The sequence below is a fragment of the Pseudomonas sp. RW409 genome (genome assembly GCF_003184125.1).
GTDB lineage: Bacteria > Pseudomonadota > Gammaproteobacteria > Pseudomonadales > Pseudomonadaceae > Aquipseudomonas > Aquipseudomonas chlororaphis_I.
Window position 1 is genome coordinate 607975 of sequence record NZ_QHHP01000033.1, and the last position, 57671, is coordinate 665645.

Below are 57671 nucleotides of genomic sequence, written 5' to 3' on the forward strand. Positions count from 1 at the left end.
CCTCGTGTTTGACACAAACCGTCATCGGGCTCCCGGATAGCATTCACTACTTGGAGCACTCGTTGCGGACACCTGAAGTTTTCGGGCTTGGTGATTTGCTCCCAGCCTGTGGCCGTCTCGATGACTCCAACACCGTCAAGGTAGATTTTTTGCATGGGATCGCCAAAAAATCCAAGGCAGAACTCCACAGGAGTCGTCTCGGCAATCCTTCTAAATGCAGCCACTACTTCCGGACGCGTATCTTGGCTTTCATCAATGAAGAGGACTGGATACCTGCTGGCGATGACATCACGAAGCAACTGGCTCTGCTCGATTAGCTCGACCGCCGCCGAAATAACGTCGAAGTGCCCGAGTACACCTCGTCCGAAATCGCTTCCCGCGCCGTAGTTAAAATGAGTCAAATGCCTTACGGCCTCAAGGTGACGTTGGTAACGCGCGATATCTTTCACGAGCCGCTCACGAGTTGCTGCCCGAGTCCTAGGCTTGTCATGATGTTGTTGCGCCTCGGCGATTTTCTCGTGGATCCTTGCGATGACCCAAGCCTTCAAATTTACTTGGAATGGCCTAATTACCGTCCACAGAAAACTATGAATCGTCGACACGTGGAACAGCGGATCGTTACCTACGTCACCCCAGATTTCCTTGACCGCTACTTCAGTGTAGGTAATGCAAGCGACTCTCTGACCACGCACGTTGAGTTTTAGTCTTCGCGTCTGGCCGAGGTGCGCAAGGGCTTTTACCAGCGACGTCGTCTTCCCAGAACCCGCGCCGGCAACCATGACAAAGCTGCGTTGGGGGCGCTGGTCCAAGCACATTCGCAGTTCGATATCTGCTTGAGTATCTGGTTGACCGATACGCGCAGTCATACCTCACCTCCGTTGTGAGGCTCCTCCGCCGCTGCTATTACGGGCGGTGGCGGGGCGACCAGACTTTCTAACCACCGAAGACCGTCCGAAATGTAATTCGGCACCACCCATGCCGACGGCTCTTGAGCCAGCAGCCCGAGAGCGAAATCAGTTTTACGAAAACTTGAGCTTTTGACCTTACGGTAGAGGCGCTCCGCAATACCTTCGATTTCCAGATTGTTGGAGCCCTTGATGCGTAGGCCAAGATCCTTGCGGTCCAGGTGCTGCGTCCAGGTTAGATTTTGCAGTGCGAACGCTTCCTCCAACGTCCTACCTGTCCTCACTTGAGTCGCTCCGCCCCACACCACCTCTACTGGTGTCTGGTAAGCAACGCGCACAAGGGCGCCGCCTTCTTCGTTTCGGAGTTGAGTGCGCTGTTCGGCAGTCGCAGCCAGCAGATCGTCAATCGTGGTGTGCCCAGGCAGCCACTTGATCAACATCTGGTTTGAAGTAAGAGCTCCAGCTTCATGAACCATGCACGCCTTGCGCCCTGTACGTCTCGCTTCAGCCTCCTCAGCTTCCTCATTGTCGTCAGGCTCTGCATCCGCTGGATCCTCATCAACCGGCACCTCGCCGTTTGCGTGCAAAGCGCCCGCTGCGGGCGGCGAAACACTGTCAATGTCGGTCACGATCAGAGAAGTGAGCCCCAAGAAATCAATGAGGCCTTTGAATCGATGGCCGAACGCGCCACCCACTTCTAAAACGCTCAAATAATTCGACTGAAGTCGAGGTGCAGCTTTAGCAATCATTTGCGGCATCAGTAGCCGCTCGACGTTCCCTTCAACCAAAATGGCCGCATCAGCGAAGAACAGGTCGCAGTGCGTTAGCCTAAGGTATCGCTCAAGAAAATCCCTAGTGCGGTCATTTGGGTCGCTAGGATCTACGGCCGCCTCATAAAAAGCTGTCATGCTGAGCACTTGAGATTGCTGTATGCCGGCATCCGCTACTCGCCGAAAATACCGTATGGGTTTAAAGCCTCGTTCGTAAAGGACGTGAGGCGAGTGCGTCGAGACTACAAGCTGGCTGGTGCAATATGGGGCGTCTTCCTCGGGCACGGCAAGGATGTCTAACACCTTCCGAATGAATACCTGCTGCAACTGAGCATGGAGATGCGCCTCCGGCTCTTCTATGAAGATCAGGTGGAGCGGTGGGCGGCTTTCCTCAATGTCCAACCATCGACCATGAACATCGAGCAGTTCAACAACCATATAAATCAGGTTCTTGAAACCGAGGCCGTTGTACCTATCAGGCAAGGTTGCCGTGACCTCTGCTGCTCCGAGAGCGCCGAGCGCGTAGTGAACACGTGCCCCTTCATGGCTACTCAGAATGGTCGCAGGGTTCAATGCAGTCTTGATCAGCAGCCGAGGATTATTGACCCCGGGATATCCCAGATCGGCCAAACGCTCCAAAGTGGGACCGAAGACACGTTCCAGATGGTCATTCAGCAGACTCTCGGACTGGTATAGTGCGCGCTGAGCGTCATAGTCCTCGCCGCGCTTCTCAAGGTTCCGTTCATAGAAACGACTCAAACAACGGGAGAGATCTTCGGATCGAGATCCAGCATTGGAGTCGGACAGGTGACGCTGGGCATGCAAACAGTCGACCTTTACCAAGCTACCCAGTACATCCCTGCCGCTACGACCCTTATCAGGAAGCAGGCGTAGAGGCACGTAACCATCAAACTGTTTAAAACCAGCGTCAAATCCGGCGCTATCGAGTATGTAGTACCGCAATTCGAAATCACGCCTTAGCCTGTCACCCACGGTGTCTGCAATGAAGTCACAAAGGTCACGCGGTCGCGGGTTGTACCCGTCTTGCGCAATGGCTGATGCCACGCCTTCCCCTACTGGCTGCAACTGAGCACGCCGCGCGCCGGCCCGTGCTTCTTGGAAACTGCTTCTCAGCAGGCCGGCATCTGTTGCTGCGAGTTCCACTCGAATACCAACCCGGGCACCTTGCCACTCTAGGCTAGGTAGCAGATCTACAACTCGATGCAGATCGGCTGGCGTGACGCGAAACCAGATGTCGAGGGAGATGGTTGGCAGTTCGACTCCGTCCGCCCCTTCTCCGAAAGCGTTGATGGCATCCCAGCATTCTGAGCTGAAATCATGGAGGGTAAATCGATCCTTCGAAGCTGAGGTAAAAAGCTGCAAAGCGTGCGCCGCAGATGTTTTACCGCTGTTGTTGGCCCCGACAAATATTGAAATATCGGACGCCAGATCAATGCGAGTGTCCTTCAGACGACGGAAATTACGTACCCAAACGGTCTCAATATGCATATCACTCAGACCCCTGAAGATAGTTTTTTAACACTGAATGAGTCGCTTCCACGTTCCTAGACACGCCAGGTAATTTAGTTGGGTGCACAGGCCCTCTGACCAATGTCCACTTCTGGCTGTGGATTCAACCGGTCGATGCAACACAACTAAATTCTGTGTAAGCAGAAGGAGTGTTGCAGATGAAGCAGAGACCTCGGATCTATTACACCGAAAGCCAGAAGAAACTGATGTGGGATCACTGGCAGAAAGGCGACTCTCTCCAGCAGATCGCCCAACTATTTGATCGAAACCACTCATCGGTACAGCGCATCCTGGCGGAAACAGGGGGTATTAGACCCGCTGTACGGCGCAGGTCCAGATTGGCCCTGACGTTGGCTGAACGCGAAGAGATTTCGCGGGCAGTGGTGGCAGGTAACTCGATCCGTTCCATAGCCGCGCTGCTAGGGCGAGCAGCCTCTACGATCAGTCGTGAGATCAGACGCAACGGTGGCCAAGGAGGCTACCGGGCTAATCGAGCTGATCAGGCGGCCTGGGATCGCGCCCATCGACCCAAGGTCTGCAAGCTTGTTGAGAACCGAGCGGTGGCGCAAATTGTTGCAGACAAGCTTCAATTGCAGTGGTCACCGGAACAAATTGCCGGCTGGCTGAAGCGCACCTACCCGGATGATACGAGCTATCAGGTGTCACACGAGACGATCTATCGCACCCTCTTCATACAGGCTCGCGGGGCCCTGAAGAAGGAGTTGCTTGAGCATTTACGGCGCACGAGAGCCATGCGTCGCTCGCGACATCACACGCAGAAGAAAGAAAATCACGGCCGAATCACAGACGCGGTATCCATCCGCGAACGCCCGGCCACGGCTAAGGATCGGGCGGTGCCTGGTCACTGGGAAGGTGACCTGCTGTGCGGCAGCAGGAACAGCCAGATCGCCACTCTTGTTGAGCGAAATACCCGCTACGTGATGCTGGTGAAGTTGGCCGGTAAGGATACCGAGACGGTCATCAGCGCCCTGATCGAAAACGCCCGCGAACTCCCCGAGGAACTCTACCAATCGCTGACGTGGGATCGCGGCAAAGAGATGGCTGACCATAAGCGTTTTACGGTGGCGACCGACATCAAGGTCTACTTCTGCGACCCCCATCGTCCCTGGCAACGGGGATCGAATGAGAACACCAACGGGTTGTTAAGGCAGTACTTCCCGAAAGGGACCGACCTGGCGGAGCACTCGCAAGCCACGCTCAATGAAGTGGCAAGGCAGTTGAACAGTCGTCCTCGGAAAACACTAAACTACGAAACGCCCGCTGAACGATTTAGCCAATCTGTTGCATCGACCGGTTGAATCCACAGCCGAAACCTGCGGTTATCCGCACGCAACGACAGCGTCCTACCAGCTAGGAACCCAAATCGAAAACTATTAAGGCGTGCACTAGAAAACTGAAATAGCCAATCTAGAAAACTGCAACGAACATCCGGAATGCCCCGACCACTTCAAACCATCAGGCCCGTTGCTCCCTTCACTCTTGAAACGGCTGCACCGCCTGCAAATGGTTCGAGAAACCCGAGTCTGTCTCACACCGCCACGTCGCCCACAACTTACACCCCTTCCCTTCCCCCACATCCAACTCGAACGCCAGCCAGTTCCTGGCGGGCATCATGTAACGGTTAGATCCCGGAAAAAGCATCATCTCAACGCAATGCTGTACATCAATCGACTGAACCTTACTGGCGGTCTGGTTCAATAGCTGAAGGAAAAGCCATTCCGATACCCCTATCAGCGAGGGATGAACCACACCGGAAGAGGTGAACTGTTGAACCTGCGCCCAGTTGGAGGTCGGAGGAATATCCCTGCGATAACAACTGCCCCAGGCCGCGACATGCACATCCCCAGAGGCGATCGATACGCGTAGAAACTTTTTCTCCGCAACGCGTGTTAGCGTTTCAAGAAGCCGTTTGCGTTCACCTTCATGATCTCCGTGAGACCAATGATCCTTCAAATCATCGGCATTGCTGTCGAGCACGTGATCCTGACCAAACGTATCAAGCAACCCCTCAGCCAACGACAACTTAGGATGTGCCACAGGCACAGATGACATGAAAATCAAATGCTGACACTTGCTACCTGGGTGAGCCGGCTTGCCATCGCGAAGCGTGTCGAGCCAGTCTTGCATCGCCTTCCAGCTTCTCTCACCAAGCACCTGAGTGCGAGAGCGCTCCGTACGTAAATCCCCCACATACAAGGACACAGGTCCTATGTGATGAGCAAAACTGAACCCCGACTGCTGATCGAGAAACGGCAGCGCCAATGGATCGCCCGCGAGCTTCACACTCCATTCGATCGGCTCAAACTGCGGATCCTGTTTTGAAATATTCACCCGCTGTTGCTGCGCCAGCAAGGGTGGCAAATCCTCGAGCGCGTGCTGAAGCTGAAAGACCCAAAACGCCTCGCGAGCACAACGCATCAACACTTGGAACACCGAGCAGTGCTGCATCTCAGGACTGTAGGAGCCCCAGCCATCGAAGATGTCGTGGTCATCCCACATCATCACCGTTGGTATACGCGACATCGCATCGGCCGCATCCAGGTTCGGCAAACCCTTGCCCCAGTCGCGACGCGTGTCCGGTAACCAGCGCTTGGCATAGAGCTCGAAATAATACGACTCGATCTCCTGCTCAAGCGCAGCATTCACCTTGAATTTCAGCTGGTCCTTACGCGACAACCCGACCCAATGCTTGAGGGGTTTGACATCCTCCCAAATCGAGTCGAAGTAAATCTGATCCCCACCCATCAGCAGCAAGTGGAAGCGCTTCAAGTGTTTGTCATGAATTCGGCTCTCGTGCCAAAGCTGTTCCTTGTCCAGCTCGAAACTGTTGGGACGCAGTTCACTGTCATGATTTTCGATTAGATCTGCCCAGACAGCATTTTCAGGTTTGGCCAACTTGCGCATTGCAGCGGGATCGGAAAAGCCATTGCAGGAGACATACGCCATCCTGGGCGCATAGTCTTTCCCGGGCACAGAGAACTTCCATCTAAAATTTTCCTCCACCAAACCAAACTCTACGACTCGCTCCTCCTTCTGGAGGGCACAGCTCAGGTCATAACGAAGGATGGTTTCCTTAAGTCCCGCCAACAGAACCACAGGGACTGGGCACGCTTTTCCTTCGATAGAGAACTTCGGTACAGGCGAACCGGTGGTGATACCAATCAACGCAGTGACCCTCCACTTCCCTGCACTGGTTCCTCGAAACGAGAGCACGGGCCCCACGGTGAAAAGCGACTTGGCCATCCTTGTTATCTCCCTTGATATTCAGCAGCGATCACCCTGACGATCTTGGCGCGCGAAGCGGCCCTTTTCGCCAAGATGTCAGCCTCACCGGTTTGATCCAGCCACTCCATGAATCGTTGTAGGGCATGGCGGGTTTGTGATTCATCACGGCAATTTGCCAGGAATGCAAACTGCACTTTCTGTACATCGTCCGCGACGAAAATGCCGAAAGAACCACTGACCACCGTGGCATCGGCGAAGCCTAGCAACGCGGTCGCCTGCGTCTCTGTTGCACCTCGATGACAGGCAATCAGATGCAATGGCCCAACCGCAGTTTTCAAAGCATCTGCATGAAGGTGATCACGTAAAAAGGGTTTGCCAACAAGCTCGCGCGCAGCAGCAACACTGAATGCGGCCGGGATGGCGTGGACCAGAACCGCGACTTTCGCGCCGGCAATGGGAACAACGACGGCAGTCTCACTAGAAGGTGCATCTGTCCCGGTAAGCGCTCTCAACAGAACGGCTTCCATTGCTCGTTTGCGCTGACGGAAATCGAGACGGGTCCAGTCGAGCGCCTGCCCCATGTCAAAACGTGTAGAGGCTGCTGCCGTAACACCTCGCTGGGTTAGCACAACCAACGCGTCAAGAAGCGCTTCATGCACCCGGGTGCGCAATTGCTCGACAGTGGAAACAGTACCGCCTCGAAAAGGTGTCTGCAGCGAGACAAAATCTTGGAACAGTTTGTCCTGCCCTTCACCCACCGGAATATTCGGCATAGCAATCAGGCGCACCTTGCCGCGGGTGGTGGCCAGGCCTTCCATGTATTCAGCATGGCAAATGCCAATGTCGCCAGCACGCTTGGCCCAACCTGCATTGCCATTGGACAACACAAGCATCACATCGCAATCACGAACAGCCTGTAGACAGGTATCCCAGCTATCGTCCATAGCATCGGCGGGGGGAGCGTCTTCATTGATCCAGACTTCAAACACCTGCCTGCCGAACAGCTTTGTACCTTCAATCTCGCGCTTGAGCTGCTCTCGAATTGAGCTAAGGGTGTGATCGCTATCAATGGGGAAACGGTCGTTGCAACGACTCGAAAGCATGACCTTGATTTTTTTGGACTGGGCCATCCTTGCTCCTAAACCTCAACCAGAGGCTCTAACAGCTCTGTGATCAAAGGTGATCCTTGCACGACAAAGCTGAGCCGCGCGTGCAGTCCTCCTAGAACAGCACAGAAGTAGCAAAATGCAATTATTTGGACATCGCGTTACCAGCGCCACCCTCTGCATTTGTAACGAAAAATGTCGAATATTAGATGGACTTTGAGCCATGACAATTTCGCGAGCCAAAAGTACCCATCTAGACGCTGTGTGCTCCCAACTGTGTAAGGGACAGCCTCTCGATGGCAGCAAAAATTAAAATTGAAAACCTGCACCCTTTTCAAGAAGAAAGCATTAACAATGCACTTTTCTAGCATGGCCAATTAGCTAGACAAATGTTATACAAATGAAAAACTTCGGTACAGCACCCTCACTTCCGCCATTGCTGGACAAGTGTCTAGGTGCCGACTAGCGTTGATCCAACCACCACTTTAAGCACATGCACTCATTGGGTTGTTGAGTCTAGTGGTGACTCACTTATAATCAGCAATCCGGAGCAGCCATGAACGACAAGTTAGAGTCCGATAAACGATCAGTTGAGACAGGCCCTATTTTTTACTCGGCCCTAGTTATGGGGTTGATTATGATTGGGATAGGCACCTTTTTCGAAGTAATGCACATTGGGAACTTTACATTAAAAATTTTCATGTTCTGTACGGGGCTAGGAATAATTCTTGGTGCTTTTGGTTCTAAGGCCAGCGTCACCCTACCGGGCCAATCAATGACGATCATCGGGTGTGCGGCACTCGCAGTCGTCATATTCTTTATAATTTTGGACCGCATGGACGGACGTTACCTACGTATAAAAATAGAGGGGGACACTAGAGAGGCTACGATGGTTTTCGAGGGCGACAATGATTTTTTGGGGTCCCGATTAAAAACCAGTTATGACTTTGTAGTTTTCGACAAGGACATTATTCGCAAAAAACTGGCTCTCATCGTCAACATTGGTGATAGAGAACAAATATTTAGCTGCATTGATGCTGCTTTATTAAGACCATATCTAGGATCAGGAGATACCCTTCAATGGCGTTACAACTCCCAGGATGCAAGCCTAAACGACGAGACCAATAAATTAATTGCCAAGGTTGGCCCATGCCCCAGTGGGACCAGTACAGGCGTTGTCGTTGAAGTAATGCCCGCTATTGATGGTTCGTCTTGGTCGCTATTGCAAACGGCTTATGCGGATGAGGAAACTCCAACGGTTGATGAGTTAATCAATAATTTGAACTCCGACAGTACCTATGTGAGGCGCGATGCCCGCTCTGAGCTCGGAAAAAAAGGAATGCCCGCTGCAAGACCCCTGTTAACCAAAGTACAGAGCACTGACAGTTCCTATCGAACAAAGCTTGGTGCGCTTGTCTCCCTCAATGAAATTGCTCAATCAAATGCTGGCCAAAGCGGAGCACTGAAAGCAGTTGTTGAAGAAGACGATTTGAAGGCTCTGACCAAAGCGTCCGCAAGTGACGACGGCACCGTACGATCCTACGCAACCAATGTCCTAATCAACTTAAAGGATCCGCGTGCTATTCCTTTGGTCATTCAACAGTTTCCAGAATCAAGCGAAGACGGCCAACGTAACCTGCTAGTGGTCCTTAGTCAGACGGTTCCCCTTGCCGATGAGAAACAGAAACAATCCGCGGCTGAAATTGCTACATCGATCGAACCGAAAGATGAGGCTACGTCGGTGCTGATTAAATCTATCCAGGCTGCGGCCGAGTGAATCCTTAATCGGAGTAACCCAACGACAGACTGAGAAGCTCTGATGACCAAAAGCCTCTGTCCCTGCAACCCCGAGTTTTCGGCCAATGGCTACTGTTTGGCCTGCGACGGTACCAAAATCAAGAATGCTAACAGAGAGAAAACGCTGAATAGCAATCTGCTCCGGCGCATTCCTAGCTGGGAGGAATATCTGAGCTTTGATGGCGCCCATTGCCACCAGCTATGGGCGAAGCTTGATGATCATTGGCGATGCCCGTGCTGCGAACGGACACGATACCAATTGCTACGTTGGACGATGCTTTACCCGAACAAATCGCATAGGCGAGAAGGCTGGGCTGTAGGTCTCCATACTCACCATGACCATGGAACCGACCTTTACGTACGAAAACCGCTTCTTGGAGAACCTCATCGGATCACCACATTTGCTCCCGTCATCATCTGCGAGCAATGCAACAGTGCTGACGGCGCGGTTAAGAGACGCCTAGGCCTTCCACCTTCCTTTACATTTGCGCCACTTGAGATCCGTCAGTTCGTGTGGCCAACGCCTCACGGCAAGCACATCATTCATTACGAGCGAGCCCAAATGATCTACCACCATGTCACGACTCGAGCACCGTTGTTTTTTGGCTGACTGGTTCAACTGAAGGGCATCCAATCAGCAGTCAAGCCAGACCACGTCTGTACTTCGCAGCCAAGCTGCCCGTAAGATCGACATCGCACCTATCCGAGTAGGAGTGACCCTTTTGCCGAACGTGTTCTTTTCTTATTGCCATGCTGACGAGGCGCTGCGCGACCAGTTGGAAAAGCAGCTTTCGATGCTCAAGCGCCAAGGCGTCATTGAGACTTGGCACGACCGCAGAATCGGAGCAGGCCAAGAGATCGATGCTGCCATTGATGATCACATCAACAGCGACGAAATTATCCTGTTGCTGGTAAGCCCGGATTTCATCGCTTCCGACTATTGCTACAACATCGAGATGGCTCGCGCGATGGAGCGCCATGCCGCTAAAGAAGCGACTGTCATTCCTGTGATTCTTCGCCCATGCGATTGGCATCATGCCCCCTTCGGCAAGCTGCTTGGTACGCCCCAAGATGGTAAGCCAGTGACCCTTTGGCCTGATCGGGACGAAGCATTCTTGCAGGTTGCAAAGGAGGTTCGGAAGGCCGCTGAGCGACGCAGCCGTGGCCAACCGAACACTGCTCCGCGAGCCGAACGCAACGATTTCAATGGAGGTTCAGCGCCCTCCCTTATCGCCCCGGCTGGCCCTAGGTCGAGTAACCTTCGAATGACTAAGAGCTTCACCCAGCTGGACAAAGACCGCTTCTTGCTCGACAGTTTCGAGTACATCGCCCGCTATTTTGAGAACTCGTTGCTGGAGCTCCAAGCGCGCAACTCAGGGTATGAAGGGGTGTTCCGTCGGGTAGATGCAAATCGCTTTTCTGCGAATATCTACAAGGACGGCCACGACGTTGCAAAAGCGGCAGTGTTCACCGGCGGCCAGATGGGCGCCGGTATCTACTACAGCCATGGAGACTCGTTTGGCGGCGGCTCTTACAACGAGGCGCTCACCGTAAATACGGACGACCAATCCATGTACCTGAAGACCTTCGGCATGGCGTTCCACACTCGGCAAGACCAGAAGCTTTCCCAAGAAGGCGGTGCCGAGACGCTTTGGGGCCTTCTCATCGCACCGCTACAACGCAATCGGTAAATCATTGCTGGGTGCGAATTAGAAAGAACCCAGGGGGGCACTTGGCCTTGACGCTGCCCCCTACGACAAAGAAGTAAGACTCACATAGAAGGTTCAAACCATGGAAGTAGTCCTGCTCGCCCACATCACATTTAACCGAATAGGCTCGGCCAGTGGCGGAGGCTTTCAAAGCCAACGCCAGGTCAAGTTTTCCGCTGAGCTACCAGACACCGACCAATCGGCCTTAAGGGAATTGGTGATCGAGATCGCCGAGGCAAATGGTGAAGCGGCGGGAGCCTTGAGAGAATTGAGGTACGAGCGAAGCTACGGAGGGGAATTGGTACTCAACATCCAAGGCCCGAGCACCTCATACGGCACCGCTTATGCCCAATGTCGCATCATCCATGCGCTGAAAGCCAAAGGGCAGTACTTCGAGCTTCAGGCGGTAGAAGACAGAGACGTCACACCATATGTCTCATCTCGGCGGGCTAAGTAGTTCGCATATCGACTCATCGAACCACCAAGGATTTGCCGGATTCGGGTTGGTCATCCAGTATACGGAGGCGCACTGAATACCAGCCACGGCCACCTAGGTCCGCGTCAGAAATCGCCATTCGAGATCGCTCGGACACTCGGAGCAATTGGTGGCATAACTGGGGGCATAATTCGAGTTTTTCAATCTGAAACTACTGTTCTAGAGCCCAGTCAAAATGTTTTTCGGCGACCCAGACAGCCTTTGATCCATAAACCGGATCCCCTGCCATAGACAAAAGGGGCCAGTCCTGACTGGCCGCTCGCGGGACTTTCCTGTTTCCGAGCTGACACCGAGCGTTGCAGCTATGCGCTTGTTCGACCCGCCCGATGCCATTGCCCACCACTGCCCCATACCGACGTCCTGGCCGCCAGGCCGCGACGCGCGGCCGGGTGGCGTCAGTCAGCCGGGGCCGGCGCCGACAGGTGGGCTCAAGCTTGCGGGTTGACCAGGAGTTGCGCAGCCCCGCGGCCCTGGGGCCGGGCGTCGTGGGTACAGGCGACGAAGTCCTCCTTGCGCAGCACTACCAGGGCCAGCAGCGACGCGACTCCGGTCGCCACGTAGAAGTACCAGGGCGCGGTGATGTCGCCAGTGAGCTTGATCAGCCAGGTGGAAATCAGCGGCGCGCTGCCGCCGAACACTGCCACCGGGATGTTGTAGGCCACGGCGATGCCGGTGGAGCGGATGCGGGTCGGCAGCAGCTCGCTCATCAGCGCGTAGGTCGAGGACGCGTAGAGCCCGAACAGGATCGCCACGGCCATCAGCGGCCAGAACAGGGTGGCCGGGGTGGCGTTGGGCGCTGTCTTGAAGAACCAGTACATGGCCAGGGTCGCCAGGGTACCGATCACCATCAGGAACGGCTTGCGCCCGTAGCGATCGGTGAAGGCGCCACCGAAGGGCATGACCACCGCCGCCGAGAGGCTGGCGACGAACACATAGAGCAAGGTGGTGCCGCTGTCGAACTTGAGGGTGTTGGACATGTAGGTCGAGGCGAAGGTCAGCACCAGGTAGAAGATCGAGCTGTGCAGGGTAATGATGAAGAACACCAGGGCGATCGAGCGCTTCCACTGCCAGACCTCGCGCAGCGGCGCCTTGGAGGTCTGCCCGGCCTCTACCAGGGCGAGGAACTCCGGGCTGTCTTCCAGCTTCAGGCGAATATACAGCGAGATGAAGCCCAGGGGACCGGCGATCAGGAACGGGATCCGCCAGCCCCACTCCTGCATCAGCTCGGCGCCCAGGGCCCAGGTCATGCCATTGGCCACGGCGCCGCCCAGGAGCAGGCCGAGCACGGCGGTGACCATCAGCCAGCAGGTGGCGAAACCCCGGCGCCCGGGGCCGGCGTATTCGGAAATGAAGCTGGTGATGGTGCCGATCTCGCCCCCGGCGGAGAAACCCTGCACACAGCGGATCAGCACCAGGATTACCGGCGCAGCGATGCCGATGCTGGCGTAGGTCGGCAACAGGCCCAGCAGGCAGGTGGAGCCGGCCATCATCACCAGCACCGTGATCAGGGTCTTGCGTCGGCCGATCTTGTCGGCCAGGGGGCCGAAGAACAAGCCGCCCAGGGGCCGGATGAAGAAGCTCAGGGCAAAGGCCGCAAAGCTCGCCAGAAGGCTGCTGGTGGGGTCGTTGGAGACGAAGAAGGCTTTGCCTATATACAGGGCCAGGAAACCGTAGACGCCATAGTCGTACCACTCGATCAAGTGGCCGGAAGTGGCGCCGATGAAGGCTCGGCGCCGCTGGCGCTGGAAGTTGGAAGGTGACACATCCATGTCGGGGACTCCTGTCGTCGTGTTATCCATGAAATGCAGCGTTTCAGAGGTTGTTCAAGGGCCCCGTGGGGTCCTGCAACCACTGGCGCAATCGGGTCTTGAGAATCTTGCCATAGCTGTTTTTCGGCAGCTCGGCGCAAAATAGGTACTTCTTCGGTTTCTTGAACGAGGCCATGCGCGCCAGGAACCACTGCTCGAGCGCCTGCGCATCGAGGCTGCCGGCCGTGCGCAGGGCCACGAAGGCCACCACCGACTCGCCCCACAGGGCGTCGGCCTCCCCAACCACGCACACATCGAACACCTCGGGGTGCTGGATCAGCACTTCCTCGACTTCCCGCGGGTAGATGTTGCTGCCGCCGGAGATGATCACATCCTTGCTGCGATCGGTCAGGGTCAGGTAACCCCGCTCGTTCAGGAAACCGATATCGCCGGTGAGCAGCCAGCCGTCCACCAGGGCCTCCTGGGTGGCTTGCGGATTGTCCCAGTAACCCTGCATCACCACAGCCCCGCGCACAGCGATCACCCCAGGTTCGCCGGGGGCCAGGGGTTGGCCCGCGGCATCCACCACCCGCACCTCGACGCAGGCATGGGCGCGCCCTACCGAGGCGGCAATGGCCGGCCAGTCGGCATGCCCGCGGTCGGCGATGGCCTCCCGGGACAGGGCGCTGATGGTCATCGGGCATTCGCCCTGGCCGTAGATCTGCACCAGGCGCGGGCCGAAGGTATCCAGGGCCTGGGCGAGGTCCGCCAGGTACATCGGGCCGCCGCCGTAGACGATGGTCTTGATGCCTTCGCCGCAATAGCCCTGCTGCCGGGCCTGCTCCACCATGCGCTTGACCATGGTCGGCGCGGCAAACAGGCTGACCTGGCCCAGCACCTGCGCCAGCTCGAACAACTCCGCCGCCTGGAACCCTCGGGACGCCGGCACCACGTGCCGGGCGCCACAGCGCACATGGATGAAGTTGTAGAGGCCGGCGCCGTGGGACATCGGCGCGGCATAGACCACGGCGTCATCAGCGGCCACCGGATCCACGTCCAGCGGATAGCACAAGGACATGGCGATCAGATTGCCATGGGACAGCATCACACCCTTGGGGCGCCCGGTGGTGCCGGAGGTGTAGAACAGCCAGGCCAGGTCGGTGTCCTCCCGCAAGTGCGGCTCCACCAGCTCATCGCTCGGCGCCAGGCCTTGCATGGCCAACCCGGACGCGGCCAGTTCGCGGCAGCCGGCCGGCAGGGTCGCAGCGTCGAAGCTTCGGCCCTCATCGGTGTAGATCAGCCGGGCCCCGGCATTGCCGGCAATCCAGGCGGCTTCCTGGGTGTGCAGCTTGCTGTTGATCGGAACCGCCACCGCCCCGCTCCACCAGATGGCATACAACAGTTCGAGATAAGCGCAGCTGTTCTGCATCAGCAGCGCCACCCGGTCGCCAGGCACAATGCCGTGCGCGTGGCGCAGTTGCAGCGCGCGGGCCCGGGCCTGCGCGGCAAACGCCTGGTAGTCGGCGACCTGGCGGCGCCCCTCGAACAGAGCCGGCCGCCGGGGCCAGCGCTCGGCCGCATCGCGCAGCCAATGGGCGATGTTCATCCTCAGACCTTGACCGCTTGCAGGACGCTGGCGTAGTTGGCCACCGCCATGCCGCCCATGTTGAACAGCAAGCCGAACTCGGCACCGGGCACCCCCAGGCCGATGGGTTTGCCGATCAGTTGGGCAAAGCCCAGGGCATGCATCGATACCCCGGTGGCGCCCACCGGATGCCCCTTGGCCTTGAGCCCGCCGGACAGGTTCACCGGCAGGCGTCCGCCCTGGCGCACGGTGCCGTCGTCGAGGGCCCGGTGCCCCTCGCCCCTGGGCGCCAGGCCCATGGCTTCGTAGATCAGCAGTTCGGCGATGGTGAAGCAGTCGTGTACCTCGGCGAAACTCAGGTCGCCGAGGGTCACGCCAGCCTGGCGCAAGGCCCCGTGGATCGCCCGTTTCGGCCCCTCGAAGGCCAGCACGTCGCGGCGCGACAAGGGTAGGAAGTCGTTCACCTGGGTCATGGCGCGGATCGCCACCTGGCGTCGCATCGAACGGGCGCGCTGCGGCGAGGCCAGGATGATCGCCGCCGCACCGTCACTGATCAGCGAGCAGTCGGTCAGGCGCAGCGGCGGTGCGATCAGCGGGTTGCCCTGGGAAACGTTGTTGCAGTGTTCAAAATCCATCACGCGGTGCATCTGCGCCAGGGGGTTGGCCATGGCATTGGCGTGGTTCTTCACCGCGATCATGGCCATCGAGGCCATTGGGCTGTGGTAGCGGTCGGCGTACTGCTGCGCCACCTGGCCAAACAGCTGGGCGAAACTCAGGCCGGCCTCCTGGAGGGCGTTCTGGTAGCCGGCGCCGGCCAGGGCGCGGGTGACTTCGACGGTGCTGTTGCCGGTCATTTTCTCCGCGCCGACCACCAGCACCAGCTCGGCGGCGCCGCTGCGGATCGCGTGGATCCCGGCCTGGATCGCCGCCGAACCGGAGGCGCAGGCGTTCTCGCAGCGAGTGGCGGGCTTGAAGCGCAATTGCGGGTCGGCCTGGAGCATCAGCGAGGCGGGGAAACCGTCCGCTACCAGGCCGGAGTTGAAGTGCCCGAGAAACAGCGCGTCGATTTGTCCAGCGTCGATCTCAGCGTCTGCCAGGGCCTCGCGGGTAACCTGGACGATCAGGTCTTCGAGGTTCAAGCCGTCCAGGCGCCCGAAAGGGCTATGGGCGGCAGCGACGATGGATACGGAATCGTGAGTCATGGTGATTTTCTTCTGTCCTTGAAGCGGGTATTCCATACAATGATTCAGCACCCGAATCACACGCTAGTTGGGGCAACTACGTACGGCAGTAAGTAGTACGTATCCCCCCCAAAAAAGGGACGCGCCGATAAACCCGAGGCAGGATGCCTGATGACCGTATACGCCCAGCAATTCCAGGACCTCGAGCGCCTGGCCTTCCAGGTTTCCCCCGCACCGCAGATGATCACCGGGCATCGCCGGATGCTCGACTGCAACCAGGCCTTCGTTCGCCTGTTCGGCTATGAACGCGAACAGTTGCAGGGCCACCTGACCCTGCTGTTGTACCCCTCCCAGGCCGACTACCAGAGCATCGGCGAACGCAGCGAGCACTGGCTGCGCAACGGGCCCGGCGCCTTCTACTCCGACGAGCGCTTCATGCAGCATCGCAACGGCGAGGTGTTCTGGGCCCGCGCCCACGGCTTTTCCCTGACGGCCGAGGATCCGTTCAAGCTGATGGTCTGGCATTTCGAGCGCCTGGACCGCCAGCCCGCGCCGATGATCCAGTTGACCCCGCGCGAGCGGGAAATCTCGCTGCATATCGTCAATGGCCTGACCTGCAAGGAAGTGGCGCGCAAGCTGGGCATTTCCCACCGCACCGTGGAAGTCCACCGCGCCCGGCTGATGAAGAAGCTTCAGGCCAAGAACAGTGCAGAGCTGGTGTCGAAGATCATCTTCATCAGTTGAGCGCCCAGGCAAGCCTGTCGCCGGCACTGATGCGCAGCAGCTGCAATGGCCCGATAGCCGGGGCCTCCACGCTGCCGCCCTCTGCCAGGACCTGGTGGACGGCCCCCATCTTGAAAGCCAAAAAAATCCGATGCCGGAAGGCATCGGATTTTCATTGCTTGCCCTCATCGATCAGTCAACAGGCTTGACTGTTGGAGCATCAGGCACGTCTGCCGGATGTTTCCTTGATCGAGTACTAGCGGGCGGTCTGCGGGAGGGGCTCATCCTGCGTTGACGGGGACTGCTTGCCACCGCTGATCAACGGCCCGTAGCGCCGGCTGAATTCCTGGTTGTAGGGCACGTGGTCCTTGTTGAACCCGTTGTCCCAGTTGACCGACCAGGTCATCAGGCCCTTGATCGACAGCCCTTTGGCATGGAGGCGTTTGAACGCATTGGAAACGGCCGTCGGGTTGACCACGTACCCGGTGGCAGCGGCATCGACGTTGGCGGGCAGGCCAATGACGAATTTGTCAGGCGCAATCCGGGTGAAACCGCGAGTACCACTCACCAGGCTTTCGCTCAGGTAATAGAGGAAGTCCTCTTTCATGGCCTCGTTGTTCTGGGCGATCCAGGCCCCCTTGCCGTTGTTGGCCTCCTGAACCCAGAGGCCATCGCCGCCCTGGTTGTAGAACTGCGGCGCGATGAAGTCGTAGTAGCCCTCCAGCGCCTTGAGGTAGTCGACGTATCGACCGGCAGCGGTCAGGTAGGGGAACTCCGGCGCCATGCTGATGATGAAATGCTTGCCCTCGGCAGCATAGTGATCCTTGACCAGCTTCAGCGCGGCAGGCAGGACGGTCTTGTTGCCGGCAGCGTCAATCGCGCTCTGTTCAAGATCGATGTCCAGCCCGTCAAAGCCGTAGGTTTCCACCAGACGGATGATTTCATTGGCCAGCGGCTGTTCGTGGCCCGGGTTCAATGCTATATGGGCGTCAGCGCCCCCCAGGGACATCAGCACCGCCCTGCCCTGGCTGTTCAGCACGCCCACCTGGCGACGAAACTCGGCATCGGACAGGTTGTACGGCTTGAACGTCGGAATACCGCTGCCTTTCATGAACGCCACGACCACCACGTTGTAGTCGCGGGGCACATCCTCCAGGTTCATATTGGCAAACTGCCCGCGCTGGTAGCCGTCCGAGGGGCCGGCCGGCCAGTTGTGCCAGTAGCCCATGAGGATTTTCTTGCCATCCAGGCTCGGCATCCGCGACGCGGCATCGTCCTGCGTCGTTTTCAGTTGGGTAAAGTCAATCTGTGACATGTTCTAATCCTTCAGAACGTTTGAATGATCCGCAGACTTATTTGAAGTCGACGTCGAAGGCCTGATAGAAGGCGTTGCCGGTATTGGCCACGATCCACATCAGGACAATCACGTGACGGCCCTTTTTGTTGGCCGGCAGCTTCACCTGGTGATCGACCTTGGCCTTCAATTCGCCGGCATGGCTGTAGTAAGGCACCTGCGGATAGAAGTCCTCGGCGAAAGGTTGGGCCTCCAGTTGGGCGCGGGTGATGCGCTGTTTCGGGTCCCAGCCGTCCTTGGTGATCAGCCAGCGATAGCCACGGGTGGTATGCGGCGCGGTGTACTGCCAGGTCACCTTGAAGATCTGGCCGGGGTCAACGTTGAGCAGCGGCCAGGTGAAGGCGCGGTTGAGCTTCTTGCTCATCTCCGCATCGGTGAAGTTGACGCAGTCCCGGGCATCGGCCTTGCCGCCGCTGAGGATGAAGCCATCGGCCGGCGGCGCGACGCTTGGGTTGTCCGAGTCGAACGGTGCAGGGAACGGACCGGCGACCAGGGCCGGGAAGTTCTTGCCGCCTTCCATCTCATTGACCTGCCAGCCGCCCAGCAGGCCCAGGTCGATGGCGACTGCGCCACGGGAGGCTGGGGAGGTGACGCGACCATGGCGAAGCGGTGATTGGGTTTGTGGTTGGTTCATGTTTATTACTCCATTGATTTAAGAAACTCTCCCTTTCCAAAGGAGAGGTCTGCAAATTAACCGAGCTGGAATTTCTGTCCACGCGCCCATTTTTCGTTCTGCATCACGCTGGCAGAGGAATCGCCCGAAAATACTGGATATATAACCAGTGCTCCCGGATTTCTCCTACCCAACTTGAGGTAAAAGTCCTACATGTCCAGGCGGCACCTGGAAGCTGTACCTCTACCCGCAAGCCTTTGCGGCACTGCGCGCCTACCCAGCGAAAATATGCCCACTACCGAGCAAAATCCGCTGCAGTGCCAGCCCGCGGAGCGGGTATCGTGGGAGCCAAACAATCAGCCAGAGGTGCACTGTGGCGTCCTATTCCTTGCGTCAATTGAAGTATTTCGTCACCACCGTCGACTGTGGCAGCGTCGCCGAGGCGTCGCGCAAGCTGTATATCGCCCAGCCGTCGATTTCCACGGCGGTCAAGGGCCTGGAAGACAGCTTCGGCGTGCAGTTGCTGATCCGTCATCACGCCCAGGGCGTGTCCCTGACGCCCGGCGGCGCGCGTTTCTACCGCAAGGCCCAGGAACTGCTGCGCATGGCCCATGAGTTCGAGCAGAACGCCCTGGCCGACAACGACGTGGTGTGCGGGCAGATCGATATCGGGTGTTTCGAGACCGTCGCCCCGCTCTACCTGCCACGGCTGATCGCCGGTTTTCGCGAGCGCTTTCCGGGGGTGGAGATCCGCCTGCAGGACGGCGAGCAGCAGGAACTGGTGCAGGGTTTGACCGGCGGGCGCTTCGACCTGGCGATCTTCTACGAGCACGACCTGGACAGCACCATCGAGACCGAGGCGCTGATGGCGCCGCAACGGCCTTATGCCCTGGTGCCGGCCGGGCACCGTTTTGCCGGGCAGGCCCAGGTGTCACTGCGCGACCTGGTGCTGGAGCCGATGATCCTGCTGGATGTGCAGCCCAGCCGCACCTACTTCGTGAGCATCTTCGAGGAGCTGCAACTGACGCCGAATATCGTCTTCGGCTCGCCGTCGATCGAGATGGTGCGCGGCATGGTCGGCCAGGGGTTCGGCTTTGCCTTGCTGGTGACCAGGCCCCATGGCAACAGCACCTATGACGGCCAGGAAGTGGTCTGTGTGGAAATTGCCGAGGATGTCACCGGTTCGGCGCTGGTGGCCGGCTGGCTGAAACGGGCGCAGCTGACCAAGCCTGCGCAGTTGTTCGTCGATTACTGCAAGGAACAGTTCAAGGCCTGGCTGGCCTGACACCGCGCTCAAACATGGGGGCCGACTTGCACTCAAGCGTAGGAGCTGGCTTGCCAGCGATGAGGCCCGCATGGATTGCCCACCAGGTACTGATGGGCTGGCGAGCGCTTCGCGCTCGATCGCTGGCAAGCCAGCTCCTACAGAGTTCTCGTCCTCCGAAGAAGCTGGCTGCCAGCTGTCTCAGCGCGCCGCCCAGGCGTTGAAGCGCTGCTCCAGTTCCTCGCCATGGTCCACCCAGAACTCCGCGTCCACGGCCCGCGCCCCGGCCAGGTTGGCTGCAGCGGTGGGCAGTTGCTGTTGCACCGCCGTCGGCAGCAGCCCCAGCGCATCACGGTGCACCGGCCCGTAGGGGATCTCCTCGGAGAACACCTTCTGGGTCTGCGGCTGGCTGGCGAAGGCGATGAAGTCTTCGGCCAATGCCTTGTTCGGCGTGCCCTTGACCACCGCCCAGTACTCCGGGTCGTACAGGCTTTGCGGCCAGACGATGCTCAGCTTCATGCCTTCCTTCTGCGCCGAGGCGATCCGGCCGTTGTAGGCCGCGCTCATCACCACATCGCCGGCGATCAGCCATTGCGGCGGCTGCGCGCCCGCCTCCCACCACTGGATATTGCCCTTGATCTGGTCGAGCTTGGCGAACGCCCGGGTCACGCCCTCGGGAGTGCCCAGCACCTTGTACAGCTGGTCCGGCTTGACCCCGTCGGCGAGCAAGGCGATTTCCAGGGTGTACTTGGCGCCCTTGCGCAAGCCGCGCTTGCCGGGGAAGTCGGCGACGTTCCAGAAGTCCGCCCAGGAGGTCGGCGCCTTGGCCAGCTTGTCCTGGTCGTAGGCCATGACCATCGACCAGACATAGGTGGCCACCCCGCATTCGCTCAGGGTCCCCGGCACGAACTGCGCCGGGTCGCCGAAGCGCGCCGGGTCGAGGCGTTCGAACAGGCCTTCGTCACAGCCACGCAACAGCTCCGGGCTTTCGACTTCGACCACGTCCCAACTGGTATGGCCGACATCGACCATGGCCTTGATTTTCGACAGCTCCCCGTTGTACTCGCCGGCGACCACGCGTCCTGCGCCGCTGGCGGTGAAAGGTTGGAAGTAGGCCTTGTCCTGGGCCTGCTTGGTGGCACCGCCAAAGGAGATGACGGTGAGGCTCTGCGGTGCGGCCGCAACAGCGCCGCACAACAGGGCCAGGGCAAAGGGAACACAGCAACGCAAGGATCTGGACATGTAGCGGTTCCTCTAACAGGCCGACGCGCCCGCGCGCGCCGGCCGCTTTTGGGCCTACAGACGACCGTATTCGCGGGCGGTCCTGTCTACGGCGGTACGGGTCTTGTCGACCAGTTCATCGATGTCGGCGTGGCTGGCCACCAGGGCCGGGGCCATGATCATCCGGCCCAGGGTCGAGCGGATGATCAGGCCCTCTTCGAAGCCGATGGTGCGGCAACGCCAGGCCATGTCGTTCTCGTTGGTGAAACGCTTGCGGCTGGCCTTGTCTTCGGCGAACTGCAAGGCCGCCACCAGCCCGGCGCCCTGCACCTCGCCAATCAACGGATGGTTGTCGAAGACTTCGCGCAGGCAGCGCTGCAGGTAAGGCCCGGTGTCCTGCTTGACCCGGCTGACAATGCCTTCGTCGCGCAGGGCCTTGAGGTTGGCGATGGCCACCGCCGCCGCCACCGGGTGGCCGGAATAGGTCAGGCCGTGGGCGAACACCCCGCCCTGCTCCACCAGCACCTCGGCCATGCGCCTGGAGAGGATCAGCCCGCCCATGGGGATGTAGCCGCTGGTCAGGCCCTTGGCGATCGACAGGGTGTCGGGCTCGAAACCGAAGTGCTGGTGGGCGAACCACTCGCCGGTGCGGCCGAAACCGCCGATCACTTCATCGGCGCACAGCAGCACATCGTACTGGCGGCAGATGCGCTGGATCTCCGGCCAGTAGCTTTCTGGCGGGAAGATCATGCCGCCGGCGCCCTGGAAGGGTTCGGCGACGAAGGCCGCGACATTCTCGGCGCCCAGTTCGAGGATCTTCTCTTCCAGCTGCCGCGCGGCACGCAGGCCGAACTCGACCGGGGTCAGGTCGCCTTCGTGGGCGAACCAGTACGGCTCGTCGATGTGCGCCACGTCCGGGATCACCCCGCCCATGTCGTGCATGAACTTCATCCCGCCCAGCGCCGTGGCGCCGAGGGTCGAGCCGTGGTAGCCGTTCCAGCGGCCGATCATGATCTTCTTCTGCGGCTTGCCGAGGATCTGCCAGTAGCGGCGCACGGTGCGGATCAGCACCTCGTTGGCCTCGGAGCCGGAGTTGGTGTAGATCGCGTGGCTGTAGTGCGCAGGCAGCAGGCTGAACAGCAGTTCCGACAGCTCGACCACCGCCGGGTGGGTGGTGTGGAAGAACATGTTGTAGTACGGCAGTTGCTCGAGTTGCTGGCTGGCAGCGGCGGCCAGGTCCTTGCGGCCGTAGCCGAGGTTGGTGCACCACAGGCCCGACATGCCGTCCAGGTAGCGCTTGCCGTCGTTGTCCCAGAGCGCCAGGCCCTCACCGCGCACGATCACCCGCGGCCCTTCGGCGTTCAGCGCCTTCTGGTCGAGGAACGCATGAATGTGGTGCGCGGCATCCGCGGCCTGGTAGTCGCCGGTGCTGCGCACGGGTTTCACTTGAACGGTCATTGCGAGTCTCCTTGCGGGTTTTTATCGAGGGTGCCGAGCACGCTGGCCAGCGGCTCCGGCTTGAACAGTGGCTTGCCCATCACGCCCTTGATCCACAGCACGGCGATGATCGAGACGATCAGCAGCACCAGGCCTGCGTAGGCAAAAATCGAAAAGGTCATCTCCGGGCTGGGCGACACGTTGCAGATCGCAAACAGCATGCCGGCGATGCCGAACAGCTGCGGCAAGGGGTAGAACGGCGTGCGGAACGGCCGCGCCACCTGCGGGTAGCGCCGGCGCAGGGCGATGACGTTGACGTGGGTGATGATGTAGGCCAGCAGCCAGGCCAGGGCCGCCGAGAGCAGCAGTTGGTTGATCGCGTCGGCATGGTCGTGCATCAGCAGCAACGGCAGGCCGGTGACCGCGGCAATGAACAGCACCGCCACCCAGGGCGCGCCGGTGCGTTTGCCCTGGCGCTTGAACACGCCGAAGGCCTGGCCGTTGCGGGCCATGCCGAACAGCATGCGCGGGATCGCCGCCAGCGAACTGTTGAGGGTGCTGCAAGTGGCGGTGATCGCGGCGGTCACCAGGAACACCTTGCCCGCCTCGCCGAACACCGTGGTGGCGAACAGGTAATGCGGCAGGCCGTTGCTGGCCAGTTCCGCCTGGGGCACGGTGAGCAAGGCGCCCAGGGCGTACAGGCTGATGATCACGAAGATGATGGTCAGGCCGAGCATCATCGAGCCCGGGATGTTGCGCTCGGGGCGCCGGGTTTCTTCCACCAGCGGGCAGACGAACTCGGCGCCGACGAAACCCCAGACCGCCATCGCCGTCAGGGCGATCACCCCCAGGCCCATGGGGTTCCAGTGGGCGCTGTCGAACAGCGTCGGGTTGGGCGCGACTATGTCGCTGTTCATCGCGCTCAGGCCCATCACCAGCAACACCACGGTCATCACCACCGCCAGCACCGTCTGCAGGCGGGCGAAGATGTCGATGTTGAACAGGTTGAGCACGGTGAACAGCGCCAGTACCGCCAGGGCCACGGTAAGCGGCGGCATGGAGTGCGGGTAGACCTTGTCGATGATGAATTCCATCAGCAACAGCTCGGCCGACAGGGCGAACATCGCCACCACCACGTAACCGGAAAAGGTCGCCAGGATCGCCGGGAACTGGCCGATGGCGACTTCGGTGTAGGTGCTCAGGCTGCCGGCGCGGGGGATCATCAGCGCCAGCTCGGAGAACGAACAGGCGTAGCTCAGGGCCAGCAGGTAGGCCAGGCCCAGGGGCACGATAAAGCCCAGGCCGGCGATGCCGACGCCTTGCAGCATCAGCACCATCACGCCTTGTGAGACCACCAGGCCGATGGCCACCGCCAACAGCGCGGTAAGGCCGAGTTTCTTGCGACTCGCGGGCGGCGCCAGGGCGCCGGTTTGCACGCTTGCATTGCTGTTCATCGGTTGCTCCGTCTTGTTGTTCTATTTTTTGGAAGATCGGTGCTGCGCTCGGGGCCCTCAGCCCCGCAGTTGAATCCAGGTGGTTTTCAGCTGGGTGTACTTGTCGAACGAATGCAGCGACAGGTCGCGGCCAAAGCCCGACTGCTTGCCGCCGCCAAAGGGCACGCTCACATCCAGCGCGTCGACGGTATTCACCGACACCGTCCCGGCATTCAGCCGCCGTGCCACCCGGTGCGCGCGGTTCAGGTCGTCGGTCCACAGCGACGCGGCCAGGCCATAGATGTGCTCGTTGGCCAGGGCCACCGCCTGGTCTTCGTCGTCGAACAACGTGACCGCCAGCACCGGGCCGAACACTTCTTCGCGGGCCAGGGTCATGTCGGCGGTCACGCCCGTGAAGATGGTCGGCTCGATGAAGTTGCTCGAGCCATCGAAGCTCAGTTGCCGACCGCCGCACACCAGTTGCGCGCCCTCGGCCTGTGCCTGTTCGATGTAGCGTTTGATGCGCTGCGTCTGCCGCGCATCGACGATGGCCCCGGCCCGGCTCGCCGGGTTAAGCGGATTGCCCGGCTGCCACTGGCGCGCCTTGGCCACCAGGCGCTCGATGAACCCGTCGGCGATCGAGCGCTGCACCAGCAGGCGCGAGTTGGCCGAGCAGACTTCGCCCTGGTTGAAGAAGATGCCGAATGCGGCTTTCTCGGCCGCCAGGTCCAGGTCCTGGCAATCGGCGAACACCAGGTTCGGGCTCTTGCCACCGCACTCCAGCCAGACCTGCTTGAGGTTCGATTGCGCGGCGTACTGCATGAAGTACTTGCCCACCTCGGTGGAGCCGGTGAACACCAGGACATCCACATCCATGTGCAGGCCGAGGGCACGACCGGCCTCCTCGCCCAGGCCCGGCACCACGTTGAGCACGCCTTTGGGAATGCCGGCTTCGATGGCCAGCTCGGCCAGGCGCAGGGCCGAGAACGGCGACTGCTCGGCCGGCTTGAGCACCACGCTGTTGCCGGCGGCCAGGGCCGGGGCCAGCTTCCAGGCGGCCATGTCCAGCGGGAAGTTCCACGGCACCACCGCGCCGATCACCCCCAGCGGCACCCGGGTAATGGTCGCCAGGACATTGCTGGCGCTCGGCGCCACCTGATCGTAGAGCTTGTCGAGGCTTTCGCCGTACCAGGCGAACACCTGGGCGGCGCCCGGCACGTCGATGTTCCAGGCATCCATCACCGGCTTGCCCATGCTCAGGGAATCGAGCAAGGCCAGTTCGTCGCGGTGCTCCAGCATCAGCCGCGACAGGCGCAGCAGGATCGCCTTGCGCTCGCCCGGCGCCATCCTGGCCCAGGGGCCCTGCTCGAACGCACGACGGGCGCTGCGCACCGCCCGGTCGACCTCGACCTCACCGCAGGCGGCCACCTGGGCCAGGAGTTTCTCGGTGGCCGGGTTGACCACAGCGAAGCGCGCGCCGCTCTCGGCCTGGCACGCCTCGCCGTCGATAAAGGCGCTGTCGATCAGGCGTTGGCGTTGCGCCAGGGCTGTCCACTCGTTGAAATCTTTCACCGCGGATTCCTTGTTCTTATGAGTTGTCATGAAGGGTTGCAGAGGTATTCGGCCAGGCGCTCCATCAGCCGGTCGCAGGCCGCCATCTGCTCGACGCTGACGAATTCGTCCGGCTTGTGGCCCTGGTCCATGCTGCCGGGGCCGCAGACCACCGCCGCAATCCCGGCCTGATGGAACAGCCCGCCTTCGGTGCCAAAGGCCACGGTGCTGAAGGCCGCGCTGCCACAGAGTTGCGCCACCAGTTGCGCGGCGGCGCTTTCAGGGGCAGTCGCCAACCCCGGATAGGCCGAGATCGCTTCGAAGCGGATCGCCGTGTCGGCCTTGATTGCCTGCATCGCCGGCAACAGCGCCTGTTCGGCATAGCCTTGCAGTTCGTCCACCACCGCCTGGGGCTCGAAGGCCGGCAAGGCACGCACCTCGAAGTCGAAGCGGCAATCGGCCGGGACGATATTCAGCGCCGTGCCACCCTGGATCACCCCGACCTGCACGGTGGAGAACGCCGGGTCGAAGCGGGCGTCGTGATGCTCAGGGGCCGCCAGGCGCTGGCCGATCTCCCCCAGCCGGCCGATCAGCCGCGCCGCCTGCTCGATGGCGTTGACCCCGTAAGGCGCATAGGCCGAGTGGCACGGCGCGCCGTGCACATGGCAACGCATGGCCAGCTTGCCCTTGTGGCCGAGCACAGGCTTGAGCTCAGTGGGCTCGCCGATCAGGCACAGCGCCGGTTGGGGAATGCGCTGTGGCAACAGCTCCAGCAGGCTGCGCACACCGAGGCAGCCGACCTCCTCGTCATAGGAGAACGCCAGGTGCACCGGCCGGCGCAGCGGGCTTGCGAGAAACAGCGGCACTGCGGCCAGCACCGAGGCCAGGTAGCCTTTCATGTCGGCGGTGCCGCGCCCGTAGAGCTTGCCGTCGCGCTCGGTCAGGCTGAAGGGTTCGAACGTCCAGGACTGGCCGTCCACCGGCACCACATCGGTGTGGCCCGACAGCACCACGCCGCCCTCCACCGCCGGGCCAATGTTGGCCAACAGGTTGGCCTTGGTCCGCTCGGCGTTGTAGATCAGCTCGCAGCTCACCCCCAGGTCGTGCAGGTAGTCGCGCACGAACTCGATCAGGGCCAGGTTCGAATCGCGGCTGACCGTGGCAAAGCCCACCAGCCTGGCCAACAAGGCGCGGCTGCGCAGCTCACTCATCGCCCGGCACTCCGTAGCTCGGCGCCAGGGTCGGGTTGAGGGCGCGGGTCAGGTAGTCCTGCAACTGCGGCTCGTAGGCGCTCCAGAGTTTCTGCAACTCGCCGATGGGGTTGGCCTCGGCCCAGTCCACCCGCAGGTCGACGATCGGCCAGACCAGCTCGCCGACCACCGACAGCGCCGCCGAATGCACCGCGCCCGCCTCGCCCCCGGCGTCCTGCCCGGCCTGCAGCGCGCTGAGCAGCCGCGCCGCCAGGCAGCCTTCGCTGCTTTCGAAGGCCTCGACCATGCGCTCGATCACTGCGCTGTTGGCCAGCAGGTTGCCGGCCGCTACGCACTGCTCACCGGCCACGGCATGGTTAATGCCCAGCGCGTGGTTGCCGCTGAACAGCGCCGTGCGCCCCTGGGCATCCACCACCGCCACCTGGCGGTACTGGCTGTAGCCGTTGCGGGTCAATGCCTGGTCCAGGGCCTGCGCGGGCGCCAGGCCTTCGCCCAGGCCGTCGAGCACCTGCGGGCCGAGGGCCGGCAAAGTGATGTTCTGGCTCGACACCGCGCCCACCCCGCTGCGCAGCCAGGGGCAACGGGCGCCGACGGCGATGCTCGACGAGCTGATGGCAATGCCCAGCTGGCCGGTTTCGGCGCAGCGGCCGACGATGGAGAAAGTCATGGCGAACTCCTTATTCGGGGATGACCGCGATCACGTCGATTTCCATCAGCCACTGCGGCTGGCCCAGGGCGCTGACCACCAGCCCGGTGGAGATCGGGAACACGCCCTTGAGCCACTTGCCGACCTCCTGGTAGACCGGCTCGCGGTAACGCGGGTCGATCAGGTAGGTGGTGGTCTTGACGATATGGCTGAGGTCGCTGCCGGCCTCTTCCAGCAGTTGCTTGACGTTGCGCATGGCCTGTTCGGCCTGGGCCCGCGGATCGCCGAGGCCGACCAGTTGGCCATTGAAATCAGTGCCGACCTGGCCGCGCACATACACGGTGTTGCCGGCGCGTACGGCCTGGCACAGGTCGTTGTCCAGGCTCTGGTTCGGGTAGGTGTCTTTGGTGTTGAACATGCGGATGCGGGTATGCGTAGGCATCAGCGGGCTCCCATGAGGCTGGTGGATTCAATGGAGGATTCGCGCTCGGCTTGACGCTGCGCGGCGTCGCGGTAATCGAAGTAGAGGCGCTGTTTGACGATGTGCTCGGCGATGTGCCGGGCGTCGTGCCACACGCCCCAGATAAACGCCGAGCCACGGCGCGACAGCCACGGCAGGCCGACGAAATAGACCCCGGGCTCGCTGGACACGCCGCGCTGATGGCGGGGCTTGCCGTTGTCCTTGAAGGCATCGACCTGCAGCCAGCTGTAGTCCACCGAATAACCGGTGGCCCAGATGATGGTGCCGACGCCGGCCTTGGCCAGGTCGAGTTCGAGGAGCGGCTGGGTCAGGCACGGCGGGTCCGGCAGCATCACCCGCGCTTCGGGTTCTTGCGGCAGGTCCAGGCCGTTACGAGCGATGTAGGCGTCGGCGGCGTCGAGCAGCGCCAGGTAGTTTTCGTCGCCGCGGGCAATGTTCTCGGCCAGGTTGGCCTCGAAGCGGGCCACGCCGTTCTCGAAAGCCTTGGTCAGGCCGACCAGGGTCATGCCCTGGTGGGCCAGCCGGCGGAAGTCCACGGTGTGCCCGCCACGGGCGCCGCTGACAGCGATGGTCACGTGCTCCTTGCCCGGCTGCATGGTCTCGGCATCCCACTCGCCCAGCACCCCCAGCCACCAGCAGAAGTCACGGTTGCGGTAGGCCCGCGGCGGGCGGTCATGGGCCCCGACCGAAAGGTAGACCTGCTTGCCGGCGCGTTGCAGTTCATCGGCGATCTGCACCCCCGAGGAGCCCGCGCCCACCACCAGCACCGCGCCTTCGGGCAGCTGTTGCGGATTGCGGTAAGCGGCCGAATGCATCTGTAGTACGCGCTGATCTTGCGGGGCGATCGGCGGGATCACCGGGCACTGGAACGGACCGGTGGCCACCACCACCTGGCGGGCTTCGATCACCCCGTCGCTGGTGTCCACGGTGAAGCCCGGGCGGTTAGCGTTACGCACCACCTTCCTGACTTCGACGCCGGTGCGGATCGGCGCATTGAACTTGCGGGCGTAGGTTTCGAAGTAGTCGGCCACCTGGTCCTTGCCGGCAAAGGCATCGGGGTCCAGGCCTTCGAACTCCAGGCCGGGAAAGCGGTCGTGCCAGGCCGGGCCGTTGGCCACCAGCGAATCCCAGCGCCCGGTGCGCCAGGCTTCGGCGATACGGTTGCGTTCCAGCACCAGGTGCGGCACGCCCAGGCGGCTCAGGTGTTCGCTCATGGCCACGCCGGCTTGGCCGGCGCCCACTACAAGCGTATCGATTGTTGTTTTATGGGTTGTCATGTCTGCGCCCTACTGAGTGATCCCACGTAGGCAGCCGTGGGAGGTGTAGGACGCATTCTGGGAGAAGGCGGGAAATGCCGAAATTATGATTTTTGTGGTTGCTAGAGAGTAAAAAACTCTCTGGCTATCTGGGGTTTCGGTGCATCAGCGCAGATTGCGCGGAATCCTCAGCCCGAGGTTTTCGCGCAAGGTGCTGCCCGGGTATTCGCGGCGATACACCCCGCGCTCCTGGAGCAACGGCACCACCTCCTCGGTGAACCGGCGAAACTGCCCCGGGTGGCCGATGTAGAGGTTGAAACCGTCCACGGCCCGCGCCTCGAACCATTCACTCATCTTCGCCGCGACGGTTTCGGCGCTGCCGACAAAGGCGCCGGGGCGCAGCTGTCGGGAGGCTTGCACCGCCTGGCGCAGGCTGAGTCCTTCGCTGACCGCGCGCTCGGTGATGCGCTTGGCCAGCGTGAAAAAGCTGCTGCGGGCGAACTCCAGGGCCTGCGCCGGGAAAGGCGCGTCCAGCTCGTACTGGCTGAAGTCATGCCAGCCAAAGGAACGGCCGAACTCCAGCAGGGCCTGCTCGAAACTGTGATCGGCCGCGTGGTAATGGCGTTCGAGTTCCCGCGCCTGCTCATCGCTGTCGCCGACGAACACCTCGGCCCCCGGCAGCACCAGCACCTGTTCCGGATCGCGGCCCTGGCGCAGCGCGCGCTCCTTGATTTCCCGGTAGAACGCCTGCCCCTGCTCCATGCTCGGCGCATGGGTGAAGACCACGTCCGCAATCGCCGCGCCCAGCTCGCGGCCTTGTTCGGAGTCCCCCGCCTGGAAGATCACCGGCTGGCCTTGCGGCGAGCGTTGCAGGTTGAGCGGCCCGACCACGGAGAAATGCTCGCCCTTGTGGTTCAGCGCGTGCAGCTTGGCCGGGTCGAAATAACGCCCGCTGGCGCGATCCCGGACAAAGGCGTCGTCCTCCCAGGACTGCCACAAGCCCTGCACCACCTGCACATGCTCCCGGGCCCGGCCATAGCGGGTGTCGTAGTCGTAGTGCTCGTCGCGCCCGTAGTTGCCGGCGGTGCCGGCGTCGCCGCTGGTGACCACGTTCCAGCCGGCGCGGCCCTTGCTGATCAGGTCCAGCGACGCCAGGCGGCGGGCGACGTTGAACGGCTCGTTATAGGAGGTGGTGAGCGTGCCCACCAGGCCGATATGCCGCGTGCTCACCGCCAGCGCCGAGAGCAGCGTCAGTGGCTCCAGGCGGTTCAGGTAATGGGGCGGCGAACCCGGGGTGATGAACTGGCTGTCGACGATGAAGATCAGGTCGAACAAGGCCGCCTCGGCCTGGCGCGCAATGTCGATGTACCAGTCGATATTGACGCTGGCGTCGGCCGGCAATTCGGGGTCCAGCCACAGGTTGTGCCGCCCGGGGCCACCGACGCCCATGGTCAGGGCGCCCAGTTTCAGTTGTCGTGTGCTCATGGAAGGTCCTTGATGGTTACGGCGCGGCCTGAACCGTCACAGCAGGATTCTGCAAGGCGGCATTAAAGGAGGTGTCGAACAGGCTGGCGGCCGGGTAGGACTTGATCAGGCCGATGCCACTGAAGAAATCCACGGTCTTCTGCGCGTCGGCGATGTTCTGCGGGCTGATCGGCCCCACGTCGGTTTGCGCCCGACGGAACCAGGCACGGGCGATCTCCCGGTCGGCGCGGGTGCGCTCGGCCCAGGCATCGGCATAGGCCTCGCTGTGGGCAGGATCGTTGACGCTCCAAGCCCGGGCTTTTTTCAGCCGTTGCAGGAAGTCGCCGATGGCCGCGCGTTTTTCTTCCAGGGAACGGTTGTTGCCGACCACGAAGCTCTGCGCCGGGATCAACCCTTGCGCCGTGGCGATCACCCGGCCGCCGCGCCGCTCCTGTTGCGTCACGTAGGGTTCCCAGGTGGCGATCACATCCACCGAGCCGCCTTCCAGCGCATGGAAGGCATCGAGGGCACTGAGGTAGCGGATGTCCACCGCGTCACGGGGCACGCCAGCCTGGTCCAGCGCGCTGAACAGCAGTTGCTGGCTCCAGGAGCCCTTCCAGATCGCCACGCGTTTGCCACGGATGTCGGCGACGGTCTTGATCGGCGAATCCTGGTTGACCACGATGGCCACCCCGGAAAGATTCTGCCGGGTGACCGCGATCACCTTGATCGGCGCCCCCAGGGCACCGAGGAACAGCGGTGGCGCATCCCCCAACAGCCCGAGGTCGAGGCTGCCGGAGTTCAGCGCTTCGGCCACCGGCGAGCCGGCGGTGAACTGCTTCCATTCCAGGGTGTATGGCAGGTTGTCGAGCACGCCGGCGGCATCCATCACCGCGCGGGTGTTGTAGCTTTGGTCGCCGACGGTGAGGGTGAGCGCCGAGGCACCGAGGCTGATGGACGCGGCCAGCGCGGCGGCGGCCAGTTGCAGAAATGTACGCAAGGCAATCTCCAGGAAGTCGAAAGTCGGGGCTGTCATTTATTTGGTTATATAAGGAGAAACCTTAAAAACCACAGCCTATAAGCTAACGACACCAAGGAGCGCTGTAAAAGTCATTTTAGGAATAACTTAATATGCAAAATTTGCATTTAAAGACAGCCCTGTCGTAACACGCACGCCCAAGTCCTCGCCCCGGTAACCCGGGCGCACCGCGAGCAGGCTCGCTACAGCAGGCGTAAGGGATGCTTTTATAAGTCCGGTACAGAAAGCTGTGGGTCGATGCTCGATGGCTCGCGATGGGACTCCTCCCCTCTTCCCACCCTTACAATCCGGGAAACAATGAAATTCCATTTAAGGAATTGATAGCACCCTAACTAAAGGTGCATGCTAGAGAGCTTTCATCGCGCTTATATCATTCCGAATGATAGTTACCTTCGGCTCATTCGATTCGTGCGATACAACCCCTGCCGAGCATCATCCGCCCATCTCAAATACATTGGCGGATGATCCATGGAACAGTCACTCAAACACTTACGCTTCCCTCTCGCATTATTGGCTGTGCTGGTGATGAGCGCCTGTGGCAAGGCACCGGAGACGGCCGCCAACATGCCCGCCGCCAAAGTCAGCGTGGCCAAGGTGCTGGAGCAACCGGTCAACGAATGGGACGAGTTCACCGGGCGCCTCGAGGCGCCTGAAACCGTCCAGATCCGCCCACGGGTTTCCGGCCAGATCGACCAGGTGGCCTTCACCGAAGGCGCCCTGGTGAAGAAAGGCGACCTGCTGTTCCAGATCGACCCACGGCCGTTCCAGGCCGAAGTACGCCGCCTGGAAGCCCAGCTGCAACAAGCCCGCGCCACCGCCACCCGCAGTGCCAATGAAGCCCAGCGCGGCCAGCGCCTGCTGACCAGCAACGCGATTTCCGCCGAACTGGCCGACACCCGCACCAGCGCCGCCCAGGAAGCCCGCGCCGGGGTCGACGCGATCCAGGCGCAACTGGACGTGGCCAAGCTCAACCTGAGCTTCACCCGGGTCACCGCGCCCATCAGCGGTCGCGTCAGCCGCGCGGAAATCACCGCCGGCAACCTGGTGACCGCCGACGTCACCCCGCTGACCAGCGTGGTCTCCACCGACAAGGTCTACGCCTACTTCGACGCCGACGAGCGTGTGTACCTCAAGTACACCCAGCTCGCCCGCCAGGGCCAGCGCGGCCAGACCACCCCGGTCTATCTCGGCCTGTCCAATGAGGATGGCCACCCGCACCTGGGCCAGATGAACTTCGTCGACAACCAGGTCAACCCGCAGACCGGCACCATCCGCGGTCGCGCGGTGTTCGACAACAGCGACGGCAGCTACACCCCGGGCCTCTATGCGCGCCTGAAACTGGTGGGCAGCGGCACCTACTCCGCCGTGCTGATCAACGACGAAGCGGTGGGGACCGACCTGGGCAAGAAGTTCGTGCTGGTGATGGACGCCGACAACAAGCCGGCGTACCGCGCCGTCGAGCTGGGGCCGAAGATCGAAGGCCTGCGCATTGTGCGCAACGGCCTGAACAAGGACGACACCATCATCGTCAAGGGTCTGCAGCGAGCCCGTCCGGGCGCGCCGGTCAGCCCTGAAGTAGTGCCGATGGCCAGCAAGGAAACCCTCGCCGCCCTGGCGCAACAACGACAAGCCCTGGAAGCCAGCAACCTGCCTCAAGTCGCCCCCGCCAAGGGCGCGCCTGAAGCGGCTGCGAAACTGGCCAGCGCTGCGACTCCACGCGGTTAAGGGAAAAGACTCAAGATGAATTTCTCCCAATTCTTCATTTCACGGCCGATCTTCGCAGCGGTGCTGTCGCTGCTGATCCTGATCGCCGGCTCCATCTCGCTGTTCCAGCTGCCCATCAGCGAATACCCGGAAGTGGTACCGCCGACCGTGGTGGTACGCGCCAACTTCCCGGGCGCCAACCCGAAAGTCATCGGCGAAACCGTGGCCGCGCCCCTGGAGCAGGCCATCACCGGCGTCGAGAACATGCTCTACATGTCCTCGCAGTCCACCGCCGACGGCAAGATCACCCTGACCATCACCTTCGCCCTGGGGACCGACCTGGACAACGCCCAGGTGCAGGTGCAGAACCGCGTGACCCGGACCGAGCCCAAGCTGCCTGAAGAGGTGACGCGCATCGGTATCACCGTGGACAAGGCATCGCCCGACCTGACCATGGTCGTGCACTTGACCTCGCCGGACAAACGCTACGACATGCTCTACCTGTCCAACTACGCCATCCTCAATATCAAGGATGAGCTGGCGCGCCTGGGCGGCGTCGGTGACGTGCAGCTGTTCGGCATGGGCGACTACTCGCTGCGGGTCTGGCTCGATCCGAACAAGACCGCTTCGCGCAACCTCACCGCCACTGACGTGGTCACCGCCATTCGCGAGCAGAACCGCCAGGTCGCCGCCGGTACCCTGGGCGCCCCGCCCGCGCCGAGCGCCACCAGCTTCCAGCTGTCGGTCAACACCCAGGGTCGCCTGGTGACCGAGGAAGAGTTCGAGAACATCATCATTCGCGCAGGCGACAACGGCGAGATCACTCGCCTGAAAGACATCGCCCGGGTCGAGCTGGGCTCCAACCAGTACGCCCTGCGTTCGCTGCTGAACAACCAGCCGGCGGTGGCGATCCCGATCTTCCAGCGCCCAGGCTCCAACGCCATCGAGATCTCCAACGAAGTGCGGGCCAAGATGGCCGAGCTGAAGCAGAGCTTCCCGCAAGGCATGGACTTCAGCATCGTCTACGACCCGACCATCTTCGTCCGCGGTTCCATCGAGGCCGTGGTGCATACCCTGTTCGAAGCACTGATCCTGGTGGTGCTGGTGGTGATCCTGTTCCTGCAGACCTGGCGCGCCTCGATCATCCCGCTGGTGGCGGTGCCCGTCTCGCTGATCGGTACCTTCGCCGTGATGCACCTGTTCGGCTTCTCGCTCAACGCCCTGTCGCTGTTCGGGCTCGTCCTGGCCATCGGTATCGTGGTGGACGACGCCATCGTGGTGGTGGAAAACGTCGAACGCAATATCGGCCTCGGCCTGAACCCGGTGGAAGCCACCAAACGCGCCATGCGCGAAGTGACCGGGCCGATCATCGCCACCGCCCTGGTGCTCTGCGCGGTGTTCGTGCCGGCGGCCTTCATCAGCGGCCTGACCGGGCAGTTCTACAAGCAGTTCGCCCTGACCATCGCGATCTCCACGGTGATCTCGGCCTTCAACTCCCTGACCCTGTCGCCGGCCCTGGCCGCGGTACTGCTCAAGGACCACCACGCACCGAAGGACCGCTTCTCCCGGCTCCTCGAAAAGCTGCTGGGTGGCTGGCTGTTCAAACCCTTCAACCGCTTCTTCGACCGTGCCAGCCATGGCTACGTCGGCACCGTGCGCCGGGTGATTCGTGGCAGCGGCATCGCCCTGTTCCTCTACGCGGGCCTGATGGTGCTGACCTGGTTCGGCTTCGCCCACACGCCGATGGGCTTCGTCCCGGCCCAGGACAAGCAATACCTGGTGGCCTTCGCCCAACTGCCGGACGCCGCGAGCCTGGACCGCACCGAGGACGTGATCAAGCGCATGTCCGACATCGCCCTGAAGCAACCGGGCGTGGAAAGCGCGGTGGCCTTCCCGGGCCTGTCGATCAACGGTTTCACCAACAGCCCGAACAACGGCATCGTGTTCGTGACCCTCAAGCCCTTCGACGAGCGCAAGGACCCGAGCATGTCCGCCGGGGCCATCGCCGGCGCCCTGAACGGCAAGTACGCCGATATCCAGGAAGCCTACATGGCGATCTTCCCACCGCCGCCGGTACAGGGCCTGGGGACCATTGGCGGTTTCCGCCTGCAGGTCGAGGACCGCAGCGGCATGGGTTACGAAGAGCTGTATAAGGAAGTGCAGAACGTCATCGCCAAGAGTCGCAGCGTGCCGGAACTGGCCGGGCTGTTCACCAGCTACCAGGTCAACGTGCCTCAGGTCGACGCGGCTATCGACCGGGAAAAGGCCAAGACCCACGGCGTGGCCATCAGCGATATCTTCGACACCCTGCAGGTCTACCTGGGCTCGCTGTACGCCAACGACTTCAACCGTTTTGGCCGTACCTACCAGGTCAACGTCCAGGCCGAACAGCAGTTCCGTCTCGAAGCCGAGCAGATCGGCCAGCTGAAAGTACGCAACAACAAGGGCGAGATGATCCCGCTGGCGACCTTCATCAAGGTCAGTGACACCGCCGGTCCCGACCGCGTGATGCACTACAACGGCTTCGTCACCGCGGAAATCAACGGCGCGGCCGCACCGGGCTACAGCTCCGGCCAGGCGGAAGCGGCGATCGAGAAACTGCTCAAGGAAGAACTGCCCAACGGCATGACCTACGAATGGACCGAACTGACCTACCAGCAGATCCTTGCCGGTAACACCGCGCTGTTCGTCTTCCCGCTCTGCGTGCTGCTGGCGTTCCTGGTACTGGCGGCGCAATACGAGAGCTGGAGCCTGCCGCTGGCGGTGATCCTGATCGTGCCGATGACCCTGCTGTCGGCCATCACCGGGGTGATCCTGTCCGGTGGCGACAACAACATCTTCACCCAGATCGGCCTGATCGTACTGGTGGGCCTGGCGTGTAAGAACGCGATCCTGATCGTCGAGTTCGCCAAGGACAAACAGGAAGAAGGCCTCGACCCGCTGGCCGCGGTGCTGGAAGCCTGCCGCCTGCGTCTGCGGCCGATCCTGATGACCTCGTTCGCCTTCATCATGGGTGTGGTGCCCCTGGTGTTCTCCAGCGGCGCCGGTGCGGAAATGCGTCATGCCATGGGTGTCGCGGTGTTCTCCGGGATGCTCGGGGTGACCTTCTTCGGCCTGCTGCTGACCCCGGTGTTCTACGTCCTGATCCGCAACTATGTGGAGCGCAGCGAAGCCCGCAAAGCGACCCGTGCCCTGAAACTGGAGGCGCAACAATGAGCCTGAAAGTCTTCCTGCCGAGCTTGCTGGTACTGGCCCTGAGTGCCTGTGCCGTCGGCCCGGACTATCAGACCCCGACGACCGAGGCGGCCAACATCACGGCCGCCACCGATGGCGCCGCGGGCCAGAAGAATTTCGACCGCGCGCGTTTCGAAGGCATCTGGTGGCAACAGTTCGACGACCCGGTGCTCAACCAACTGGTGACCCGGTCCCTGCAGGGCAACCGTGAGTTGCGCGTGGCCTTCGCCCGCCTGCGGGCCGCCCGGGCGATTCGCGACGACGCCAGCAACGATGCGATGCCGACCATCACCAGCCGCGCCAGCAGCGACCTGGCCAAGGGTCAGATCCCCGGCCAGACCACTCGCCGGGTCAACAGCGAACGCTACGATCTGGGCCTGGACATGGCCTGGGAACTGGACCTGTTCGGCCGCATCCAGCGCAACCTGGAAGCCAGCGAAGCCGACCAGCAGGCCGCCGAGGCCGACCTCTACCAGCTGCAAGTCACCATGATTGCCGAGCTGGTGGATGCCTACGGCCAACTGCGCGGCGCCCAGCTGCGGGAGAAGATCGCCCTGGCCAACCTGAACAACCAGCAGGAGTCGCGCAAGATCACCGAAAGCCTGCGTGACGCCGGCGTCGGCGATCAGCTCGACGTGGTCCGCGCCGATGCGCGCCTGGCTGCGGTAGAGGCCAGCGTGCCGCAACTGCAGGCCGAACAGGTGCGCCAGCGCAACCGTATCGCCACCCTGCTGGGCGAGCGTCCGGACAAGCTCAGCGTCGATCTTGCGCCCGCGCAGCTGCCGGCGATTGCCAAGGCCCTGCCGATCGGCGACCCGGGCGAGCTGCTGCAACGCCGTCCGGACATCCTCAGCGCCGAACGCCAGTTGGCCGCCGCCACCGCGCGGATCGGCGTGGCCAAGGCTGACCTGTTCCCCCGGGTCAGCCTCAGTGGTTTCCTCGGCTTCACCGCCGGCCGTGGTTCGCAGATCGGCTCCTCGGCCGCCAATGCCTGGGCCCTGGGCCCGAGCATCACCTGGGCCGCCTTCGACCTGGGGAGCGTGCGCGCCCGTCTGCGCGGTGCCAATGCCGACGCCGACGGCGCCCTGGCGACCTACGAGCAGCAAGTGCTGCTGGCCCTGGAAGAGTCGGAAAACGCTTTCAGCGATTACGGCAAGCGCCAGCAACGGCTGATCTCGCTGATTCGCCAGAGCGAGTCGAGCCGCGCCGCGGCCGACCTGGCACAAATCCGCTACCGCGAAGGCACCGTCGATTTCCTGGTGCTGCTCGACGCCCAGCGCGAACGCCTGGCCGCCGAAGACTCCCAGGCCCAGGCCGAGGTCGACCTGTACCGTGGCATCGTCGCCATCTACAAGGCCCTGGGTGGCGGCTGGCAGCCTGAGACGGTCGCCAGCAAGTAAGGCTTCAACCGAGCTCCTTTGGTTGGCCGCAACCAACCAAATTTTTGCCCCGTGTTCTCATTCGGTCACGGGGCTTTTTTTGGCCTGCCAAAAAGCATCGCGGGCAAGTCGGATCGCCGCCCGCTCGCTCCCACAGACGCCACTGTCCGTAGGAGCGAGGCTTGCCCGCGATAAGATCGTTCATCCACAACAACCTCTCGCCTATTCCAGCACCGTCACCGTCGCCGTAGTCCCGGCGCGCAACCTGTCCTTGCCCGGGTAATCAGGGTCGATGGCGATCCGCACCGGCACCCGCTGCGCCAGCTTGACCCAGGTGTAGCTGGGGTTGATGTTGGCCAGCAGGCGGCTGCCCTGGGAGTTCTCGCGGTCGGTAATGGCGAAGGCGATGCTCTGTACCTGGCCGCCGAAGGTCTCGCCGCTCATCAACTGGATGCGCACCGCACTGCCCTCCTCGATCCGTGGCAGCTTGGTCTCCTCGAAGTAACCGCTGATATAGAAGGAGTCGCTGTCCACCAGCGCCAGCAAGGCCGCGCCGGCGCTGGCGTAGTCGCCCTGGCGGGTCTGCAGGTTGGTCACGTAGCCGCTGACCGGGGCTTCGACCCGGGTGCGCTGCAGGTCCAGCTCGGCCTGTTTCAGCGCCGCCTGGGCCAGGTGCACGTTGGCCTGGGCCAGGCCGAGATTGGCCTGGTCGCGCAACAGGTCGGCCTGGGCCACCGCCACATCGGTATTGGACTTCTCCCACTCCTCGCCGGAAATCGCGAAGCCCTGCTTCAGGCTCCGGCGCCGACGCTCTTCGCTTTGCCGCTGCTTGAGCTGCGCCGCGCTGGCGGCGATCGCCGCTTCGGACTGGCCGAGGGTGGCGACCGCCACTTCCACCGAACGCTTGGCATGCTCCACGGCCAGGGCATATTGCGCCGGGTCGATCTCCAGCAGCAGTTGGCCCTTGTCCACGTGCTGGTTGTCCTGCACCTGCAGGCTGACAATGCGCCCGGCGACGTCCGCCGACAGGGTCACCACATCGGCCCGCACCCGCGCATCGCGAGTCCAGGGCGCGCGGGTGTAATGCTCCCAGGCGAACCAGCCCAGCACGAGCGCCAGCACTACCGCCACCAGGGTGATCGAGCGGGCCAGGGTGTTTTTCAGATTCATAGGCTTCCCATCAGCAAAATGACCGTGGCGCAGACGCAGGCATACAGCGCCCCTTCGAACAACGCTTCGTGCCAGACGAAGCGCAACACACCGAGGCGCCGCAGCCCCCAGTCCAGCAGCAGGAAAATCGGCAAGGCCAGCAACAGGGCCTGGGCGATGGGCGGCAGGTAGACGCCGCCGAATTCGAAATCAATGGGCAAGGGCCGGTTCTCCTGTTTCCGTGGGTTGCAGCATGGGGCTGTAGCGCTCCAGGAAGGCGCCGACGATCAGCAGCGAGACGCGCATGCGGAACACCGACCACAGCTGTTCGTGGGCCTGGGGCCGGTCGTCGGTGTGCAACTGGTCGAGGTAGTCGCCCAGCTCCCGCAGCCGCGCCAGCAGCTCATCCACCTCCAGCGCCGAGCGCCCGGCCACATAACGCCCGATCCGCCGCAGCAACTGCTGCAGGTCGGCGTTGGTCGCGCTGCTCAGCCAGGGGTTGTCCAGGCTCTGCTGCTTGAGCTGGTTCATCGCCACGCCCAGGGTCATGCAGGCCAGGCTGGTTTCGAAGCGCTCGGCGGAAGCCCGGTCGCCGGCGGCGGGCAACAGCCCGAGCATCTGGGTCAGGCGATCGACCATGCGGCTCTCGAAGACAAACTGCTCCTCGTCGCTGGCCGTGGTTTTCTGCAAGGCGTACACCTGCTCGCGGGTGTCGCGGAACAAGCGGCGAATGCGCAGCACCGGGTTGAACGGGAAGATAAAGGCGTACACCAGCAACGACAGCACCCCGCCGCTGACATAGGCCCCGGCGAACTCGAACCACTGGATGGCGCTGTTCTGCCAGGCGCCGATGTTCTGCGGGCCGATCATCAGCAGGCTCGACAGCCCCAGACCCATGCCGATGCCGGCGGTCATCGGGCTGGCCAGGCCCACCGCGACCGTGTACAGCAGCGGCACCAGCAACAGCGCCAGCCACTCGAAATCGCCAATCAAGGGCACCAGGGCGAAGACGTAGACCGCCGAGATCGCCAGCGCCAGGGCCTGGCCGCGCATATAGCTTTGCGCCGCCGCCAAGGGCCGCGGGAAGGTCGCCATCAGCGAACAGAGAATGCCCACCAGGACCATGCTCGAGCGCGCGCCGTCCCAGGCGGTTTCGATCCAGATCAGCCCGGCGACCAGCAGCGCGGTGAAGGCCCGCAGCGCATTCATCGCCGCCAGCGGCCAGTCCAGGTGCAAGGGATTGGCCCGGCCCTGGCGGTACAGGCAACTGGCCTGGCGACCGTCCTGGATGGCATCGCTGAACTCGAGAATGTCTTCAAGCTGCTTGAGCATCCGCGCCTGCTCCCAGCGCAGGGCCCAGGCCAGGGAACGCAAGGTGGCGGGCAAGGCGTCGGCCTCGCGCTCGGCGCGCCGCGCCTGTTCGTCGAAGCGTTGCTGCAATTGCGCGAACTGCTGCCGCGAGGCGGCGGGCAAGGCACGGCCGTGCTGCGCCAGTTCATCGAGAAACGCCAACTCGTCGGCGCGCAGTTGCTGGATCGCCTCCGGCAGCTCGCCGACCCAGCGCGCCCGCAGCAGTTCGCGCTGGTGGCGCAGCACGCTGAGGCGCGAGGTCAGCAGCACCAGCTGGTTGCCCAGCAGTTGCACCAGGCCGTCGGCACTGCGCAGGCGCGGCGCGTCGAAATACAGGTGGCGGCGCAACCCTTCCAGGGCGCTGATCTCGCCCAGCAGCTGCATCTGCCGCTTGTGGAAGTCGGCCTCGCTTTCGTCGGTGCGAATCGCCGCCGCGGCGTGGGTCGCCAGCAGCTTGAGCACCTGGTCGATCTTGGCGAAGTAACCGTGGGCCACGGCCTCCGGGCGCGCCGTCAGCAGGCTGACCACACAGACGCAGGCCACCGCCAGCAGGGTCTCGGTGACCCGGGTAATCGCCAGCGTCAGGGTATTGCCCTGCTCGGGGATCGCCAGCATCGCCACCACCACCGCGGTGTAGCCGCTGAGCACGAACGCCTGGGAACTGGTGTAGCGCAACAGGGTGCCGCCGGCGGTGCACAACGCCAGCCACAGGCCCAGGGTGACCAGGAACGGCAGCGGCGCCTGGGGGAAGATCGCCATGATCAGCACCGCCACCGCCGCCCCCAGGGTGGTGCCGATCACCTGGCCGAAGCTGCGGGCCAGGGCCATGCCCGCCAGGGGCTGGCTGACGATGATCACCGCCATCAGCGACCACTTGGGCTGGTCGAGGTCGAAGATGAACGCCAGGTACAGGGTCAGCAGGCCCGCGACGATGGTGCGCAGGGCAAAACGCAGCACCGCACCTCCCGGGTGAATGACGACCTTGAAGTAGTTGATCAGTGGCTGCATGAGTGGGTTCTGGGCAAAGGGGCACCTGCGGCTAGCGTAGTCAGTCTGCGGCCGGGAAAGCTTATCGTCCCGGCCTTCCCGGCAGGAAGGCAATTTTTCCCGAACTGTCGATCGTTCGCGCCAACCACGTGGTCAAGCAGAGTGATTGGGCCAGCCGGCGCTGCTCTTGCGGCCTGGCCCCGGCGCGAAAACCCGAGTCGTGCCCATCGACCCGCAAGCGGGTTTGACTCCGAGGGGAACCTGACCGAAGCTTGCGCCTTCGTAAAGCCGCCCCTGCCATGGATGCCTGCATGACCAAGCCCCGCCGCACCCTGTTGATCAGCCTTCTCGTCGTCCTGGCCCTGGGCCTGGCGTGGCTGTTCCTGCGCACCACGCCGCCGGTGGTGCCGGATGCGATCAAGCACGGTTACGGCAAGGCGCTGGAACAGGCGCGCAACGGCCAGCCCGGCGCCGCGCGAGTGCTGTATCAGCAGCTGGGGCGGCCCGACCTGTCGGACAGCCGGCGCATCCGCCTGCTCGCCGAGCTGCACAACTACCCCAGCCCGCAGGCGCTGAAACTGGCCGACGCCGACCTGCACCACACCGAGCCCGAGGTCCGCGAGGCAGCCATTCAGGCAGTGCTCGGCCTGGTCCCGGCGCGCCAGCGCAGCCTGCTGATCGGCCCGCTGCTGGACGACGAAGTGCAAAGCGTGCGCTTCGCCGCCGTCACCGCCCTGCTCGGCCTGTCGCCGGATGAACAAGGCCTGTATTTCGGGCCGCTGCAGCAAGTGATCGATGAGTACACCCAGGTGCTCAAGGCCCAGCCGGAGAACGTCGAGGCGCAATACCAGCTGGCGCGCCTGTACCTGCACAACGCCAACCTGGACCAGGCCCAGCAGACGCTGGAGCACGCCTTGAGCCTGCAACCGGACAACCTGCAAGCGGTGATCCTGCAACTGGAGGTGCTGGACCGCCAGGGCCGCAGCGAAGATGCCCGCAAGCTGCTGGCCAAACAACTGCAGGCACAACAGGATTCCGCCTACCTGCAACACGCCCTGGGCATGTGGCTGCTGCACCACGACCAGAGCGAGTTCGCCCTGCTCGGCCTGTCCCGCGCCGTGGAGCTGGAGCCGAACAACGCCGACTACCGCTACGACCTGGCCACCACCCTGCACAGCGAAGAAGAGCTGGAAGCGGCGCAGAAACAGCTCGAGGAAATCGTCCAGCGCCAACCCGCCAACCGCAAGGCGCGGGTGCTGCTGATCAAATACTGGAAGGAAAGCGGCCAGCTGCAGAACGTGCAGATCCTCCTGGCCCAGCTGGAACAACAGAACCCCGACGATCCGGCCTTGCAGCAAGGTCTGTAAACCCGCGCCGCCGGACGATATTTCAATGTCGCACCCGCCCCTGTAGCCGCTGCCGCAGGCTGCGATCGCCTGCGTAGCAGGCGCAAGATTTACCTGATCCATCGTGGAGCCCGGTCTTGCGGTTGCTACGCAACCGATCGCAGCCTCGCGGGCTCGGCAGCGGCTACAGGGCTGCAGGGCTTAGAGGTGTCACGCCAGCAGGCGCTGGATCTGCTCTTGCAGGCTGTTGAGGTCGAAGGGCTTGGCCAGGATCGGCGCGCTTCTGGCGATCGGGCTGCCGGATTCGAGAATCTCGGTGGGATAGCCGCTGATGAAAATCACCTTGAGGTCCGGACGCAGCTTCACCGCGGGCTCGGCGATCATCACCCCGGTAATCCCGCCCGGCAGCCGGTAGTCGGTGATCATCACATCCAGGTGCGGTTTGCTGGCGAGGATCTCGAATGCCTGCTCGCCGTTCTCCGCCTGCAAAACCCGGTAGCCCAGGCCCGACAGGTAGTCGGCGAGCAACATCAGAATCACCGGTTCATCTTCGACGATCAGTACGACGTCTTGTGCATCTTCACTCATGAGAAGCCTTTGTTCGGTCAATAGCTGCTGATACGACCATTCGGTCATCCAGAAGGTTGCGTGGGCGCCGGTGTTTTCCTACAGCGGCAGACAAACGCGAAACAGCGCACCTTCGCCGATCCTGCTGTCGACTTCAATGGTGCCGCCATGGGCGGTGACGATCTGCTCGGAAATGAACAACCCAAGCCCGAGCCCGGCCACCGCATGATTGACAGAGACGCGCTCGAACTGCTGGAAGATACGCGCCTGGTTTTCCTCGCTGATGCCGATCCCGTGATCGCGCACTTCGACCCGCGCCTGCCCGTCCGCGCTGTAGACCCGCACTTCGATCGGGCTCTTGGCGCCATACCGCAAGGCATTGGTCAGCAGGTTGGAGATCACCTGTTCGATACGGAACTCGTCCCACTGGCCGAGCACCGAGCCTTCGGCGCTCAGGGCGATCGAGGATTCGGCGGCCTCGACCTGGGGCGCGAAATTCTCCAGCAGGCCACGCACCAGCTGTACCAGGTCGACCTGGCTCGGGCGGATCGACAGCTTGCCGGTCCGGATCCGCGAGATGTCCAGCATGTCTTCGATCAGGCGGATCAGGCTTTTGATCTGGCGCTCATCGCGCTCGACCATGGCCTGCATCTTGTCCAGGGTGAACGCGGAAGCATTGTCGCGGGCCAGGTGCATCTTGCGCAGCTGGGTCTCCAGGATCAGGCCGTTCAACGGCGTGCGCACCTCGTGGGCGACGATCGACATGAAGTCGTCACGCATGCGCACCGCCTGCTCCAGTTCGTTCTGGGTCGCCTGCAACTGCTTGAGCAGCGCCCCCTGCTCGCGCCGGCTCTGCTCCAGGGCTTCGACCTGCTGCTTCATGGCCTTGCTCTGCCGGTACAGGTCGACGAACACATTGACCTTGCTCTTCACCGCATGGATATCCAGCGGCTTGTGCAGGAAGTCCACCGCGCCGCTCTCATAGCCCTTGAAGGCATAGTCGAGCTCGCGCCCGGCGGCGCTGACGAACACGATGGGGATGTTCTTGGTCTTCTCGGTGCCGCGCATCAGCTCGGCCAGCTCGAAGCCGTTCATGCCGGGCATCTGCACATCGAGGATGGCCATGGCGAACTCATGCTCGAGCAACAGCGACAACGCCTCGTCCGCTGACAGCGCCTTGTACACCTGGCGATCCTCGCGCTTGATCAGCGCTTCGAGGGCCAGCAGGTTCTCTGGCAGATCGTCGACGATCAGCAGCTTGGCTTGGATATTACTTAACATGCGATTCGTTCCAGCTCGACAAGCAGACGGCTGATGCCGTGCAAAGGGAGAATGTAATCCGGTCGGTGCAGCGCGATGGCCGCCTCGGGCATGGTCGCCACCTGGGCCTCGGCCGGGTCCTGGACAATGCTCAGGCCGCCGCGTCGCTTGACCTGGGCCAGGCCATGGGCGCCGTCCTGGTTGGCCCCGGTCAGCAGCACCGCGGCCAGGCGCGGGCCATAGGCATCGGCGGCGGAGTCGAACAGGTAATCGATCGAGGGACGCGAATGATGCACGCGCTCCTCCTGGCTCAGGGACAGGCTGCGGTCCTGCTCCACCGACAAGTGATAACCGGGCGCGGCGAAATACAGGGTGCCGCGCTCGATGCTCTCCTTGTCGCGGGCCTCTTTCACCGGCAGCGCCAGGCGCAGGGCGAACAGCTCGGCCAACTGGCTGCGATGTTCTTCGGGCAGGTGCAGCACCACCACGATCGGCAGGCTGAAACCCTCGGGGAACGCGCTGAAGATTTTCAGCAGCGCCTCGACGCCGCCGGCCGACGCGCCTATCACGATGGCCTCGACCCGCGGCAAGGCGGATTGCCTGATGACGTCGTCGTTCATGATTTGCGGTAGATCCGTTCTTGTTTGACCAGCGGCTCGAAGTGCTGGGCATAGGCCGAGAAGTCCAGGGTTTCCTTGCTGCCCAGCACCAGGAAGCCCCGATGGCAGAGCGACTCGTGGAACAGGCCGAAGGCGCGGTCCTGCAACTTCTTGTTGAAATAGATCAGCACGTTGCGACAGGAAATCAGCTGGGTTTCGGAGAACACGCTGTCGGTCGCCAGGCTGTGGTCGGCGAAGGTCACGTTCTCGCGCAGGGTCTTGTCGAAGATCGCGTAGTCGTAGGCCGCCGTGTAGTAGTCGGCAAAGGAGCGCAAACCGCCGGCCTGCTGGTAGTTCTGGGTGTAGGCGCGAATGTTCTCCAGGGAAAAGATGCCTTGCTTGGCCTTCTCCAGGGAGCTGGGATTGATGTCGGTGGCGTAGATGATGGTGCGCTCGAGCAACCCTTCCTCGCGCAACAGGATGGCCATCGAATAGACCTCCTCGCCCGTGCTGCAGCCGGCGATCCAGATCTTGATCGAGGGATAGGTCTTGAGCAGCGGCACCACTTCCTGGCGGATCGCCAGGAAGTGCGACGGGTCGCGGAACATCTCGCTGACCGGGATCGTCAGGAACTGCAGCAGCTGCATGAACGCGCCCGGATCATGCAGCACCCGCTCCTGCAGGGCGGAAATGGTCTTGCATTCGAACTGACGCAGCGCATGGTTGATCCGGCGCTTGATCGAGGCGCCGGAGTAATCGCGGAAGTCGTAGCTGTACTTGAGGTAGATAGCTTCGATCAACAGGCGCAGTTCGATCTCGGTATTGCGCTCCACTAGATTCTTTCCATCTTGGGTAACCAGACTCGAATAAGGGAAAACAGCCGGTCGAGGTCGATCGGCTTGGCCAGGTAATCGTTGGCGCCGGCCTGCAGGCAACGCTCCTGATCGTCCTTCATGGCCTTGGCGGTCACCGCGATGATCGGCAGCTTGCGCCAGCGCGGCTGCTTGCGGATTTCCAGGGTGGCTTCGTAACCATCCATCTCGGGCATCATCACGTCCATCAGCACCAGGTCGATGTCCTCGACTTCATCGAGCTTGGCGATCGCCTCATGGCCATTGCGACCGATGACCACGATCGCGCCCTTCTGCTCCAGGGCGCTGGTGAGGGCGAAGATATTGCGCACATCGTCGTCCACCAGCAGGACCTTGCGCCCCTCGAAGACCTTGTCGCGGCTGCGGGCGGCCTTGAGCATCTTCTGCCGCTCATGGGACAGCTGGGACTCGACCTTGTGCAGGAACAGCGTCACTTCGTCCAGCAGGCGCTCGGGCGAACGCGCGCCCTTGATGATGATCGAGCGCGAATACTTGCGCAGCTCCGCCTCTTCGTCGCGGGTCAGGTTGCGCCCGGTGTAGACGATCACCGGCGGGAAGGAGCAGATGTCCTCGGTGGACATGCGCTTGAGCAGGTCGTTGCCGAGCATGTCCGGCAGCTTCAGGTCGATGACCATGCAGTCGTAGAGGTTGTCGCGCAGCAGCTCCAGGGCCTCCTGGGCCAGGCCGACGGCGGTGATCTCGATGTCGTCGTCGCCGATCAGCCGGGCGATGCTGTCGCGCTGCAGGTCGTCGTCCTCCACCAGCAGCACGCGCTTGACCTTCTGGGTGAGCTTGGCTTCCAGGCGGGCGAACACGTCCTTGAGTTCTTCGCGGGTGGTGGGCTTGACCGCATAGCCGATGGCGCCCATGTGCATGGCGGCCTCGACCCGGTCTTCCACGGAAATCACATGCACCGGGATGTGCCGGGTGCTGGCGTGCGCCTTGAGGCGCTGCAACACCGTCAGGCCGGAATGATCCGGCAGGCGCATGTCCAGCAGGATCGCGTCCGGTACGAACTGCTCGGCCAGGCTGTAGCCCTCGTCGGCGCCGTGGGCCACCAGGCACTGGTAACCCAGCTCGTGGGCCAGGTCATACAGGATGTGGGCAAAGTTCGGCTCGTCCTCCACCACCAGGATGCAGCGGGTGGCGAACGGCGCCTTGTCGCGATCGTCGGCGAAACGCGGAATCTCCACCTCAGGCACCAGGGGGGCCGGCGCCGGAGCCGGTTGGTTCGGCGCCTGGGTCAGCGGCGCAGCGACTGGCTTGAGTTCGCCCTGTTGCTCTGCCGCACGCTCGACGTACTGCTCCGGCAGCACCAGGGTGAAGACACTGCCCTGCCCCGGCTCGCTGGCGACCGTGATCGAACCGCCGAGCAGCGCCGCCAGGTCACGGGAAATCGACAACCCCAGGCCCGTGCCGCCGTAACGGCGGTTGGTGGTGCCGTCGGCCTGGCGGAAGGCTTCGAAGATGCTTTCCTGCTGCTCCGGGGCGATGCCGATGCCCGAGTCGCGCACGATAAAGGCAATGCCCGCCTCGGGCTGCTGCGACACGCTCAGGCTGACCTGGCCCTTCTCGGTGAACTTCACGGCGTTGGACAGCAGGTTCTTGAGAATCTGCTCGACCCGCTGGCGGTCGGTGAACAGCATCTGCGGCGTACCGGGCTGCAACTCGACACGAAATTCCAGGCCCTTGTCCGCCGTCAACGGCTGGAACAGCCCGCGCAGGCCCTCGACCAGGCGCGCGACGCTGGTGTTTTCCGGACGCACTTCGAGCTTGCCGGCTTCTACCTTGGAAATGTCGAGAATGTCGTTGATCAGGTTGAGCAGATCGTTGCCCGCCGAATAAATCGACTCGGCGAACTGCACCTGTTCGGCGCTGAGGTTTTCCTGGGGGTTTTCCGCCAGCAGCTTGGCCAGGATCAGCGAGCTGTTCAGCGGCGTGCGCAGCTCGTGGGACATATTGGCGAGGAATTCCGACTTGTACTTGCTCGACCGCTGCAGCTCCTCGGCGCGCTCTTGCAACTGCACCTGGGCCTGGTTCAGCTCGCCGTTCTTGCGGTCCATGGCGTCGCGCTGCTGCGCCAGCGCCTGGGCCTGCTCGGCCAGTTGCTCGTTGGTCTGTTCCAGCTCCACCTGCTGGGCTTCCAGGTGCACCTGGGATTCCTTGAGCACCCGCGACTGTTCCTCGAGCTCTTCGTTGGCGGTCTTCAGCTCTTCCTGCTGCACCTGCAGCTCTTCGTTGAGTTGCTGGGTCTCGGCCAGCACTTCCTGCAGGCGCTGGCGATAACGCGCGGCTTCGATGGCGGTGCCGATATTACCGGCGATCAGCTCCAGGAACTCGACATCGCGCTCGCTGAGGGCGCGCAGGAAGCCCAGTTCGATCACCCCGTTGACCCGGTCGTCGTCGCTGGTCGGCACCACCAGCACGCTGCGCGGCACGCCATCGCCCAGGCCGGAGCTGACCTTGAAATAATCGACGGGCACCTCGTCCAGGCGGATCAGCCGGTCCTGCTGGGCCGCCTGCCCGACCATGCCTTCACCGATGAAAATCGACTGTTCGCGTTCTTCCTGCTCGCGGGAGAAGCCATAGGCGGCCACGCGCTTGAGGCCACCGTGCTCTTCACGCACGTACAGCGCCGCCACGGCGCTGCCCAGGTATTGCGCGCAGAACTGCAGGATATTGCGCCCCAGCAGGTTCAGCGTCAGTTGCCCGAGCAACTGCTCGGCCAGTTCGGTCTGGCCACTGCGCAGCCAGGCCTGTTGCGCCAGGCTCTGGGCGCTTTTCTGCTGGGCGGCTAGGTTGGCGCTGTAGCTCTTCGACAGGTTGAGCAGGTCGCGGCGACCGATAAAGGCCAGCAGGCCACTGATAACCACCACGAACAGCAGGTACAGGACCACGCTGAGGACCGTGGTACGGGTGACGTTCTCGTTGCGATCGACCCGCAGCTGCTGCTCCATCGCCACTGCTTCGTCGTATTCCTTGCGCATCTGGTCGGTCAGGCGCTTGCCCCGGCCGGACTGCACCGAGCGGCGATAATCGCCCTCCTGGCGACGCATCTCGATCATGCTTTTCGCGTGCAGGCCCCACTCTTCCTGCAAGGCTTCCAGGCGCTTGAAGCGATCGACCTGCTGCGGATTGTCCGCCACCAGCCCCCGCAACTCGCGCAGCTCGCTGAAGATCTGCGGCTTGGCCACTTCATACGGGTCGAGGAAATGCTCGTCGCCGGTGATCAGGAAGCCGCGCATGCCGGTTTCCAGGTCGACCGTCAGCTTGGCGGCCTGGTTGATGCTGTTGATCACCCGGTCGCTGTGCTGGACCCACTGGATCGCCGAGAGCAGATAGCTGATCAGGGACACGAAGACCACCGCGCTGAGCACGCCCACCCCCAGGGGAAGCGCGATGTTGCGGCTTAGCAGCTTGCGAAAACTCTGTTCATCAACCGAAGACGGGGAGCTCATTGAAAGGCCTTGGTGAAGTGTCAAAATCCATGGAGTTTGCCCCAAAGGGGGGCAGCGCATCTATTCTTCCGACAAGCTCGGTGGCAATTTTTCATCCTGCACTGCCCGCCCTCGATCAGACAGGTTATTCTGGCACAGCTTGTACAGAATTACTTTTTTGTACAGCTTCGGAAACTTGTCATTGCGCGTCATTTACTGATGCAAGAGACAAGCACCTTTTTCCGCCGCCGTCCTTTTTTTCCATTTTTTTCGAGAGCCTTGCCATGTCCCCCACCGATTCCACCATCCTGGTCGTCGAAGACGACGCCATCGTGCGCATGCTGATTGTCGATGTGCTGGAGGAGCTGGAATTCAAGGTGCTGGAAGCCTCGGGCAGCGAAGAAGCCCTGACCCGGTTGCAGGACAGCGCACTGCAAATCGACCTGATGATGACCGACGTCGGCCTGCCCGGCATGGACGGCAAGGAACTGGCGGCCCGCGCCCGCACCTTGCGCCCGGAGCTGCCGGTGCTGTTCGCCAGCGGCTACGCGGAAAACATCGAGGTGCCCGCCGGCATGACGGTGATCGGCAAGCCCTTCTCCATCGACCAGTTGCGCGACAAGGTCCGCGCCATCCTCGGCTGAACCCCCGGTAACCCGCTCCGAGCCGACCAGCGCCTGGGCCATGGGCGCCGAGGCGGCCGCGCCAGCGCCCTGCTGTGGTTTAATGGCGCCCCCGCAAACACCCCCGCGCTTTTCAGGAATACCCACCCATGAGTCCGACCGCCGCCACCAAAGTCCTGGTCATTGGTTACGTCTGGCCCGAACCCCGCTCCTCGGCGGCCAGCGGGCACCTGATGCAGATCCTCCAGGTCCTGCTCGGGCAAGGCTGGGACATCACCTTCAGCAGCCCGGCCAACCCTGGCGAGCACAAGGAAGACCTCAGCGCCCTGGGCATCCGCGAGTGCCCGATCGAACTGAACAACAGCAGTTTCGACCGCTTCATCGCCGAACTGGCGCCGGATATCGTGCTGTTCGACCAGTTCATGATGGAGGAACAGTTCGGCTGGCGCGTCGAGCAGCAGTGCCCCGGCGCCCTGCGCGTGCTGGAGACTTCCGACCTGCAGAGCCTGCGTCACGCCCGCCATCAGCGCCTCAAGGAGCGCCTGGGCGCCTGCGACGACAATGATGACTTCAGCGCCCTGTTCGCCCCCGCCGCCGAGCAGGAGTTCGCCGGCATGGCCGAGACCGACCAGGCCCGGCGCGAGATCGCCGCGCTGTACCGCTGCGACCTGAGCCTGATGATCTCCGAGTTCGAAATCGATCTGCTGGTCAAGCAATTCGGCCTGCCGCCGGCCCTGCTGCACTGGTGCCCACTGATGCCCGAGCAGATGCCGCACAGCTATGTGCCCTTCGCCGAACGGGCGCACTTCCTGAGCATCGGCAACTTCCGCCACGCGCCGAACTGGGACGCGGTGCTCTGGATGAAAAACGCCGTCTGGCCGCTGATCCGCCAGCAACTGCCGGGCGCGCAACTGCATATCTATGGCGCCTACACCCCGCCCAAGGCCGCGGCCCTGCACAATCCGGCCCAGGGTTTCCAGGTGATGAACTGGGCCGAGGATGCCTTGGAGGTCATGTCCGCCGCGCGGATCTGCCTGGCGCCGCTGCGTTTCGGCGCGGGCATCAAGGGCAAGCTGCTGGACGCCATGCTCTGTGGTACGCCGAGTGTCACCACCCCGGTCGGCGCCGAAGCCATGCACGGCGACGCGCCATGGCCGGGAGCGGTGGCCGAGTCGGCCAGCGCCATCGCCGCGGCGGCGGTGCGCCTGTATCAGGACCAGGCATTGTGGAGCGCGGCCCAGGAACAGGGTCGCCAGCTGTTGCTTGCGCGCTATCGGCAACAGGTCCACGGCCCGGCCCTGATCGAGCGCCTGCAGCACTGCCGGGCGAACCTGGCGCAACTGCGCCGCGATAACTTCACCGGCGGCATGCTGCGTCACCATCACCACAAGAGCACCCAGTACATGGCGCAGTGGATCGAGGCGAAAAACCGCCTGGCCTGAGGCTCCTGTAGCCGCTGCCGCAGGCGTCAAGAGCGCGCCCCTTCGGGGCGATCGCAGCCTTCGGCAGCGGCTACAGAAACCGAGCCGTGCCTCGATCTGTCAGCCGGCACAAACCCTGTAGCCGCTGCCGGGCACCAGCGAGGCTGCGATAGGGCCGCAGGCCCTCAGCGATCTTGAGAACGCCGCGCCCGAGCGCCTGCAGGGATCTCCTGGCCAGCACTGGTGCTGGATATCCGATGGAGGCATGATCTGGCGCAACAACGATAAGAAAGCGCAGCGCCATGAGCCGATCAGCGAGAGTCACCGACCCTTCCTACGAATTGATGGACGACCACAACGGTCTGTCGATCATCTATCGCCAGCACGGCTTCCCCTGCCCCCTGGTGCGCTGGCATTTCCACAAGGAGTACGAGCTGCACCTGATCGTCGCCAGCTCCGGCAAGGTGTTCATCGGCGACTACATCGGCAACTTCTACCCCGAATCGCTGTTCCTCACCGGCCCCAACCTGCCCCACAACTGGATCAGCCAGGTGGCCGAGGACGAAGTGGTGCCCAAGCGCGACATGCTGGTGAACTTCACCGACGAGCTGTTCGAAAGCGGCTATCAGGTGTTCGCCGAACTCAAGAGCCTGACCCCGCTGCTGGAGCGCGCGCAGTGCGGCATCGAGTTCCGCTGCAAGCGCACCATCGCCCAGGCCATGGACCTGATGCAGCGCATCGCCGACTCCAGCGGCATCACTCGCCTCGGGCACTTTTTCATCCTGCTGGAACTGCTGGCGGCCTGTGACGACTACCAGTTGCTGTCCGGCGCCACCAACGTGCAACTGGCCGACGAGCACAACGTCGACCGCACCAACCGCGCGGTGGACTACATCTTCGCCCACTACGCCCGCGAGCTGCCGCTGGAAGAAGTCGCCGACTACCTGGGCATGAAACCCACCTACTTCTCCCGGGTGTTCAAGCAGGCCACCGGCCGCTGCTTCGTCGAGTTCGTCAACCGCCTGCGCATCAGCAAATCCTGCGAACTGCTGGCCGACGGTGACAAGCCGGTGACCGACGTGTGCTTCGAGTCCGGCTTCAACAACATCTCCAACTTCAACCGGCGCTTCCAGCAACTCAAGGGCATGACCCCTTCCCACTACCGGCGCCTGGCCGTGCAGCGCCTGACCGAACAGAACCTGGCCTGACCCCACAAACACCGTCGCCCCCTGTAGGAGCGAGGCTTGCCCGCGATGCAGGCACTGCGGTGTGTCAGGCATTGTGCGGCGTGGCTATCGCGGGCAAGTCGGATCGCCGCCCGCTCGCTCCTACAGACACAAACACACGCCCCCCGAAACGCGCTCCGTTCAGCTGACGTTCAGCAAATAGCAACCATAGTCATTTGCGAATACGTATCAACATGTTACAACTTAGCTCCCTATCTATCTGCCCGCCGGTGCTGAATGCTCGTTCCATTTCTGATCATGCTGCGCGAAGGGATCGAAGCCGCGCTCATCGTTGGCATCATCGCCAGTTACCTGCAACAGACCGGGCGCGGTCAGTGGATGCCGGCCGTGTGGATCGGCGTGTTTCTCGCCGCGGCCCTGGCCCTGCTGGTGGGCGGCGGCCTGGAGCTGATGAGCGCCGAGTTTCCGCAAAAGCAGCAGGAACTCTTCGAAGGCATCGTCGGCCTGGTGGCCGTGGGCATCCTCAGCTCCATGGTGTTCTGGATGCGCAAGGTCGCGCGTTCGATCAAGCATTCCCTGCAAGCCTCGCTGGACCAGGCGCTGACCGGCTCCCGGCACCAGGTCACGGCGCTGATCGCCATGGTGTTCTTCGCCGTGGCCCGCGAAGGCCTGGAAACCGTGTTCTTCCTTCTCGCCGTGTTCCAGCAGAGCCAAGGCCCGGCGGCACCGATCGGCGCCCTGCTCGGCCTGGCGCTGGCGATCGTCGCAGGCGTGCTGATCTACACCGGCAGCATGCGCCTGAACCTCGGCGCGTTCTTCCGCTGGACCGGCCTGTTCATCCTGGTGGTGGCCGCCGGCATCCTCGCCAACTCGGTGCAGGCCCTGCATGAAGCCGGGGTCTGGAACCACCTGCAGAGCGTGCTGTTCGACTTCAGCGCCAGCCTGCCGATGGACGGCCCGCTGGGTTCGGTGCTGGCCGGCATGTTCGGTTACCAGGACACCCCGACCGTCAGCACCCTGGGCGCCTACCTGCTCTACCTGCTGGTGACCCTGGTGCTGTTTTTCCTGCCCGGCGCGGCACCCGTCGCCAGCCCATCGTCTTCCGTTTCCAGCCACTAAGGCCTTTCCATGACCCAGCAAGCCTCCCCACAGCCCCCGGCACCGAGCGCCCTGCGCTGGGCGCTCGCGGGTTCCGTGATGGTGATGATCGCCGCCGGCGGGCTGTTCTATTACGCCTCGCAGCTGGCCGCCAGCAAGCGCCAGGCGCACAAGGACGAAATCACCGTGACCATCCACCCCCACAGCTGCGAGCCGAACGCCCTGAACGTGCCGGCCGGGCTGGCGAGCTTCCGTATCGTCAACCGTTCGGACCGCGCCGTGGAGTGGGAAATCCTCGACGGCGTGCTAGTGGTCGAAGAACGGGAAAACATCGCGCCGGGCCTCAGCCAGGTGATCAACGCCAGGCTGCAACCCGGCGACTACGCCATCACCTGCGGCCTGCTGAGCAACCCGCGCGGCACCCTGCATGTGACCCCGACCACCGAATCCGACGCCCAGGCCAAGGCCCGGCCGTCGATGGTCGCCTTTATCGGCCCGCTGTCGGAATTCCGGGTCTACCTGAGCAGCCAGGGCACAACCCTGATCAAGGCCGTGAGCGCCCTGGAGCAAGCCATCCAGGCCGGCGACCTGGCCCAGGCCCAGGCCTTGTACCTGCCGGCGCGCGCGGCCTACCAGCGCCTCGCCCCGGCCGCCCAGCGCCTGGGCGAGCTGGACAACAGCATCAACGCGCGCGCCGACTACTTCGAAAAACGCGAGCAGGACCCCGGCTTCGTCGGCTTCCACCGCCTCGAATACGCGCTGTTCCAGCAACGCGACCTCAGCGGCCTGGCGCCGATCGCCCAGCGCCTGCTCAGCGATGTCACCACACTCAAGCAACAACTGCTGGCCCAGTCGCTGCCACCGGAGCAACTGGTCAGCCTGGTCGCGCGCGCCCAGCGCAGCATCGCCGAGGTGCGCGCCAGCAGCGGCGAAGAAGAACGCTACAGCCACAGCGACCTCAACGGCTTTGCCGCCAACCTGGAGACCACCCGCAAGGTCGTCGACCTGCTGCGCCCCTTGCTGGCCAAGCCCGCCGCCCCGCTGCTGGCGCAGATCGACAGCGCCCTCGGCGCCCTCGACAGCCAGTACGGCGCTTTGCGCAGCGCCGAGGGCTATGCCTCCTACGACAGTGTCGGCGCCGATCAGCGCAAGCGGATCGCCGACCAGGCCAAGGTTCTGGCCGATGCACTCGATGGAATCGATCCCGCCCTTGGCCTCTCAGGCCTGTAAGCAGAAGACGCCCGCCCGATGAACGACTCAGATCTATCCAATCCAGCTTTCTCCGCCCAACGCCGCCGTGTACTGCTGGGCATGGGCGCCGCCGGTGTCGCCCTGGCCGGCAGCAGCCTGAGCTGCCCGGCAATGGCAGCCCAGACCGGGAAAACCACCGCCCAGGTCACAGAAGCCCCGAGCAGCGACAAGACCCAGGACCGCCACGATTTCCACGGCCAGCATCAAAGCGGCATCGTCACCCCGCGCCCGGCGGCCGGCATGCTGGTGTCGTTCGACGTGCTGGCCAGCGATCGCGAAGACCTGGAGCGACTGCTGCGCACCCTCGACCAGCGCATCCGGTTCCTGATGACCGGCGGCCCGGTCCCCCAGGTCGACCCGAAACTGCCGCCGCTGGACTCGGGCATCCTCGGCCCCGTGGTGACCCCGGACAACCTGACCATCACCGTCTCGGTGGGCGCTTCGCTGTTCGATGAGCGCTTCGGCCTGGCCGCGGCCAAACCCAAGCGCCTGATACGCATGGTCGGCTTCCCCAACGATGCGCTGGAACCCGACTGCTGCCACGGCGACCTGAGCCTGCAGTTCTGCTCCAACACCGCCGACACCAATATCCACGCCCTGCGCGACATCGTGAAAAACCTCCCGGACCTGCTGCTGGTGCGCTGGAAGCAGGAAGGCAGCGTGCCGCCCCAGGCCCCGGCGCGTCCTGGCGAACCGGCGCAGAGCGCGCGCAACTTCCTGGGTTTTCGCGACGGCTCGGCCAACCCCGACTCCAACGACCGCAAGGCCATGGAGCAGATCGTCTGGGTCCAGCCCGGCAGCGACGAACCGGCCTGGGCCGCCCACGGCAGCTATCAGGCGGTGCGCATCATCCGCAACTTCGTCGAACGCTGGGACCGCACGCCCTTGCAGGAACAAGAAAGCATCATCGGCCGGGTCAAGGCCTCGGGGGCGCCCATGGACGGCCAGCAGGAACACCAGGTGCCGGACTACCGCAAGGATCCCCACGGCCAGTTGACCAAGCTCGACGCCCATATCCGCCTGGCCAACCCGCGCACCGCCGAGACCCAGCGCAACCTGATCCTGCGCCGGCCGTTCAACTACTCCAACGGCGTGAACAAGAACGGCCAACTGGATATGGGCCTGCTGTTCATCTGCTACCAGGCCGACCTGGAGCAAGGCTTCATCGCGGTGCAGACCCGCCTCAACGGCGAGCCCCTGGAGGAATACCTCAAGCCGGTCGGCGGCGGGTATTTCTTCACCCTGCCCGGCGTCACTGGCGACCGCGACTTCCTCGGTCGCGGGCTGCTCGAGGCCACCCAAGCGAAAACCAGCGCCTGACCACCACTCACCCCCCCACGGAAACGTCCCATGAAAAAGTCGCCCCTTGCTGTGTTGCTGACCCTTGGCTTGCTCCATGTTCCGCTGTCGGCTGTGGCCGCCACATCGCCGCTGGAACTGGTGGGGCCGATTTCCGACTACAAGATCTACGTCACCGAGCAGCTCGACGAGCTGGCCAGCCACACCCAGGCCTTCACCGACGCGGTGAAGAAAGGTGACCTGGCCACCGCCAAAAAGCTCTACGCCCCGACCCGGGTGTACTACGAGTCGATCGAGCCGATCGCCGAGCTGTTCAGCGACCTCGACGCGGCCATCGACTCGCGGGTCGACGACCACGAACAAGGCGTCGAGGCCGAGGACTTCACCGGTTTCCACCGCATCGAGTATTCGCTGTTCGCCCAGAACTCCACCCAGGGCCTGGATGCCCTGGCCGACCGCCTGAACAAGGACGTCAAGGACCTGCAGGCCCGCGTCGCCGGCCTGACCTTCCCGCCGGAGAAAGTCGTCGGCGGCGCCGCCGCCCTGCTGGAGGAAGTGGCTGCGACCAAGGTCTCAGGCGAAGAAGACCGCTACAGCCACACCGACCTCTACGACTTCCAGGGCAACATCGACGGGGCGAAGAAAATCGTCGACCTGTTCCGTCCGCAGATCGAGCAGCAGGATGCAGCCTTCGTCGCCAAGGTCGACAAGAACTTCGCCACGGTGAACAAGATCCTGGCCAGGTACAAAACCGCCGACGGCGGCTTCGAGACCTACGACAAGGTCAAGGACAGCGACCGCAAGGCGCTGGTGGGTCCGGTCAACACCCTGGCCGAAGACCTCTCGACCCTGCGCGGCAAGTTGGGACTGAACTGAGCTTCGGGTACCCGACCCGATCCTGTAGGAGCGAAGCTTGCTCGCGATAGCCGCGCAGCGGCGATATTCAAATTTCACCGCGTCGTCCTGGCGAACTTATCGCGAGCAAGCTTCGCTCCTACAGACAAGCGCCGGCGTGCTGATGACTTGCCCCATCACCCAGGCTGCTGATCTACCCTCACCTGCGCCGATAACCCTGGGCGGCGGCGCGTTTTAGCGATAACGTCCCGCGCACTCCTGACTTTCATGGAAGATTTTGCATGTCC

General features: G+C 62.7%; 45 protein-coding genes (2 of these 45 only partly in view). 18 read left to right on the forward strand and 27 right to left on the reverse strand.

Annotation, left to right across the window (positions count from 1 at the left end):
- Positions 1–866, reverse strand: partial view of a UvrD-helicase domain-containing protein gene (locus DK261_RS15980; RefSeq protein WP_110175581.1) — the start only. Its footprint begins 1033 nt before the window's first position; only the first 866 of its 1899 coding nucleotides appear in the window; its start codon is at positions 864–866; its stop codon lies off the left edge, out of view.
- Positions 863–3184, reverse strand: coding sequence for an ATP-dependent endonuclease (locus DK261_RS15985; RefSeq protein WP_110175580.1), 2322 nt, complete (start codon positions 3182–3184; stop codon positions 863–865). The genes DK261_RS15980 and DK261_RS15985 overlap by 4 nt, the downstream gene beginning before the upstream one ends.
- A gap of 179 nt (positions 3185–3363) precedes the next feature.
- On the opposite strand from DK261_RS15985, the gene DK261_RS15990 reads away from it, so the two are divergent.
- Entirely contained in the window at positions 3364–4524 is a 1161-nt protein-coding gene (locus DK261_RS15990) for an IS30 family transposase (protein WP_053275419.1), read from the forward strand.
- A 175-nt stretch (positions 4525–4699) separates the two neighbouring features.
- Here the strand turns inward: DK261_RS15990 and DK261_RS15995 are convergent, their stop codons facing one another.
- Entirely contained in the window at positions 4700–6469 is a 1770-nt protein-coding gene (locus DK261_RS15995) for an alkaline phosphatase family protein (RefSeq protein WP_110175969.1), read from the reverse strand.
- 5 nt (positions 6470–6474) lie between these two features.
- Positions 6475–7581 carry a DUF4062 domain-containing protein gene (locus DK261_RS16000; RefSeq protein ID WP_110175970.1) on the reverse strand — a complete coding sequence of 369 codons (1107 nt, stop codon included), beginning with the start codon at positions 7579–7581 and terminating at the stop codon, positions 6475–6477.
- Between the two features lie 532 nt (positions 7582–8113).
- Between DK261_RS16000 and DK261_RS16005 the strand changes: the two genes are divergently transcribed.
- The 3 genes from DK261_RS16005 (at position 8114) to DK261_RS16020 (ending at position 11520) form a co-directional block, all read left to right on the forward strand.
- Positions 8114–9334 carry a HEAT repeat domain-containing protein gene (locus DK261_RS16005; RefSeq protein ID WP_110175971.1) on the forward strand — a complete coding sequence of 407 codons (1221 nt, stop codon included), beginning with the start codon at positions 8114–8116 and terminating at the stop codon, positions 9332–9334.
- Positions 9335–10076: 742 nt separating this feature from the next.
- Complete coding sequence (locus DK261_RS16015) at positions 10077–11045, forward strand: toll/interleukin-1 receptor domain-containing protein (protein ID WP_110175972.1); 969 nt, start codon at positions 10077–10079, stop codon at positions 11043–11045.
- 100 nt (positions 11046–11145) lie between these two features.
- A complete protein-coding gene (locus DK261_RS16020) occupies positions 11146–11520 on the forward strand; it encodes a hypothetical protein (RefSeq protein ID WP_110175973.1) in 375 nt (124 codons plus the stop codon).
- Positions 11521–11987: 467 nt separating this feature from the next.
- Here the strand turns inward: DK261_RS16020 and DK261_RS16025 are convergent, their stop codons facing one another.
- The 3 genes from DK261_RS16025 to DK261_RS16035 are packed head-to-tail and all read right to left on the reverse strand — an operon-like array spanning position 11988 to position 16094.
- A complete protein-coding gene (locus tag DK261_RS16025; RefSeq protein ID WP_110175974.1) occupies positions 11988–13328 on the reverse strand; it encodes an MFS transporter in 1341 nt (446 codons plus the stop codon).
- 43 nt (positions 13329–13371) lie between these two features.
- Positions 13372–14913 (reverse strand): class I adenylate-forming enzyme family protein, encoded by a 1542-nt coding sequence (locus DK261_RS16030; protein WP_110175975.1) that lies wholly within the window; start codon positions 14911–14913, stop codon positions 13372–13374.
- 2 nt (positions 14914–14915) lie between these two features.
- The gene (locus DK261_RS16035) at positions 14916–16094 is read right to left on the reverse strand and encodes an acetyl-CoA acetyltransferase (protein ID WP_028682599.1); all 1179 of its coding nucleotides are present in this window, start codon (positions 16092–16094) and stop codon (positions 14916–14918) included.
- Positions 16095–16244: 150 nt separating this feature from the next.
- On the opposite strand from DK261_RS16035, the gene DK261_RS16040 reads away from it, so the two are divergent.
- Complete coding sequence (locus DK261_RS16040; protein WP_038632737.1) at positions 16245–16817, forward strand: LuxR C-terminal-related transcriptional regulator; 573 nt, start codon at positions 16245–16247, stop codon at positions 16815–16817.
- A gap of 235 nt (positions 16818–17052) precedes the next feature.
- On the opposite strand, the gene DK261_RS16045 is transcribed toward DK261_RS16040, so the two are convergent.
- On the reverse strand, positions 17053–18111 hold the full coding sequence (locus DK261_RS16045; RefSeq protein WP_009049243.1) for a chitinase: 1059 nt from the start codon (positions 18109–18111) through the stop codon (positions 17053–17055).
- A 37-nt stretch (positions 18112–18148) separates the two neighbouring features.
- Positions 18149–18784: a lytic polysaccharide monooxygenase auxiliary activity family 9 protein gene (locus DK261_RS16050; RefSeq protein ID WP_009049244.1), complete on the reverse strand. Its 636-nt coding sequence runs from the start codon at positions 18782–18784 to the stop codon at positions 18149–18151.
- Between the two features lie 352 nt (positions 18785–19136).
- Between DK261_RS16050 and DK261_RS16055 the strand changes: the two genes are divergently transcribed.
- A complete protein-coding gene (locus DK261_RS16055; RefSeq protein ID WP_009049245.1) occupies positions 19137–20048 on the forward strand; it encodes a LysR substrate-binding domain-containing protein in 912 nt (303 codons plus the stop codon).
- A gap of 180 nt (positions 20049–20228) precedes the next feature.
- Here DK261_RS16055 and DK261_RS16060 read toward each other — a convergent pair whose 3' ends face one another.
- The 10 genes from DK261_RS16060 to DK261_RS16105 all read right to left on the reverse strand — a co-directional run bounded on the left by DK261_RS16060 (position 20229) and on the right by DK261_RS16105 (position 31727).
- A complete protein-coding gene (locus DK261_RS16060; RefSeq protein WP_053269178.1) occupies positions 20229–21269 on the reverse strand; it encodes an ABC transporter substrate-binding protein in 1041 nt (346 codons plus the stop codon).
- 54 nt (positions 21270–21323) lie between these two features.
- On the reverse strand, positions 21324–22706 hold the full coding sequence (locus DK261_RS16065) for an aspartate aminotransferase family protein (RefSeq protein ID WP_110175976.1): 1383 nt from the start codon (positions 22704–22706) through the stop codon (positions 21324–21326).
- On the reverse strand, positions 22703–24139 hold the full coding sequence (locus DK261_RS16070; protein ID WP_110175977.1) for an APC family permease: 1437 nt from the start codon (positions 24137–24139) through the stop codon (positions 22703–22705). Before DK261_RS16070 ends, DK261_RS16065 begins: the two co-directional genes overlap by 4 nt.
- A gap of 57 nt (positions 24140–24196) precedes the next feature.
- Positions 24197–25690, reverse strand: coding sequence for an aldehyde dehydrogenase (locus tag DK261_RS16075; RefSeq protein ID WP_110175978.1), 1494 nt, complete (start codon positions 25688–25690; stop codon positions 24197–24199).
- 26 nt (positions 25691–25716) lie between these two features.
- Positions 25717–26880 carry an acetylornithine deacetylase gene (gene argE, locus DK261_RS16080; RefSeq protein WP_110175979.1) on the reverse strand — a complete coding sequence of 388 codons (1164 nt, stop codon included), beginning with the start codon at positions 26878–26880 and terminating at the stop codon, positions 25717–25719.
- Positions 26873–27547: a DUF1028 domain-containing protein gene (locus tag DK261_RS16085; protein WP_028682589.1), complete on the reverse strand. Its 675-nt coding sequence runs from the start codon at positions 27545–27547 to the stop codon at positions 26873–26875. The genes argE and DK261_RS16085 overlap by 8 nt, the downstream gene beginning before the upstream one ends.
- Before the next feature lie 10 nt (positions 27548–27557).
- Positions 27558–27968 (reverse strand): RidA family protein, encoded by a 411-nt coding sequence (locus DK261_RS16090; protein WP_007924833.1) that lies wholly within the window; start codon positions 27966–27968, stop codon positions 27558–27560.
- Complete coding sequence (locus DK261_RS16095) at positions 27968–29284, reverse strand: NAD(P)/FAD-dependent oxidoreductase (protein ID WP_110175980.1); 1317 nt, start codon at positions 29282–29284, stop codon at positions 27968–27970. The genes DK261_RS16090 and DK261_RS16095 overlap by 1 nt, the downstream gene beginning before the upstream one ends.
- A gap of 144 nt (positions 29285–29428) precedes the next feature.
- Positions 29429–30748, reverse strand: coding sequence for an LLM class flavin-dependent oxidoreductase (locus DK261_RS16100; RefSeq protein ID WP_016703833.1), 1320 nt, complete (start codon positions 30746–30748; stop codon positions 29429–29431).
- A 16-nt stretch (positions 30749–30764) separates the two neighbouring features.
- Positions 30765–31727: an ABC transporter substrate-binding protein gene (locus DK261_RS16105; protein ID WP_110175997.1), complete on the reverse strand. Its 963-nt coding sequence runs from the start codon at positions 31725–31727 to the stop codon at positions 30765–30767.
- Positions 31728–32234: 507 nt separating this feature from the next.
- Here DK261_RS16105 and mexE point away from each other — a divergent pair.
- The 3 genes from mexE to DK261_RS16120 are packed head-to-tail and all read left to right on the forward strand — an operon-like array spanning position 32235 to position 38104.
- Complete coding sequence (mexE, locus tag DK261_RS16110) at positions 32235–33491, forward strand: multidrug efflux RND transporter periplasmic adaptor subunit MexE (protein WP_101282605.1); 1257 nt, start codon at positions 32235–32237, stop codon at positions 33489–33491.
- A 15-nt stretch (positions 33492–33506) separates the two neighbouring features.
- Positions 33507–36686 (forward strand): efflux RND transporter permease subunit, encoded by a 3180-nt coding sequence (locus tag DK261_RS16115; protein ID WP_110175981.1) that lies wholly within the window; start codon positions 33507–33509, stop codon positions 36684–36686.
- Positions 36683–38104 carry an efflux transporter outer membrane subunit gene (locus DK261_RS16120; protein WP_110175982.1) on the forward strand — a complete coding sequence of 474 codons (1422 nt, stop codon included), beginning with the start codon at positions 36683–36685 and terminating at the stop codon, positions 38102–38104. The genes DK261_RS16115 and DK261_RS16120 overlap by 4 nt, the downstream gene beginning before the upstream one ends.
- Positions 38105–38305: 201 nt before the next feature.
- Here the strand turns inward: DK261_RS16120 and DK261_RS16125 are convergent, their stop codons facing one another.
- The 3 genes from DK261_RS16125 to DK261_RS16135 are packed head-to-tail and all read right to left on the reverse strand — an operon-like array spanning position 38306 to position 41590.
- The gene (locus DK261_RS16125; RefSeq protein WP_009049258.1) at positions 38306–39253 is read right to left on the reverse strand and encodes an HlyD family secretion protein; all 948 of its coding nucleotides are present in this window, start codon (positions 39251–39253) and stop codon (positions 38306–38308) included.
- Positions 39250–39453, reverse strand: coding sequence for a DUF1656 domain-containing protein (locus DK261_RS16130; protein WP_007924845.1), 204 nt, complete (start codon positions 39451–39453; stop codon positions 39250–39252). Before DK261_RS16130 ends, DK261_RS16125 begins: the two co-directional genes overlap by 4 nt.
- Positions 39443–41590, reverse strand: coding sequence for an FUSC family protein (locus DK261_RS16135; protein WP_041983560.1), 2148 nt, complete (start codon positions 41588–41590; stop codon positions 39443–39445). The genes DK261_RS16130 and DK261_RS16135 overlap by 11 nt, the downstream gene beginning before the upstream one ends.
- A 290-nt stretch (positions 41591–41880) precedes the next feature.
- On the opposite strand from DK261_RS16135, the gene DK261_RS16140 reads away from it, so the two are divergent.
- Complete coding sequence (locus tag DK261_RS16140) at positions 41881–42936, forward strand: tetratricopeptide repeat protein (protein ID WP_110175983.1); 1056 nt, start codon at positions 41881–41883, stop codon at positions 42934–42936.
- Positions 42937–43125: 189 nt separating this feature from the next.
- Here DK261_RS16140 and DK261_RS16145 read toward each other — a convergent pair whose 3' ends face one another.
- From DK261_RS16145 to DK261_RS16165, 5 genes are all read right to left on the reverse strand, one after another.
- Positions 43126–43503 (reverse strand): response regulator, encoded by a 378-nt coding sequence (locus DK261_RS16145; RefSeq protein WP_009049261.1) that lies wholly within the window; start codon positions 43501–43503, stop codon positions 43126–43128.
- A gap of 78 nt (positions 43504–43581) precedes the next feature.
- Positions 43582–44763, reverse strand: coding sequence for a hybrid sensor histidine kinase/response regulator (locus DK261_RS16150; RefSeq protein ID WP_053269187.1), 1182 nt, complete (start codon positions 44761–44763; stop codon positions 43582–43584).
- Positions 44757–45362, reverse strand: a complete 606-nt coding sequence (locus tag DK261_RS16155; RefSeq protein WP_103330647.1) for a chemotaxis protein CheB — start codon at positions 45360–45362, stop codon at positions 44757–44759. The genes DK261_RS16150 and DK261_RS16155 overlap by 7 nt, the downstream gene beginning before the upstream one ends.
- Positions 45359–46174: a protein-glutamate O-methyltransferase CheR gene (locus tag DK261_RS16160; RefSeq protein ID WP_110175984.1), complete on the reverse strand. Its 816-nt coding sequence runs from the start codon at positions 46172–46174 to the stop codon at positions 45359–45361. The genes DK261_RS16155 and DK261_RS16160 overlap by 4 nt, the downstream gene beginning before the upstream one ends.
- Positions 46174–49671, reverse strand: coding sequence for a response regulator (locus DK261_RS16165; protein WP_038632758.1), 3498 nt, complete (start codon positions 49669–49671; stop codon positions 46174–46176). Before DK261_RS16165 ends, DK261_RS16160 begins: the two co-directional genes overlap by 1 nt.
- Before the next feature lie 263 nt (positions 49672–49934).
- Between DK261_RS16165 and DK261_RS16170 the strand changes: the two genes are divergently transcribed.
- The 8 genes from DK261_RS16170 to DK261_RS16205 form a co-directional block, all read left to right on the forward strand.
- A complete protein-coding gene (locus DK261_RS16170; RefSeq protein WP_009049266.1) occupies positions 49935–50294 on the forward strand; it encodes a response regulator in 360 nt (119 codons plus the stop codon).
- A gap of 128 nt (positions 50295–50422) precedes the next feature.
- Positions 50423–51715 (forward strand): glycosyltransferase, encoded by a 1293-nt coding sequence (locus DK261_RS16175; RefSeq protein ID WP_028682578.1) that lies wholly within the window; start codon positions 50423–50425, stop codon positions 51713–51715.
- 281 nt (positions 51716–51996) lie between these two features.
- Entirely contained in the window at positions 51997–52902 is a 906-nt protein-coding gene (locus DK261_RS16180; RefSeq protein WP_016703823.1) for an AraC family transcriptional regulator, read from the forward strand.
- 255 nt (positions 52903–53157) lie between these two features.
- A complete protein-coding gene (efeU, locus tag DK261_RS16185) occupies positions 53158–54000 on the forward strand; it encodes an iron uptake transporter permease EfeU (protein WP_016703822.1) in 843 nt (280 codons plus the stop codon).
- A 9-nt stretch (positions 54001–54009) separates the two neighbouring features.
- Positions 54010–55209, forward strand: a complete 1200-nt coding sequence (efeO, locus tag DK261_RS16190) for an iron uptake system protein EfeO (protein WP_110175985.1) — start codon at positions 54010–54012, stop codon at positions 55207–55209.
- Positions 55210–55227: 18 nt separating this feature from the next.
- Positions 55228–56550 (forward strand): iron uptake transporter deferrochelatase/peroxidase subunit, encoded by a 1323-nt coding sequence (gene efeB, locus DK261_RS16195; protein WP_110175986.1) that lies wholly within the window; start codon positions 55228–55230, stop codon positions 56548–56550.
- Between the two features lie 30 nt (positions 56551–56580).
- Positions 56581–57405 (forward strand): iron uptake system protein EfeO, encoded by an 825-nt coding sequence (gene efeO, locus DK261_RS16200; protein ID WP_016703819.1) that lies wholly within the window; start codon positions 56581–56583, stop codon positions 57403–57405.
- Positions 57406–57665: 260 nt separating this feature from the next.
- Positions 57666–57671, forward strand: the start of a protein-coding gene (locus tag DK261_RS16205; RefSeq protein ID WP_009049273.1) for an MFS transporter. The gene runs 1194 nt beyond the window's last position; the window shows 6 of its 1200 coding nt (coding positions 1–6); it begins with the start codon at positions 57666–57668; the stop codon falls past the right edge of the window.

What these genes read in the sequence shown, in the direction of transcription:
- DK261_RS15990 (WP_053275419.1), top strand. Translation starts at nt 3,364, where the DNA reads ATGAAGCAGAGACCTCGGATCTATTACACCGAAAGCCAGAAGAAACTG.
- DK261_RS16180 (WP_016703823.1), top strand. Translation starts at nt 51,997, where the DNA reads ATGAGCCGATCAGCGAGAGTCACCGACCCTTCCTACGAATTGATGGAC.
- DK261_RS16085 (WP_028682589.1), bottom strand. Translation starts at nt 27,547, where the DNA reads ATGACTTTCTCCATCGTCGGCCGCTGCGCCGAAACCGGCCAGCTGGGC.
- DK261_RS16065 (WP_110175976.1), bottom strand. Translation starts at nt 22,706, where the DNA reads ATGACCGTTCAAGTGAAACCCGTGCGCAGCACCGGCGACTACCAGGCC.
- DK261_RS16030 (WP_110175975.1), bottom strand. Translation starts at nt 14,913, where the DNA reads ATGAACATCGCCCATTGGCTGCGCGATGCGGCCGAGCGCTGGCCCCGG.
- efeO (WP_016703819.1), top strand. Translation starts at nt 56,581, where the DNA reads ATGAAAAAGTCGCCCCTTGCTGTGTTGCTGACCCTTGGCTTGCTCCAT.
- DK261_RS16100 (WP_016703833.1), bottom strand. Translation starts at nt 30,748, where the DNA reads ATGAGCACACGACAACTGAAACTGGGCGCCCTGACCATGGGCGTCGGT.
- DK261_RS16060 (WP_053269178.1), bottom strand. Translation starts at nt 21,269, where the DNA reads ATGTCCAGATCCTTGCGTTGCTGTGTTCCCTTTGCCCTGGCCCTGTTG.
- efeO (WP_110175985.1), top strand. Translation starts at nt 54,010, where the DNA reads ATGACCCAGCAAGCCTCCCCACAGCCCCCGGCACCGAGCGCCCTGCGC.
- DK261_RS16115 (WP_110175981.1), top strand. Translation starts at nt 33,507, where the DNA reads ATGAATTTCTCCCAATTCTTCATTTCACGGCCGATCTTCGCAGCGGTG.
- DK261_RS16025 (WP_110175974.1), bottom strand. Translation starts at nt 13,328, where the DNA reads ATGGATGTGTCACCTTCCAACTTCCAGCGCCAGCGGCGCCGAGCCTTC.
- DK261_RS16020 (WP_110175973.1), top strand. Translation starts at nt 11,146, where the DNA reads ATGGAAGTAGTCCTGCTCGCCCACATCACATTTAACCGAATAGGCTCG.
- DK261_RS15985 (WP_110175580.1), bottom strand. Translation starts at nt 3,184, where the DNA reads ATGCATATTGAGACCGTTTGGGTACGTAATTTCCGTCGTCTGAAGGAC.
- DK261_RS16150 (WP_053269187.1), bottom strand. Translation starts at nt 44,763, where the DNA reads ATGTTAAGTAATATCCAAGCCAAGCTGCTGATCGTCGACGATCTGCCA.
- argE (WP_110175979.1), bottom strand. Translation starts at nt 26,880, where the DNA reads ATGAGTGAGCTGCGCAGCCGCGCCTTGTTGGCCAGGCTGGTGGGCTTT.
- DK261_RS16170 (WP_009049266.1), top strand. Translation starts at nt 49,935, where the DNA reads ATGTCCCCCACCGATTCCACCATCCTGGTCGTCGAAGACGACGCCATC.
- DK261_RS16050 (WP_009049244.1), bottom strand. Translation starts at nt 18,784, where the DNA reads ATGAACCAACCACAAACCCAATCACCGCTTCGCCATGGTCGCGTCACC.
- DK261_RS16095 (WP_110175980.1), bottom strand. Translation starts at nt 29,284, where the DNA reads ATGACAACCCATAAAACAACAATCGATACGCTTGTAGTGGGCGCCGGC.
- DK261_RS16155 (WP_103330647.1), bottom strand. Translation starts at nt 45,362, where the DNA reads ATGAACGACGACGTCATCAGGCAATCCGCCTTGCCGCGGGTCGAGGCC.
- DK261_RS15995 (WP_110175969.1), bottom strand. Translation starts at nt 6,469, where the DNA reads ATGGCCAAGTCGCTTTTCACCGTGGGGCCCGTGCTCTCGTTTCGAGGA.
- DK261_RS16005 (WP_110175971.1), top strand. Translation starts at nt 8,114, where the DNA reads ATGAACGACAAGTTAGAGTCCGATAAACGATCAGTTGAGACAGGCCCT.
- mexE (WP_101282605.1), top strand. Translation starts at nt 32,235, where the DNA reads ATGGAACAGTCACTCAAACACTTACGCTTCCCTCTCGCATTATTGGCT.
- DK261_RS16120 (WP_110175982.1), top strand. Translation starts at nt 36,683, where the DNA reads ATGAGCCTGAAAGTCTTCCTGCCGAGCTTGCTGGTACTGGCCCTGAGT.
- DK261_RS16140 (WP_110175983.1), top strand. Translation starts at nt 41,881, where the DNA reads ATGACCAAGCCCCGCCGCACCCTGTTGATCAGCCTTCTCGTCGTCCTG.
- DK261_RS16165 (WP_038632758.1), bottom strand. Translation starts at nt 49,671, where the DNA reads ATGAGCTCCCCGTCTTCGGTTGATGAACAGAGTTTTCGCAAGCTGCTA.
- DK261_RS16125 (WP_009049258.1), bottom strand. Translation starts at nt 39,253, where the DNA reads ATGAATCTGAAAAACACCCTGGCCCGCTCGATCACCCTGGTGGCGGTA.
- DK261_RS16090 (WP_007924833.1), bottom strand. Translation starts at nt 27,968, where the DNA reads ATGCCTACGCATACCCGCATCCGCATGTTCAACACCAAAGACACCTAC.
- DK261_RS16000 (WP_110175970.1), bottom strand. Translation starts at nt 7,581, where the DNA reads ATGGCCCAGTCCAAAAAAATCAAGGTCATGCTTTCGAGTCGTTGCAAC.
- DK261_RS16045 (WP_009049243.1), bottom strand. Translation starts at nt 18,111, where the DNA reads ATGTCACAGATTGACTTTACCCAACTGAAAACGACGCAGGACGATGCC.
- DK261_RS16135 (WP_041983560.1), bottom strand. Translation starts at nt 41,590, where the DNA reads ATGCAGCCACTGATCAACTACTTCAAGGTCGTCATTCACCCGGGAGGT.
- efeB (WP_110175986.1), top strand. Translation starts at nt 55,228, where the DNA reads ATGAACGACTCAGATCTATCCAATCCAGCTTTCTCCGCCCAACGCCGC.
- efeU (WP_016703822.1), top strand. Translation starts at nt 53,158, where the DNA reads ATGCTCGTTCCATTTCTGATCATGCTGCGCGAAGGGATCGAAGCCGCG.
- DK261_RS16070 (WP_110175977.1), bottom strand. Translation starts at nt 24,139, where the DNA reads ATGAACAGCAATGCAAGCGTGCAAACCGGCGCCCTGGCGCCGCCCGCG.
- DK261_RS16040 (WP_038632737.1), top strand. Translation starts at nt 16,245, where the DNA reads ATGACCGTATACGCCCAGCAATTCCAGGACCTCGAGCGCCTGGCCTTC.
- DK261_RS16145 (WP_009049261.1), bottom strand. Translation starts at nt 43,503, where the DNA reads ATGAGTGAAGATGCACAAGACGTCGTACTGATCGTCGAAGATGAACCG.
- DK261_RS16175 (WP_028682578.1), top strand. Translation starts at nt 50,423, where the DNA reads ATGAGTCCGACCGCCGCCACCAAAGTCCTGGTCATTGGTTACGTCTGG.
- DK261_RS16035 (WP_028682599.1), bottom strand. Translation starts at nt 16,094, where the DNA reads ATGACTCACGATTCCGTATCCATCGTCGCTGCCGCCCATAGCCCTTTC.